The sequence below is a fragment of the Tepidiphilus sp. J10 genome, assembly GCF_006980785.1.
In the GTDB taxonomy this organism is placed as follows: Bacteria; Pseudomonadota; Gammaproteobacteria; order Burkholderiales; family Rhodocyclaceae; genus Tepidiphilus; species Tepidiphilus olei.
Window position 1 is genome coordinate 186,858 of record NZ_SBHP01000002.1, and the last position, 57,252, is coordinate 244,109.

At 64.4% G+C, this 57,252-nt stretch carries 45 protein-coding genes, 1 tRNA gene and 2 pseudogenes (1 of these 48 cut by a window edge); 25 read left to right on the forward strand and 23 right to left on the reverse strand.

The window, feature by feature from the left end:
- Positions 1–25 precede the first annotated feature (25 nt).
- Positions 26–2,716, reverse strand: coding sequence for a pyruvate dehydrogenase (acetyl-transferring), homodimeric type (aceE, locus tag EPD81_RS05550; RefSeq protein ID WP_142804450.1), 2,691 nt, complete (start codon positions 2,714–2,716; stop codon positions 26–28).
- A 186-nt stretch (positions 2,717–2,902) separates the two neighbouring features.
- On the opposite strand from aceE, the gene EPD81_RS05555 reads away from it, so the two are divergent.
- Both EPD81_RS05555 and EPD81_RS05560 read left to right on the forward strand, forming a co-directional pair.
- Entirely contained in the window at positions 2,903–4,969 is a 2,067-nt protein-coding gene (locus EPD81_RS05555) for a PAS domain S-box protein (protein ID WP_142804451.1), read from the forward strand.
- 2 nt (positions 4,970–4,971) lie between these two features.
- Positions 4,972–5,619, forward strand: coding sequence for a response regulator transcription factor (locus EPD81_RS05560; protein WP_142804452.1), 648 nt, complete (start codon positions 4,972–4,974; stop codon positions 5,617–5,619).
- On the opposite strand, the gene EPD81_RS05565 is transcribed toward EPD81_RS05560, so the two are convergent.
- Positions 5,620–7,140, reverse strand: a complete 1,521-nt coding sequence (locus EPD81_RS05565; RefSeq protein ID WP_142804453.1) for an NAD(P)H-hydrate dehydratase — start codon at positions 7,138–7,140, stop codon at positions 5,620–5,622.
- A gap of 77 nt (positions 7,141–7,217) precedes the next feature.
- Between EPD81_RS05565 and tig the strand changes: the two genes are divergently transcribed.
- The 8 genes from tig (at position 7,218) to EPD81_RS05605 (ending at position 16,598) form a co-directional block, all read left to right on the forward strand.
- Positions 7,218–8,537, forward strand: coding sequence for a trigger factor (gene tig / locus EPD81_RS05570; RefSeq protein WP_142804454.1), 1,320 nt, complete (start codon positions 7,218–7,220; stop codon positions 8,535–8,537).
- Positions 8,538–8,637: 100 nt separating this feature from the next.
- On the forward strand, positions 8,638–9,264 hold the full coding sequence (clpP, locus tag EPD81_RS05575) for an ATP-dependent Clp endopeptidase proteolytic subunit ClpP (RefSeq protein ID WP_142804455.1): 627 nt from the start codon (positions 8,638–8,640) through the stop codon (positions 9,262–9,264).
- Between the two features lie 6 nt (positions 9,265–9,270).
- Entirely contained in the window at positions 9,271–10,545 is a 1,275-nt protein-coding gene (clpX, locus tag EPD81_RS05580) for an ATP-dependent Clp protease ATP-binding subunit ClpX (RefSeq protein WP_142804456.1), read from the forward strand.
- A 358-nt stretch (positions 10,546–10,903) separates the two neighbouring features.
- Positions 10,904–13,342 carry an endopeptidase La gene (lon, locus tag EPD81_RS05585; protein ID WP_142804457.1) on the forward strand — a complete coding sequence of 813 codons (2,439 nt, stop codon included), beginning with the start codon at positions 10,904–10,906 and terminating at the stop codon, positions 13,340–13,342.
- Positions 13,343–13,399: 57 nt separating this feature from the next.
- Positions 13,400–13,475 (forward strand) — tRNA-Val (locus EPD81_RS05590).
- A gap of 59 nt (positions 13,476–13,534) precedes the next feature.
- Complete coding sequence (locus EPD81_RS05595) at positions 13,535–13,885, forward strand: hypothetical protein (protein WP_142804458.1); 351 nt, start codon at positions 13,535–13,537, stop codon at positions 13,883–13,885.
- The gene (locus EPD81_RS05600; RefSeq protein ID WP_142804459.1) at positions 13,886–15,193 is read left to right on the forward strand and encodes a sensor domain-containing diguanylate cyclase; all 1,308 of its coding nucleotides are present in this window, start codon (positions 13,886–13,888) and stop codon (positions 15,191–15,193) included.
- A gap of 31 nt (positions 15,194–15,224) precedes the next feature.
- Positions 15,225–16,598 (forward strand): UDP-glucose/GDP-mannose dehydrogenase family protein, encoded by a 1,374-nt coding sequence (locus tag EPD81_RS05605; protein WP_142804460.1) that lies wholly within the window; start codon positions 15,225–15,227, stop codon positions 16,596–16,598.
- A 48-nt stretch (positions 16,599–16,646) separates the two neighbouring features.
- Here the strand turns inward: EPD81_RS05605 and EPD81_RS05610 are convergent, their stop codons facing one another.
- Entirely contained in the window at positions 16,647–17,918 is a 1,272-nt protein-coding gene (locus EPD81_RS05610; protein ID WP_142804461.1) for a bifunctional O-acetylhomoserine aminocarboxypropyltransferase/cysteine synthase, read from the reverse strand.
- Positions 17,919–18,179: 261 nt separating this feature from the next.
- On the opposite strand from EPD81_RS05610, the gene EPD81_RS05615 reads away from it, so the two are divergent.
- Positions 18,180–18,791: a LysE family translocator gene (locus EPD81_RS05615; RefSeq protein WP_142804462.1), complete on the forward strand. Its 612-nt coding sequence runs from the start codon at positions 18,180–18,182 to the stop codon at positions 18,789–18,791.
- Here the strand turns inward: EPD81_RS05615 and EPD81_RS05620 are convergent.
- A complete protein-coding gene (locus EPD81_RS05620; RefSeq protein WP_142804463.1) occupies positions 18,775–19,530 on the reverse strand; it encodes an S-methyl-5'-thioinosine phosphorylase in 756 nt (251 codons plus the stop codon). The genes EPD81_RS05615 and EPD81_RS05620 overlap by 17 nt on opposite strands.
- A gap of 93 nt (positions 19,531–19,623) precedes the next feature.
- On the opposite strand from EPD81_RS05620, the gene typA reads away from it, so the two are divergent.
- Positions 19,624–21,444, forward strand: coding sequence for a translational GTPase TypA (gene typA / locus EPD81_RS05625; RefSeq protein WP_142804464.1), 1,821 nt, complete (start codon positions 19,624–19,626; stop codon positions 21,442–21,444).
- A 37-nt stretch (positions 21,445–21,481) separates the two neighbouring features.
- On the opposite strand, the gene galU is transcribed toward typA, so the two are convergent.
- Genes galU through smc form a run of 4 tightly spaced genes read right to left on the reverse strand, consistent with a single transcriptional unit; the run spans position 21,482 to position 29,088 of the window.
- Complete coding sequence (gene galU / locus EPD81_RS05630) at positions 21,482–22,396, reverse strand: UTP--glucose-1-phosphate uridylyltransferase GalU (protein WP_255446485.1); 915 nt, start codon at positions 22,394–22,396, stop codon at positions 21,482–21,484.
- 4 nt (positions 22,397–22,400) lie between these two features.
- Positions 22,401–24,446, reverse strand: a complete 2,046-nt coding sequence (gene ligA / locus EPD81_RS05635) for an NAD-dependent DNA ligase LigA (RefSeq protein WP_142804465.1) — start codon at positions 24,444–24,446, stop codon at positions 22,401–22,403.
- Positions 24,447–24,456: 10 nt separating this feature from the next.
- Complete coding sequence (locus EPD81_RS05640; protein WP_142804466.1) at positions 24,457–25,563, reverse strand: cell division protein ZipA C-terminal FtsZ-binding domain-containing protein; 1,107 nt, start codon at positions 25,561–25,563, stop codon at positions 24,457–24,459.
- Between the two features lie 33 nt (positions 25,564–25,596).
- Complete coding sequence (smc, locus tag EPD81_RS05645; protein ID WP_185955369.1) at positions 25,597–29,088, reverse strand: chromosome segregation protein SMC; 3,492 nt, start codon at positions 29,086–29,088, stop codon at positions 25,597–25,599.
- 93 nt (positions 29,089–29,181) lie between these two features.
- On the opposite strand from smc, the gene dapD reads away from it, so the two are divergent.
- The 4 genes from dapD to prmB are packed head-to-tail and all read left to right on the forward strand — an operon-like array spanning position 29,182 to position 33,270.
- Positions 29,182–30,012: a 2,3,4,5-tetrahydropyridine-2,6-dicarboxylate N-succinyltransferase gene (gene dapD / locus EPD81_RS05650; RefSeq protein WP_142804468.1), complete on the forward strand. Its 831-nt coding sequence runs from the start codon at positions 29,182–29,184 to the stop codon at positions 30,010–30,012.
- Positions 30,013–30,025: 13 nt separating this feature from the next.
- Positions 30,026–31,201, forward strand: a complete 1,176-nt coding sequence (locus EPD81_RS05655; protein ID WP_142804469.1) for a PilT/PilU family type 4a pilus ATPase — start codon at positions 30,026–30,028, stop codon at positions 31,199–31,201.
- Positions 31,202–31,205: 4 nt separating this feature from the next.
- The gene (gene dapE, locus EPD81_RS05660) at positions 31,206–32,357 is read left to right on the forward strand and encodes a succinyl-diaminopimelate desuccinylase (protein ID WP_142804470.1); all 1,152 of its coding nucleotides are present in this window, start codon (positions 31,206–31,208) and stop codon (positions 32,355–32,357) included.
- Positions 32,344–33,270: a 50S ribosomal protein L3 N(5)-glutamine methyltransferase gene (gene prmB / locus EPD81_RS05665; protein ID WP_142804471.1), complete on the forward strand. Its 927-nt coding sequence runs from the start codon at positions 32,344–32,346 to the stop codon at positions 33,268–33,270. The genes dapE and prmB overlap by 14 nt, the downstream gene beginning before the upstream one ends.
- Positions 33,271–33,322: 52 nt before the next feature.
- On the opposite strand, the gene EPD81_RS05670 is transcribed toward prmB, so the two are convergent.
- From EPD81_RS05670 to EPD81_RS05705, 8 genes and pseudogenes are all read right to left on the reverse strand, one after another.
- Positions 33,323–33,646: an iron-sulfur cluster assembly accessory protein gene (locus EPD81_RS05670; protein WP_142804472.1), complete on the reverse strand. Its 324-nt coding sequence runs from the start codon at positions 33,644–33,646 to the stop codon at positions 33,323–33,325.
- Between the two features lie 68 nt (positions 33,647–33,714).
- Positions 33,715–34,857, reverse strand: a pseudogene (locus EPD81_RS05675) (IscS subfamily cysteine desulfurase); the annotation flags it as partial.
- Positions 34,858–34,869: 12 nt separating this feature from the next.
- Positions 34,870–36,033: a cysteine desulfurase family protein gene (locus EPD81_RS05680; RefSeq protein ID WP_142804474.1), complete on the reverse strand. Its 1,164-nt coding sequence runs from the start codon at positions 36,031–36,033 to the stop codon at positions 34,870–34,872.
- Positions 36,034–36,037: 4 nt separating this feature from the next.
- The gene (locus EPD81_RS05685) at positions 36,038–36,520 is read right to left on the reverse strand and encodes an Rrf2 family transcriptional regulator (protein ID WP_142804475.1); all 483 of its coding nucleotides are present in this window, start codon (positions 36,518–36,520) and stop codon (positions 36,038–36,040) included.
- Positions 36,521–36,622: 102 nt separating this feature from the next.
- The gene (cysE, locus tag EPD81_RS05690; RefSeq protein ID WP_142804476.1) at positions 36,623–37,399 is read right to left on the reverse strand and encodes a serine O-acetyltransferase; all 777 of its coding nucleotides are present in this window, start codon (positions 37,397–37,399) and stop codon (positions 36,623–36,625) included.
- A 42-nt stretch (positions 37,400–37,441) separates the two neighbouring features.
- The gene (locus EPD81_RS05695; RefSeq protein WP_142804477.1) at positions 37,442–38,203 is read right to left on the reverse strand and encodes an RNA methyltransferase; all 762 of its coding nucleotides are present in this window, start codon (positions 38,201–38,203) and stop codon (positions 37,442–37,444) included.
- A gap of 13 nt (positions 38,204–38,216) precedes the next feature.
- Positions 38,217–38,495, reverse strand: coding sequence for a type II toxin-antitoxin system RelE/ParE family toxin (locus tag EPD81_RS05700; protein ID WP_142804478.1), 279 nt, complete (start codon positions 38,493–38,495; stop codon positions 38,217–38,219).
- Positions 38,492–38,767 (reverse strand): CopG family ribbon-helix-helix protein, encoded by a 276-nt coding sequence (locus tag EPD81_RS05705; RefSeq protein ID WP_028874176.1) that lies wholly within the window; start codon positions 38,765–38,767, stop codon positions 38,492–38,494. The genes EPD81_RS05700 and EPD81_RS05705 overlap by 4 nt, the downstream gene beginning before the upstream one ends.
- A gap of 91 nt (positions 38,768–38,858) precedes the next feature.
- Between EPD81_RS05705 and EPD81_RS10955 the strand changes: the two are divergent.
- The 6 genes and pseudogenes from EPD81_RS10955 to EPD81_RS05735 form a co-directional block, all read left to right on the forward strand.
- Positions 38,859–38,933 (forward strand): annotated as a pseudogene (locus tag EPD81_RS10955) (organic hydroperoxide resistance protein); the annotation flags it as partial.
- Positions 38,934–39,037: 104 nt separating this feature from the next.
- Entirely contained in the window at positions 39,038–39,841 is an 804-nt protein-coding gene (locus EPD81_RS05715) for an inositol monophosphatase family protein (RefSeq protein WP_142804479.1), read from the forward strand.
- 16 nt (positions 39,842–39,857) lie between these two features.
- Positions 39,858–42,497, forward strand: a complete 2,640-nt coding sequence (gene mutS, locus EPD81_RS05720) for a DNA mismatch repair protein MutS (protein WP_221929232.1) — start codon at positions 39,858–39,860, stop codon at positions 42,495–42,497.
- 253 nt (positions 42,498–42,750) lie between these two features.
- Positions 42,751–43,287, forward strand: coding sequence for an ATP-dependent zinc protease (locus EPD81_RS05725; protein WP_142804480.1), 537 nt, complete (start codon positions 42,751–42,753; stop codon positions 43,285–43,287).
- Between the two features lie 5 nt (positions 43,288–43,292).
- Entirely contained in the window at positions 43,293–44,822 is a 1,530-nt protein-coding gene (locus EPD81_RS05730; protein ID WP_142804481.1) for an inactive transglutaminase family protein, read from the forward strand.
- A 3-nt stretch (positions 44,823–44,825) separates the two neighbouring features.
- Positions 44,826–45,809: an alpha-L-glutamate ligase-like protein gene (locus EPD81_RS05735; RefSeq protein WP_142804482.1), complete on the forward strand. Its 984-nt coding sequence runs from the start codon at positions 44,826–44,828 to the stop codon at positions 45,807–45,809.
- Here the strand turns inward: EPD81_RS05735 and dnaQ are convergent.
- From dnaQ to EPD81_RS05750, 3 genes are read right to left on the reverse strand one after another with little or no spacing between them, the layout of a single operon-like run.
- On the reverse strand, positions 45,793–46,509 hold the full coding sequence (gene dnaQ / locus EPD81_RS05740) for a DNA polymerase III subunit epsilon (protein ID WP_142804484.1): 717 nt from the start codon (positions 46,507–46,509) through the stop codon (positions 45,793–45,795). The genes EPD81_RS05735 and dnaQ overlap by 17 nt on opposite strands.
- Positions 46,510–46,512: 3 nt before the next feature.
- Complete coding sequence (rnhA, locus tag EPD81_RS05745) at positions 46,513–46,977, reverse strand: ribonuclease HI (protein WP_142804485.1); 465 nt, start codon at positions 46,975–46,977, stop codon at positions 46,513–46,515.
- Positions 46,974–47,699 carry a class I SAM-dependent methyltransferase gene (locus EPD81_RS05750; RefSeq protein ID WP_206673205.1) on the reverse strand — a complete coding sequence of 242 codons (726 nt, stop codon included), beginning with the start codon at positions 47,697–47,699 and terminating at the stop codon, positions 46,974–46,976. The genes rnhA and EPD81_RS05750 overlap by 4 nt, the downstream gene beginning before the upstream one ends.
- On the opposite strand from EPD81_RS05750, the gene gloB reads away from it, so the two are divergent.
- A complete protein-coding gene (gene gloB, locus EPD81_RS05755) occupies positions 47,698–48,474 on the forward strand; it encodes a hydroxyacylglutathione hydrolase (RefSeq protein ID WP_142804486.1) in 777 nt (258 codons plus the stop codon). The genes EPD81_RS05750 and gloB overlap by 2 nt on opposite strands.
- Positions 48,475–48,490: 16 nt before the next feature.
- On the opposite strand, the gene EPD81_RS05760 is transcribed toward gloB, so the two are convergent.
- Complete coding sequence (locus tag EPD81_RS05760; protein WP_142804487.1) at positions 48,491–49,540, reverse strand: diguanylate cyclase domain-containing protein; 1,050 nt, start codon at positions 49,538–49,540, stop codon at positions 48,491–48,493.
- Positions 49,503–49,982 (reverse strand): peptidylprolyl isomerase, encoded by a 480-nt coding sequence (locus tag EPD81_RS05765; RefSeq protein WP_142804488.1) that lies wholly within the window; start codon positions 49,980–49,982, stop codon positions 49,503–49,505. The genes EPD81_RS05760 and EPD81_RS05765 overlap by 38 nt, the downstream gene beginning before the upstream one ends.
- A 163-nt stretch (positions 49,983–50,145) precedes the next feature.
- Here EPD81_RS05765 and EPD81_RS05770 point away from each other — a divergent pair, with 163 nt between their 5' ends.
- Entirely contained in the window at positions 50,146–52,245 is a 2,100-nt protein-coding gene (locus tag EPD81_RS05770; RefSeq protein ID WP_142804489.1) for a PAS domain-containing methyl-accepting chemotaxis protein, read from the forward strand.
- A 16-nt stretch (positions 52,246–52,261) separates the two neighbouring features.
- On the opposite strand, the gene EPD81_RS05775 is transcribed toward EPD81_RS05770, so the two are convergent.
- Positions 52,262–54,040, reverse strand: a complete 1,779-nt coding sequence (locus EPD81_RS05775) for a M61 family metallopeptidase (protein WP_142804490.1) — start codon at positions 54,038–54,040, stop codon at positions 52,262–52,264.
- A 72-nt stretch (positions 54,041–54,112) separates the two neighbouring features.
- Between EPD81_RS05775 and EPD81_RS05780 the strand changes: the two genes are divergently transcribed.
- On the forward strand, positions 54,113–56,152 hold the full coding sequence (locus EPD81_RS05780; protein WP_142804491.1) for a bifunctional diguanylate cyclase/phosphodiesterase: 2,040 nt from the start codon (positions 54,113–54,115) through the stop codon (positions 56,150–56,152).
- On the opposite strand, the gene radA is transcribed toward EPD81_RS05780, so the two are convergent.
- Positions 56,146–57,252, reverse strand: partial view of a DNA repair protein RadA gene (radA, locus tag EPD81_RS05785; protein ID WP_142804492.1) — the 3' portion only. It continues 282 nt past the right edge of the window; 1,107 of the gene's 1,389 nt are visible here — the last part of the coding sequence; its start codon lies beyond the right edge, outside the window; it ends in the stop codon at positions 56,146–56,148. The two genes, EPD81_RS05780 and radA, sit on opposite strands and share 7 nt — an antisense overlap.

The following is a 57,252-nucleotide window of genomic DNA, read 5'->3' on the forward strand; positions in this document are numbered from 1 at the left end:
TGCCATCGGGAGTCTCCTTTAGGCTTTAGGCCGTGCGCGGGTTGGGTTTGGCGGGATCGATGCCGTATTTGGCGATGGCCTCGGCCACCTTGCTTCGCGGCAATTCACCGTCTTCGGCGAGCGCCATGAGGGCGGCGAGCGTCACCCAGTGCCGATCGACCTCGAAATGGAAGCGCAACTTCTCGCGCGTGTCGGAGCGCCCGAATCCATCGGTACCCAGCGTGTAATAGGTGCGTTTGACGAAAGGACGAATCTGCTCGGCGAAGAGTTTGACGTAGTCGGTCGCGGCGACCGCCGGGCCGCGATGACCGGAGAGTTTGCGCTCGACGTGGCTCTTGCGCGGTGCTTCCAGGGGGTGCAGCAGGTTCCAGCGTACCGTGTCCTGGCCGTCGCGGGCGAGCTCATTGAAGCTCGTGCAGCTCCAGACGTCGGCGGCCACGCCCCAGTCCTCACGCAGGATGTCGGCCGCGGCCATCACTTCACGCAGGATGGAACCGCTGCCCATGAGCTGCACGCGGGGCGCCGCGCCTGCCGGCGCGGCCTGGAGCAGATACATGCCCTTGAGGATATCCTCCCGGACACTTTCCCCTTCGGGCATGGGGGGATGCTCGTAGTTCTCATTGAGCACGGTGATGTAATAGAAGACGTCTTCCTGCTCCGCCATCATGCGCCGCAAGCCTTCATGGACGATCACGGCGAGTTCGTACTGGAAAGTAGGGTCGTAACTGATGCAGTTGGGCACGACGTGGGCGAGCACATGGCTGTGACCGTCCTGATGCTGCAGCCCCTCGCCGTTCAAAGTCGTTCGCCCGGAGGTGCCGCCAATGAGAAACCCTCTCGAACGTTGATCCCCCGCCGCCCAGATGAGATCCATCGTGCGCTGGAAGCCGAACATCGAGTAGAAGATGTAGAAGGGGATCATGATCACGTCGTGCACGCTGTAGCTCGTGGCTGCCGCGATCCAACTGCAGGTCGCGCCCGCCTCGTTGATCCCTTCTTCGAGGATCTGACCGTCGCGCGATTCCTTGTAGAACATCAGCTGGTCGTGATCCTCGGGAACGTATTTCTGCCCTTCCTGGTTCCAGATGCCGAACTGGCGGAACATTCCCTCCATGCCGAAAGTGCGCGACTCGTCCGGCACGATGGGCACGACGCGTTTGCCGATCTTCTTGTCGCGCATGAGCTGGATCATCATGCGCACCAGCGCCATGGTCGTGGAGATCTCGCGACCTTCGCCGCTGCCGGCGAAGAATGAGGCAAACGATTCGAGCGGAGGAATCTCCAGCGATTCGCTCGCCTTCTGCCGCCGCTGCGGCAGATAGCCGCCCAGCGCCTGGCGCCGTTCATGCATGTAGCGCGCCTCGCGCGAGTCGGGGGCAAAGGTGAGGAAAGGCAGCGCATCGATCTGGTCGTCGGGAACGGGCAGTTGAAAGCGGTCGCGGAAACTGCGGATCGCGTCGTGATCCATCTTCTTCGCCTGGTGGGCGATGTTCATCGCCTCGCCCGCCTGTCCCATGCCGTAGCCCTTGATGGTCTTGGCGAGGATCACCGTCGGCTGACCCTCGTGCTCGACGGCGGCCTTGTACGCGGCGTACACCTTGAAGATGTCGTGGCCGCCGCGGTTGAGCTGCCAGATCTCCTCGTCGGTCCAGTCGGCCACCAGCGCCTTGAGTTCCGGCGTGTTGAAGAAATGCTCGCGGATGTAGGCTCCGTCCTTGGCGCGGAACGTCTGATAGTCCCCGTCGCACAGCTCCATCATGCGTTTTTTCAGGATGCCTTTCTTGTCGCGGGCAAAGAGCGCGTCCCAGCGCGACCCCCAGATCACCTTGATGACGTTCCAGCCGGCGCCACGGAATTCGGCTTCCAGCTCCTGGATGATCTTGCCGTTGCCGCGCACGGGGCCGTCGAGCCGCTGCAGGTTGCAATTGATGACGAAGATGAGATTGTCGAGCTTCTCGCGCGCCGCCAGGCCGATCGCCCCCAGCGTCTCGACCTCGTCGACCTCACCATCGCCGATGAAGCACCATACTTTGCGTTTGGCGGCTCGTTCCGCGTCGAGCAGCCCCCGACAAGCGAGATACTTGATGAAACGCGCCTGATAGATCGCCTGGATGGGACCCAATCCCATGGAAACGGTAGGGAATTGCCAGAAAGCCGGCATCAACCAAGGGTGGGGATAGGAGGAAAGCCCCTTGCCGTCGATCTCACGGCGGTAGTTGATGAGCTGCTCTTCCGTGAGCCGGCCGAGCATGAAGGCGCGGGCATAGATCCCGGGCGCGGAGTGCCCCTGGAAGAAAACGAGGTCCCCTGGATGCTTTTCGTTCGGCGCATGGAAAAAGTGGTTGAACCCCACGTCGTAGAGCACGGCGGCCGAGGCGAAGGAAGCGATATGCCCGCCCACGTTGGAATCGCGGTTGGCACGCACCACCATGGCCATCGCGTTCCAGCGGATGTAGGAGTGGATCTTGATCTCGAGGTCGGGGTTGCCGGGATACGGTGGCTGCAACTCGACGGGAATGGTGTTGATGTAGGCCGTGTTGGCCGAGTAGGGGATGTCGACTCCATGTTCTCGCGCTTCTTCGATCAAGGTCTCCACGAGCGCATGCGCCCTTTGTGGGCCCTCATGCTCGATGACGGCGTCGAGCGCTTCCAGCCATTCCTGTGTCTCTGAAGGATCCGGATCGGGGTGCACATGATGCTGGGACTGGACGGACATGAGCGGCTCCTTTTGCGGTCGACGTCCCGCAATATAAAATTTAATTTCACGAAGCGCAATCGTGCGGTGCACCATCGCGGCGCCAGCCATGCTTACGGGTTTTCCCTAGTGGCCAGAAATCACTGAATGCGCCACAGTTCGGACTGGTGAAGCGAATTTTTTCCTCGTCGTGCGATCGCAGGTTTCATGAACGGTGACCATTCCCCCTGGCTGCGCTCCGAGCGCCCGCTTCGCATCGGCGCCGCGACGGCTTTCGTCCTGCTCTTCATGGTAGGCGCTCTCGCCATGCTTTTCCAGTGGGGAAGCGGATGGCGCAATGGCTCGGCCGACGCAGAGATGCTGACCATGCTGCTGGTGATCGTAGCGCTCGGGGCCTGGGTGATCGTACTCCTCATTCGCGCACGGCAGCAGGAACTGGCCCTGCTCCGGGTCGAGCGCGAACGTGACCGCTTGTTCCACTTCTCGCTCGATCTGCTGGCGGTGATGGAGCCGGATGGCAAGATCCTGCGCTGTAATGCTGCTTTCCCCCGCGTGCTCGGTTATACCGAGCGGATGTTGCGGCGAAAATCCCTCATCGATCTCGTGCACCCCGACGATTTGGGCGAGACGATGACGGCGCTGAGACAGCTCTCGAGCGGAGAGGCGGTAGAGTTCGTCGTGCGCGTGCGCAGCATCACCGGAGAGTATCGCTGGCTGTCGTGGCGTATCAACCCCGTCAATGACGAAGATGCCTGCTATGCCATCGCCCACGACATCACGCGGGCAAAGCAGACCGAAGAGGCCTTACAGGCCGAGATGGCGTTTCGGCGCGCGATGGAGGAGTCTCTCGTCACGGGGTTGCGGGCGATCGACCTGCAGGGTCGTATCATCTATGTCAATTCGGCCTTCTGTCGACTGGTGGGTTTTAGCGAAGCGGAATTGCTCGGGTGCAGTCCACCTTTTCCCTATTGGCCGGAAGAGTCGATCGAGTCTTGCTGGGAGAGCCTGCGCATGACGCTCTCGGGCCGTTTCCCCACCGAAGGTTTCGACATGCGCATAAGTCGTAAGGACGGCGAGCGGATCGATGCGCGTTTCTACCTTTCCGCGCTCATCGACGGCGAGGGGCGGCACACCGGTTGGATGGCGGCAGTGACCGACGTGACCGAGGCCCGGCGGGCACGTGCGGCTCTGGAAGCCGCGCAAGATCGTTTCGCCGCGGTGCTAGAAGGGCTCGATGCCGCGGTCTTCGTCGCTGATTGGGCGAGCGACGAAATCCTCTTCGCCAACCGGGCATTCAAGCGCATCTATGGCTTCGACGCGGTGGGACAAAGGGCGGCGGCCTTGGGGGTGCCTCGGCCGATCTCTCCCGAGCCGGAGGGGGCTCATCCCGACGCAGAAAAGCTGCCCCGGGAACTCTTCGATGGCGAGGTGCAACATCCGGAATCCGGGCGCTGGTACCACGTCCATGAACAGCTCACGCGCTGGGTCGACGGGCGTATCGTGCGCATGGCGATCGCCACCGACATTACGGTGCTCCAGCATCTACGTGCGCTGGAGTTGCAGCGTCAGGCCCAATTACAGCAAACGGCACGGCTCATCACCATGGGTGAGATGGCCTCCACGCTCGCCCACGAGCTCAACCAGCCGCTGGCGGCGATCGCCAATTATTGCCGCGGAGGAATGAGCCGCTTGGCGCAGGGTCGGCTCGACGAGGCTGCCACGCGGGCCGTACTGGATAAGGCAGCGACGCAGGCCGAGCGTGCCGGTTCCATTCTGAATCGCATCCGCGACTTCGTGCGCAAGTCCGAGCCCAGGCGCGACGTGGTGCCGCTCGCCGACATCGTGGCGGGCGCCGTCGAGATCATGACGCCCGAAGCCAAGCGCAACAACGTGCGTCTTCTGGTAGAACTCCCCGCGGGTTTGCCGGAAGTGCGAGCCGACCCGATCCTGATCGAACAGGTGCTGGTGAATCTGATTCGCAACGGAATCGAAGCGATGTCCCGGACGAAGCCCGCGGCACGCCAGATCCGACTGCAGGCGAGCCGGCAGGACGAGCGCTACGTGGCCGTGTCCGTGATCGATCGCGGCCGGGGTCTGTCGCCCGAGGAGCGTGAGCAGATCTTCACCTCGTTTTTCACCACCAAGCCCGACGGCCTGGGAATGGGTCTGAAGATCTGCCGCTCCATCGTCGAATTCCACGAAGGGCGGCTCACGGTCGACGACAATCCCCTGGGCGGAACGGAGTTCCGCTTTACCTTGCCCGTGGAGGCGTAAGAATGAACGGGATGGAGGAGGAGCCCCTCGTACATGTCGTCGATGATGACGAAGCGATGCGGGATTCCTTGCTATGGCTGCTCGAAGGCAGTGGGCATCGTGTGCGCACTTACGCTGATGCGGCATCCTTCCTTGCCACCATCGGACCGTCGGGTAGCGGCTGTGTGTTGCTCGACGTGCGCATGCCGGGCATGAGTGGTTTGGAGCTCTTCGAGGAGCTGCGCCGACGCGAGCTGCCGCTGCCGGTGATCTTCATCACTGGACACGGCGATATTCCCATGGCGGTGCGGATGTTGCGCAAGGGGGCGGTCGATTTCCTCGAGAAACCGTTTTCCGATGCTCAGCTCCTCCAATGCATCGAGGAGGCGCTGGCGCGCTCGCGTATTTTGCGAGAACGGCGAGGACGGCGCTCAGAGATCGAGCGCCGGTTCGAGACCCTGTCGCAGCGGGAGCGCGAAGTGCTCATGCTCATCGTCGCCGGTCGCCTCAACAAGCAGGTCGCCGACGACCTGGGGATCTCGATCAAGACGGTGGAAGTCTATCGCTCTCGTGTGATGGAGAAGATGGGCTGTGATTCGCTCGCCGAGCTGGTGCAGACGATGACGTGGTGGGAGGAGGAGCGGGCCCGCCCCTGGGGGCAGATCGAGTAATCAAAGCGCTTTTCGATTCCGCTCGGACCATTCATTCACCAGCTGCCGCGCCGCCGCCACCGTCTCGCTGGCGGTAAGCCCGATCGGACCAATGCCTTCCGCGGCGAGCCGGTCGGCTGCGGCGCCATGCAGGAAGGGGCCGAAGCGTGCCGCCAGCGCTACCGGCCAGCCCTGGGCGAGCAAGGACCCGAGCAAGCCGCTGAGCACGTCCCCCATACCGGCGCTCGCCATGCCCGGATTCCCCGTGGGGTTGATCGCCCAAGCGCCGTCGGGGTCGGCCACGACCGAGCCGCAGCCCTTGAGCACGACGTGTGCCCGATGCCGCCGGGCGAGCTCCAGCGCCGCGGCGACGCGATCCCTCTGCACCGTCGCCACGTCGGTGCCGAGCAGCCGCGCGGCCTCCATCGGGTGGGGCGTGAGGATCGCCGGGATCGAACGCCCGCGCAGGCACTCCTGCAATTCGGCATCGACGGCCAAACGATTGAGTCCGTCGGCATCGAGCACGAGCGGCAGGGGGGAAGGGAGAAGACGCGCGAGCAGGGCCCGGGCCTCGTCTGAAGTGCCCAAGCCGGGGCCGACGACGAGGACGTCGACGCCGCGCTCCGGAATCGCATTTCCCACCATCAGCTCCGGATGCACCGGACTGAAAGAGAGGATGTTCGGATCGAGCGCGCACAGCGTCACCTTGCCGGCGCCGATGGCGAGCGCCGCGTGCCCCGCGAGAAAGGCCGCGCCGCTCATGCGTGGTGCTCCGCCCACCACGAGCACGTGACCAAAGCTGCCTTTGTGGGTGTTTTTGCGCCGTGGCTGCAGATGGTCGGCGAAGGCATCCAGCCCAAGCAAACGTCCGAGCCCCAGATCGTGGCGCCGCGGATCGATGCCCAGCGAGTCGACGACCACCTTGCCGGCCCGATCCGGGCCGTCGAGCGTGTGCAGGCCGGGCTTGTCGGCAAGGAAAGTCGAGGTGAGGTCCGCCGTGAAACAGGGTCCCGTGCAGCGCCCCGTGTCGGCATCGAGCCCGCTAGGCACATCCACCGCCAGTTTGAACGCCGTCTGCGCCAGGCTCCATTCGATCCAGGAAGCATAGGGTTCGCCGATGGGACGCGCAAGACCGATACCGAAGAGGGCATCCACGATCGCCGCCGGAGGGGCTTCGAGCGCTTCCGGTCCGGGCAAGACGACCCCACCGGATGCCATGAACGCTTCGCGCGCCGCCGCGGCTTCCCCTCCCGATCGCCCCCCGTCGAAGCGACCGATCACCACGGCGCGCCGTCCGAGGGCAAGCAGACGACGCGCCGCGACGAACCCGTCCCCCCCATTGTTACCCGGTCCGCACAGGACGCACACCAAACCGCCAGGCGGCACGTGCGCGATCACCGCGCGGGCGATCGCCGCCCCGGCACGTTCCATCAGCGGTGGGTCGGCCAGGGGGACTTCCACCGCCTCGATCGCCCTGATTTCCTGCAGACGGAGCAAAGGGCGCGAAGAAAGGGGCACAGTGAACGAGGAAACGAAAGGCATGACGCGGCTCCCGACTGGAGATCGAATCATGTTAGAATGAAAAACCGTTTTTACCCACCCAATTGCAAGGAACTCGGATGGAAGTCGCCGAACAGACGCCCGCGCAGCAGCCCGTCAATCCGCTCGAGCGTTCGCTCACGCTCGAGATCCCTGTCTCTGAGGTCGAGAAAGAGGCCGAGAAACGGCTCAAGCGTATCGCGCCCACCGTGAAGATGCCCGGTTTTCGTCCGGGCAAGGTGCCCATGCGCCTCGTCAAACAAATGTATGGGAACGAGACTTGGGCCGAAGCGGTGAGTGAGGCGATCGAACGCAGCTTCAACGAATCGGTCGCGCGCGAGGGTTTGCGCGTGGCGGGAAATTTTCGCATCGAACCTGCCGAATCGGCCGATTCGGCCATGCTCGCATTCACCGCCAAGTTCGAAATCTACCCCGAGATCGAACTGGCCGATCTCTCCGAACACACCGTGGAGCGGGTGAACCTCGAAGTCACCGACGCCGAGGTCGACAAGACCCTCGAGCGCCTGCGCAAGCAGCGCGCCACTTGGCGTGAAGTCGAGCGCCCGGCGCAGGAAGGTGATCGCGTCACCGTCTCCTACGTAGCCCGCAAAGACGGCGAAGAAGTCGAAAATGGGCGCATCGAGAATTATGCTTTCGAAATTGGCGCAGGGACCTTGCTCGAGCCCATCGAAAAAGCGCCGATCGGGATGCGCGCGGGCGAGACCAAGACCTTCGAAGTCACCTTCCCCGAAGGTGAAGAGAGCAAGTTCGCCGGCCAAACACTCCAGTTCGAGCTCACGGTGCATAAAGTCGAAGAGCCCGAGCTTCCTGGGGTCGACGCCGACTTCGCCCGTGCGCTCGGCATCGAAGATGGCGACGTGCAGAAACTGCGCGACGAAATCCGCGCTTCGCTCGAGCGCGAGCTCAAGCAGCGACTCGACGCCGATCTGAAAAAACAAGTGTTCGACCTCTTGCTCGCCGCCCACGAGTTTGCCGTCCCAAGTGCGCTCGTCGAACTCGAGGCCGAACAGCTCCTGGAGCGGGCCAAGCGCGATCTGCAGATGCGCGGATTCGATGCCAACCAGCTCAAACTCTCGCCCACGTTCTTCGAAGAAGAAGCCCGGCGACGGGTTCGTCTTGGGCTGCTCATCGGCGAAATCGTCAAGCGCCATGAGCTCAATGCCTCGCCGGAGCAGGTGAGGGCGTTCATCGAGGAAATGGCATCCGAATACGAACGGCCACAGGAAGTCGTCGATTGGTATCATGCCGACCGACAGCGACTGGCCACCATCGAAGCGGTCGTCATCGAAGACAACGTGGTGCAATGGGTTCTGGAGCGAGTTCGGGTTACCGAAAAAACCGTCGACTTCGACGAATTCATGGCGCAGAAACCCGTCTGAGCCGAGCGGCGCGGCTGCGGTGCATTTTTGCCTCGGCCGCGAACTTACCGTCTTTTTTTGCGTCGATTGCTGGCAAGTCGATACGCTGTGTGAGGAATTCATGAAAGAATCGTTTGAGGCGAATACCCCGCTCGGCCTCGGTCTGGTGCCCATGGTGGTCGAGCAAAGCGGCCGAGGCGAGCGAGCCTACGACATCTACTCGCGCCTGCTCAAGGAGCGGGTGGTCTTTCTCGTCGGTCCCGTCGACGATGCGGTCGCAAGCCTGGTCGTCGCGCAGCTCCTCTTCCTCGAGTCCGAAAACCCCGACAAAGACATCCACTTCTACATCAACTCGCCGGGCGGATCGGTCACGGCGGGCATGGCCATCTACGACACGATGCAGTTCATCAAACCCGACGTGAGCACCCTGTGCATCGGCCAGGCTGCGAGCATGGGCGCCTTTCTGCTCGCGGCCGGTGCCAAAGGCAAACGCTATTGCCTGCCCAACTCCCGGGTGATGATTCACCAACCTCTGGGCGGCTTTCAGGGGCAGGCTTCCGACATCGAGATCCATGCCCGAGAGATCCTGAAGATCAAGGCAAAGTTGAATGAATTGCTCGCCTTTCACACCGGCAACGATATCGAGCGCATCGAACGCGATACCGAGCGGGACAACTTCATGAATGCCGAAGAGGCCGTCAAATACGGCCTCGTCGACAAAGTGCTCATTCGTCGCGAGGATATCTGAGTCAATATGGCAAAAAGCAAACGCGGCAACAGCGGCGAATTCTTCTGTTCCTTCTGCGGCAAGAGCCAGCATGAGGTCAAAAAACTCATCGCCGGCCCATCGGTGTACATCTGCAATGAGTGCATCGAGCTGTGCAACGACATCGTTCGCCAAGACCTCGAAGAAGTGCGCGGCGAGGCCGTAGATGCAGCACGGCGTCTGCCCACCCCCAAGGAACTCGTCGACTACCTAGACCAGTACGTCATCGGCCAAGACTACGCCAAGCGCGTGCTCTCGGTCGCGGTCTATAACCACTATAAACGCCTGGCACTTGCTGCTCGCGACGACGAGGTGGAAGTCGCCAAGAGCAACATCCTGCTCATCGGGCCTACGGGTTCGGGCAAGACGCTGCTCGCACAGACGCTCGCGCGCAAGCTCGACGTGCCGTTCGCCATCGCCGACGCCACTACGCTCACCGAGGCGGGCTACGTGGGCGAGGACGTGGAGAACATTCTCGCCCGCTTGCTGCAGACGTGCGACTTCGACGTCGAGCGAGCCCAACGGGGTATCGTCTTCATCGACGAAGTCGACAAGATCACGCGCAAATCCGAGAACCCCTCGATCACGCGCGACGTCTCCGGCGAAGGCGTGCAGCAAGCGCTCCTCAAACTCATCGAGGGAACGGTCGCCTCCGTGCCGCCCCAGGGCGGACGCAAGCATCCGAATCAGGATTTCATCCAGCTCGACACCACCAACATCCTCTTCATCTGCGGCGGTGCCTTCGACGGGCTGGAGAAGATCGTCGAGCGTCGTACCGAAGCCGCCGGCATCGGGTTCGGGGCAGCGGTGGCGAGCAAGAAAGAGCGCAAGAAATCCGAGTTGCTGCGTCAGGTCGAACCCGACGATCTCGTGCGCTTCGGGCTGATTCCCGAGTTCGTCGGACGCTTGCCAGTGATCGTTCCGCTCGAAGAGCTCGACGAAGAGGCGCTCATGCGCATCGCCACCGAGCCGAAGAATGCCCTCGTCAAGCAATACCGCAAGTTGTTCGAGATGGAGGGCGTGGAGCTCGAATTCACCCCGGGAGCAATCCGGGCGATCGCCCGTAAAGCCATCGAGCGGCGTACCGGTGCCCGAGGCTTGCGCTCCATCATGGAAGACATCCTGCTCGACCTGATGTTCGAACTCCCCAACCTCAGTAGCCAAGGGGTGCACAAGATCCTCATCGAAGAATCCACCGTGACTCAAGGAACCGAGCCGCTCAAGATCGGCAACGAAGAAGCCCACGTCAGCGGTGAAAACTGAGCGCTCATGCAGTGATTGCCGCAAACGGCCCGCCCGCGAGGCGCCAAGGGCTCCAGCGAAACCGTTCGAGCAGCTCGAACGGTTTCGCTGTACTGCGACATGGCGGTGTTTTTCTGGTGCTGGGCTGCAGGCTTTGCCCTGATAGAGCGTTGCCGTACTCCGGTTGGCTTGCCCCGTAACCGCTCACGACGATTCATCGAGGCATTTCTTGGTGTATCGGATGAGCAAGGCGCGATGCCCCGAGTAGCGATGCGCCGGCAGGTCGCTGGCAGCACGTCCCACGAGCCCCCTTGATTTTTGCCCGCCAAGCGACCATATTGCGAAGTAGCGATCTCTCGCCTCATCAGGATTTCCACACATGACCGAACTCATCGAAGCCCAGGGTAAAACCCTCGAACACCTGCCGCTGTTGCCCTTGCGCGACGTGGTCGTGTTCCCTCACATGGTCATCCCGCTCTTCGTCGGGCGACCCAAGTCCATCAAAGCGCTCGAGCGTGCCATGGAAAATGGCGGGCGGCTCGCGCTCGCAACGCAGAAAGACGCCGCCAAGGACGATCCCGGAGCGGACGACATCTTCACGCTCGGGTGCATCGCCCACGTATTGCAGATGCTCAAACTCCCCGATGGGACGGTCAAGGTGCTGATCGAAGGGCGGCAGCGGGCGCGTTTCGATCGCATCCTCGAAGAGGGTGACACCTTCGTCGCTCTGGCTAAGCCGCTGGAAACACAGCCGGGCGACCCGCGTGAGACCGAGGCGCTACGCCGCTCGTTGCTGTCGGCTTTCGAGGAGTACGTCAAGCTCAACCAGAAACTGCCGCAAGAGCTCGTCGCCTCGCTCGCGGCGCTCGAAGATCCCGAGCATCTCACCGACATCATCGCTGCGCATCTGCCGCTGAAGATCGACAAGAAGCAGGAACTGCTCGAAATTCTCGCACTCGTGCCGCGCATGGAGCGCCTGTTGGCGCTGCTCGAAGCCGAGATCGACATTCTCGAAGTCGAGAAGCGCATTCGCAGCCGCGTCAAGCGCCAGATGGAGAAGTCTCAGCGCGAGTTCTACCTCAATGAGCAAGTCAAGGCGATCCAGAAGGAACTCGGCGAAGGTGACGAACAGGCAGAGCTCGACGAGCTCGAGAAGAAGATCAAGGCCGCCGGCATGCCCAAGGAGGTGCAGGAGAAGGCCGAGGCCGAGCTCAAGAAGCTGCGCATGATGTCGCCCATGTCGGCCGAAGCCACCGTGGTGCGCAACTATCTCGACGTGCTCGTGAGCCTGCCGTGGAACAAGAAAACCAGGGTCACGCTGGATCTGACCAAGGCGCAGAAGATCCTCGATGCCGACCACTATGGTCTGGAGAAAGTCAAGGAGCGCATCGTCGAATACCTGGCGGTGCAAAAGCGCGTCGATGTCGTCAAGGCGCCCATCCTGTGTCTGGTCGGTCCTCCCGGAGTGGGCAAGACCTCGCTCGGGCAGTCGATGGCGCGTGCCACGGGGCGTAAGTTCGTGCGCATGGCGCTGGGCGGCGTGCGCGACGAAGCCGAGATCCGCGGCCATCGGCGCACCTACATCGGTGCCATGCCGGGTCGTATCATCCAGAGTCTCATCAAGGTCGGCGTCAAGAATCCGCTCTTCCTGCTCGACGAGGTCGACAAGATCGGCATGGATTTCCGTGGCGATCCGAGCTCGGCGCTGCTCGAGGTGCTCGACCCCGAGCAGAATCACGCCTTCCAGGATCACTACGTCGAGGTCGATTTCGACCTCTCGGAAGTGATGTTCGTGGCCACGGCCAATACGCTCAACATCCCGGCGCCGCTGCTCGATCGCATGGAGGTGATTCGGCTCTCGGGGTACACCGAAGATGAAAAGATCGCCATCGCCGAGCGCTATCTTTTGCCCAAGCAGATGAAAAACAACGGGGTGAAGAAGAACGAGCTCACCGTGACCACCGAGGCGATCCGTGACATCGTCCGCTATTACACGCGGGAAGCCGGTGTGCGCAGCCTCGAGCGTGAGATCTCGAAAATCTGCCGTAAGGTGGTCAAGGGAGTCCTGCTCAAGGCACTCAAAGCGCCGGTCACCGTGGACTCGGGCGATCTCGAAACCTATCTGGGTGTGCGCAAGTATTCTTTCGGCGTGGCCGAAAAGGAGAACCAGGTGGGACAAGTCACGGGCCTCGCGTGGACCGAAGTCGGCGGCGAGCTCCTTACCGTGGAGGCGGCGGTGATGCCGGGCAAAGGCAAGGTCATCACCACCGGCAAGCTCGGCGAGGTCATGCAGGAATCCATCCAGGCAGCCATCACCGTGGTGCGCAAGCGCGCGCGCAAGCTTGGCATCCCGGAAGATTTTTACGAGAAGAACGACGTGCACGTGCACCTGCCCGAAGGCGCCATCCCCAAAGATGGCCCCTCGGCAGGGATCGCCATCACCACGGCGCTCGTGTCGGCGCTCACCGAAATTCCGGTGCGCTGCGACGTGGCCATGACGGGCGAGATCACCCTGCGCGGCGAGGTACTGGAGATCGGCGGGCTCAAGGAGAAACTGCTCGCCGCGGTGCGCGGTGGCATCCGCAAGGTGCTCATCCCCGAGGAGAACGTCAAGGATTTGGCCGAGATTCCCGAGAACGTCAAAGGTGTGCTCGAGATCATTCCCGTGCGCTGGATCGAGCAGGTGCTCGAGCTCGCCCTCGAGCGCAAGCCCGAGCCTTTGGTCCCAGCCAGCGAGCCTCCCGTCGCGACGCCAGTCGTTGCCGCGAGTACCACGAGCACGGGCGTGAGCCCAGCGGCAAGCGAATTGCCGCATTGAGCTTCGCCGCGTTTGCCAAGCAAGGTCGGTGATGGTACCATTGCCGGCTCTTGCAGCGGGTGCTTAGCTCAGTTGGTAGAGCGTCGCCCTTACAAGGCGAATGTCGGCGGTTCGAGTCCGTCAGCACCCACCATCCGCCCCTTTTCGCTATGCTATCATTGTGCATTCGGTGCATGGGCGAAGGGGCTGGCGATGGTGCAACCAACGTTTCTGGCGCGCGACGTGGGAATGCTGGAGCACGCCATTGCCGCCAAGCTCGCCGTTCTGGGGCTCGATCCCGCCAATGCCAAGCAAATGCGCGATCTCGCCCGCGAGGCCTTCGATACCGACGCGGAGCACCTCACGCAACATTTCTATTCGTCGGTCCTCGAGACGCGCGTGCGCGCCGAGCTCCTGGGGCTCATCGCCCTCATGTTTCAAACCATGGCTTCGGCAGCGAGCATGGGAGAGGAGCTCCACGGCGGCCCCGTGTGGAAGGCCGTTGCGCGGGCGATCTACGAAGAAGCCGAGGCCCGCGGGCTCATTCCGACGAAAGGGGCGTGAATGCGGAAGGATCCCATCTCGTCATCTCCTCAGCTCGAAACGCGCCTACGGCTAGCACTAGAAGCGGCTGAGCTGGCAACGTGGGATCTGGATTTCGGGAATGAAACTGCCTGGCTCGATGCCCAGTGGAGCCGTTGGATGGGTTTGGGCAACGAGCCCGTCCGCTTGAGTTTTGCCCAATGGCGTTCCTTCGTCCATCCCGACGATTGGCCCAAGGTTCGCTCGGCCCTCGTCGATCTGCTCAAAGGAAAAACTGCAACTTATCAGCAGCGTTACCGTATTCGGACACCGGATGGCCGCATCCTGTGGCTCGAAGATCGAGGCCAGGTATGCGACCGCGATCCTACGACGGGACGCGCGTTGCGTGCCATCGGTGTGTCGCGTGACGTGACCCAGGAAGAAGAAAAAATCCAGCGAGATCGCCTCTTGACCGCGGCGCTCCGTCACGCACCGGTAGGCATCATGATCGCGGCAGCCGATGGCACGATCGAATGGGTCAACCCTGCGCTCGAGCAAATCACCGGTTATCATGCCGACCAGCTGATCGGTACGCGTGCTGGACACTTGTTACACAGCGGCTTACAACCGGAATCGTTTTATCGGGAATTATGGGAGACGATTTCCCAAGGAGCGGTTTGGCAGGGACGGATGGTGAACAAGACGGCGACGGGGGAGTTGCGTTACCACGACGTGACGATCGCACCCGTCACCGACAGAGAAGGGCGGCCTGTACATTACATCGCCACCTATCGCGACGTCACCGAACAGGTAGTGCTCGAGGAGCAGCTCGAGCGCATGGCCATGACCGATCCGCTCACCGAATTGCCCAACCGGCGAGCCTTTCTCGAGGTGATGCAAAAAGAGTTTCAGCGCGTCGTTCGTTCCGGATTCACGATCGATTCCTCCTTTTGCCTCATCGATCTCGATCACTTCAAACGCATCAACGACACGCTGGGGCATGCCGCGGGCGACGCCGTGCTGCGTCATTTCGCCCAGACGATTCGACAATCCCTGCGTCAGATGGACGTCTGTGGCCGCCTGGGGGGAGAGGAGTTCGGTATCCTGTTGCCGCAAACCGACGATCGCGCGGCCACGGCGGCAATCGAACGGCTGCTGCGGACCATTCGCCAAAGCGTCGTCGTCTTCAATGGCCATGCGATCCGCTATACGGTGAGCGCCGGCGGCACGTCGTTCTCGATCAGCGATCGCACGATCGACGACGTGTTCGCACGTGCCGACCGGGCGCTCTATCAGGCCAAAGAGAACGGGCGAGACCACTTGGTTTGGATCGCTCCGGAAGATCAGTAACTTGTCGTTGTCACGAATCGAGGGGAGTTCAATGGATTTGTGCGTGATCGGGACCGGCTACGTCGGTCTCGTGACGGGGGCGTGTTTCGCCGAAATGGGCAACGAGGTGTGGTGCGTCGATGTCGATGCAGCCAAGATCGAGGGGCTGAAAGCGGGGAAGCTGCCCATCTATGAGCCGGGGCTCGAGGAGATCGTCGAGCGCAACCATCAGGAAGGGCGGCTGCGTTTCACCACCGATCTGGGCGAGGCGATGGCCGAGTGCGACGTGCTCTTCATCGCCGTGGGCACCCCTCCGCTCGAAGACGGCTCGGCCGACCTGCAGCACGTGCTCACGGTGGCGCGCGACATCGGCCGGCGGCTTTCGCGCTACAGCGTGATCGTCGACAAATCCACGGTGCCGGTAGGAACCGCCGAGCGGGTGCGCCGTGCGATCCAGGAAGAGCTCGATGCGCGTGGCGTGTCGATTTCCTTCGATGTCGTCTCCAATCCTGAATTTCTCAAGGAAGGCGCTGCGGTCGAGGATTTCATGCGCCCGGACCGCATCATCGTCGGCACCGATTCGGAGGCGGCGCGCGAGCGCATGGCCGAGCTCTACGCGCCCTTCAACCGCAGCCACCAGCGCGTCATCTACATGGGCGTGCGCGATGCCGAGATGACGAAGTACGCCGCCAACGCCATGCTCGCCACCAAGATCTCTTTCATGAACGAGATCGCGGCCCTGTGCGAGCGCTACGGCGTCGATGTCGAAAACGTCCGCCTGGGCATCGGATCGGATCACCGCATCGGCTACCACTTCATCTATCCGGGCTGCGGCTACGGCGGCTCGTGTTTTCCCAAGGACGTCAAGGCGCTCATCGCCATGGCCCAGGCGGCCGGGGTCGAGCCGGAAGTGCTCACGGCGGTGGAAGATCGCAACGCGAAGCAGAAGCGGGTGCTGGAAGAAAAGATTGTCGCCCGTTTCGGCGAAGACCTCGGCGGACGGACTTTCGGCGTATGGGGGCTTGCGTTCAAGCCCGGAACCGACGACATGCGCGAAGCCCCGTCGATTCCGCTCGTCGAGGGCCTGATCGGGCGCGGTGCCAAGGTGTGCGCCTACGATCCAGTCGCCATGGACAACGCACGACGAGTATTCCCGGCGCAATGGTTCGACGAGGGCCGCCTCGTCTTCGCCCGTCATCAGTACGACGCGCTCGAAGGAGCCGACGCCATGGTGCTGGTGACCGAATGGAAACCCTTCCGCCATCCCGATTTCGCGGCGATCAAGCGGCTCCTGAAAACGCCCGTGATTTTCGACGGGCGCAACCAGTACGACCCGCAACAGCTCCAACGGCTGGGAATCGCCTACGTCGGCATCGGGCGGGCGAATGCGCTTGCCGGGGAAGAGGGCAGGGCGGTTGCGCTTTGATCCGCCGAGAGGGTTGCCTCACCCCCGCCTAGGCGGGGGAGGGCAGACTCAGGCAGCGGCGAGCGCCTGGTCGAGGTCGGCGATCAGGTCGTCGACGTGCTCGATGCCTACCGACAGCCGGATCATGTCTTCGCTCACGCCGGCCTTTTTCAGCTCTTCGGCCGAGAGCTGGCGGTGCGTGGTGGACGCCGGATGGCAGGCGAGCGTCTTGGCATCGCCGATGTTCACGAGCCGCGTCACCAGCTTGAGCGCATCCTGGAATCGGGCACCGGCTTCCCGGCCACCCTTGACGCCGAAGGTGAGGATGCCGGAGGCGCGGCCGCCGAGGTACTTCTGCACCAGCGCATGATCGGGATGATCTGGCAGTCCGGCGTAATTGACCCAACCCACTTTCGGGTGAGTGCGCAGGAAGTTGGCGATGCGCACGGCGTTGTCGCAGATGCGATCCATGCGCAGCGGCAAGGTCTCGATGCCCTGCAGGATGAGGAAGGCGTTGAAGGGGCTGAGCGCCGCGCCCATGTTGCGCAAGGGCACCACGCGCGCCCGGGCGATGTAGGCGGCTGTGCCGAAGGTTTCCGTGTAGCTCACGCCGTGATACGACGGATCGGGCTCGACCAGCATGCGGAAACGCGCTTTGTGCTCGGCCCAAGGGAACTTGCCGCTGTCGACGATCACCCCGCCGATGGAATTCCCATGCCCGCCGAGGTACTTGGTGAGCGAGTGCACCACGATGTCGGCGCCGTGCTCGAAGGGACGGCAAAGGTAAGGGGAGGGGACGGTGTTGTCGACGATGAGGGGAAGGCCGTGCTCATGGGCGATCGCCGCGAGCCGCTCGAAGTCGGTGATGTTGCCGAGGGGGTTGCCGATCGATTCGCAGAAGATCGCCTTGGTCTTGCCATCGATGAGGCGGGCGAATGAAGCCGGATCGCGGTGGTCGGCGAAGCGCACCTCGATGCCGTACTTGGGCAGCGTATGGGCGAAGAGATTGTAGGTGCCGCCATAGAGCGTGGCCGAACTGACCACGTTGTCGCCTGCTTCGGCGATCGTCTGGATGGCGTAGGTGATGGCCGCCATGCCCGAGGCGAGCGCGAGGCCCGCGATGCCGCCTTCCATGGCCGCGACGCGTTTTTCCAGCACGTCGCAGGTGGGGTTCATCATGCGGGTATAGATGTTGCCCGGCACCTTGAGATCGAACAGATCCGCGCCGTGCTGCGTGTCGTCGAAGGCGTAGGACGTGGTTTGGTAGATCGGCACCGCCACGGCTTTGGTGGTCGGATCGGGCGTATAGCCGCCATGGACGGCGAGCGTCTCGATGCGCATGGAACGGTCTCCTATCGGATGGTGCGCGGAAATATAGCACGATGGCCAGAAGAGGACAGTGGGGAGTGAGAATGTCTTTATTCATGCAGATCTGGATCCTCCGCCGCGTGGCCATCTGACCGTGCGCCGCTTCGCATGCTCGTCCCGCCGGGCTAGAGTATATTTTACATAATACAAATTATCACGAAAAACATGGGGTGATCCGATCGGCCACTCGAGGGATAATGTGCGGATGGGCCGAAATGTCATTCCTGCGGAAACATGACTGCGGGCGCTTTTTTCCTTCTATTTCTCGTTCACGCACTGGCGCTGATTTCACCGGGTCCTGACTTCGCGGTGATCAGCCGGCTGTCGGTCGTTTCCGGTCGCGGGGCTGGTGTAGCCGCTGCCGGCGGCGTGGCCTGCGCGATTGGCCTGTATGTGCTGTTCTGCCTGTTCGGCTTGTCCCTACTTCTGGACGCTCTGCCCATGCTGTCCCGCCTGCTTTCCATTGCGGGATCCCTTTATCTCGGCTACCTTGGAATCCGCTGCCTTATCTCAAATGGCACGCTGCCGGAAGAGAACACGCGCCCCCCTCGCGGTAAGGCATTCATCGCCGGGTTCATGACCAACCTACTCAATCCCAAGGCCATGGCCTATTTTGGCTCGATCCTGTCGCAGGTACTGACACCGGAGGCAAGCCCGGCAGATGCACTTCTCGTCTTCATGCTACTGGTTACGGAATCGTTTCTGTGGTTCGCCTTGGTTGCGTGGTTGTTTTCATCGACCGGCATTCATGGCTGGTTGGCGCAGCGAATGAGATGGCTCGACCGCCTCGTCGGAACCGCGCTGCTCGGCGTGGCCCTTGGAATGATTTTCATGGCGACGAGATGAGTGGGAGTACTGCAAACGCTTCCAGTACGTGCCGCACCCGCGCCATGGTCTCGGAAAGCGTCGCTTCGATTTCCGTGAATGAGATCTCGTTCGCGTCGGCGCCACGGCCGGCGGCGTAGTTTGCCACCACGTTGATCGCGGCGTAGGCAAGCCCCAGCTCGCGGGCGAGCGCTGCTTCGGGCATGGCGGTCATACCGACGACGTTGGCGCCGTCGCGCTCCAGGCGGTCGATCTCGGCGGCAGTCTCCAGGCGTGGCCCCTGCGTACAAGCATAGACGGCGCCGTCGATCACCGGCTCCCCTGCTCTGTCCGCGGCGCGGATCAGCCGCTCGCGCAATGAAGCGGTAAATGGCAGGGTGAAATCGATGTGCGTGACCGGGGCCTCTTCGTCCTCGAAAAAGGTCGACACGCGCCCCCAGGTGTAGTCGATGATTTGGTGCGGAATCACCAGGGTGCCAGGAGCATAGCGCTCCTGGATGCCGCCCACCGAGGCGACCGAGATCACTTCGCTTACCCCCACGTGTTTCAGCGCCCAAACGTTGGCCCGGTAGTTGATGCGGTGCGGTGCGTAGGTGTGGCCATAGCCGTGGCGGGCAAGGAAGACGACGTCCTGCCCGGCGATGCGGCCGATCGTGAGCGGCCCGGAAGGATCGCCGTAGGGAGTGCGGACGACTTGACGATGAACGATTTCGAGGTTGTTGAGCGAAGTGAGGCCGGTGCCGCCGATGATCGCGAACATGGGTTTTCCGGGTCGAACCGATGGATGCGCAATTGTACACGACGCCGCCCTGCCCCTTTGTTATAATTGGCGTTTTCGTACGTCTGGAAGTCCATGTCCTCCGCCATTCGCAACATCGCCATCATCGCGCACGTCGATCATGGTAAGACCACCCTCGTCGACCAGCTCCTGAAACAATCCGGCACGTTTGCCCAGCATCAGACCGTCTCGGAACGGGTGATGGACAGCAACGATCTCGAGCGCGAGCGCGGCATCACCATCCTGGCCAAGAACTGCGCCATCCGCTATGGCGACACCCACATCAACATCGTCGACACCCCGGGTCACGCCGATTTCGGCGGTGAAGTGGAGCGGGTGCTCTCGATGGTCGACGGCGTGCTGCTGCTGGTCGACGCCGTCGAAGGCCCCATGCCGCAGACGCGCTTCGTCACCAAGAAAGCGCTCGCGCAGGGGCTCAAGCCCATCGTGGTCATCAACAAGATCGACCGCCCCGGCGCGCGGCCCGACTGGGTGATCAACGCCACGTTCGACCTCTTCGCGGAGCTGGATGCGAGCGAGGAGCAGCTCGACTTCCCCATCGTCTATGCTTCGGGCCTGCAGGGCTATGCCACGCTGGATCTGAACGAACCGGGCAAGGACATGCGGCCGCTCTTCGAGACCATCATCGCGCACGTTCCGCCGCCGCCGGTGTCGATCGACGCCCCCTTGCAGCTGCAGATCTGCTCGCTCGACTATTCGAGCTATGTCGGGCAGCTGGGTATCGGCCGCATCCGCCAAGGGCGTTTGCGTCCCAATCAGGAAGTGGGCGTGTGGCTGGGCGAGCAGAACCTGGGTCGGGCGAAGATCGGTCAGGTGCTGAAATTCGTCGGCCTGGAGCGCGAGGCCGTGCCCGAGGCGGTGGCAGGCGACATCGTGATGATCTCCGGCGTGGAACGGGTCGGCATCGGCGTGACGGTGTGCGACCCCGAGGCGGCGCAGCCCTTGCCGCCGATCGAGGTCGACGAGCCCACGCTCACCATGACCTTCATGGTCAATACATCGCCGCTCGCCGGGCGCGAAGGGAAATTCGTCACCAGCCGCCAGATCCGCGAGCGTCTGGAGAAGGAGTTGCTCAAGAACGTGGCGCTGCGCGTGCGCTTTGGCGAGGACGGCGACAGCTTCGAGGTCTCCGGCCGGGGCGAACTGCACCTCACCATCCTCCTCGAGACCATGCGCCGCGAGGGTTATGAACTGGCGGTGGGTCGGCCGAGAGTGGTATTGAAGGAAGTCGACGGCGAGATGCACGAGCCCTACGAGCGGCTCACCGTCGACATCGAGGAAGGCCACCAGGGCGCGGTGATGGAGGAACTCGGGCGGCGCCGGGCGGAGCTCCTCGACATGGCGCCCGACGGCAAGGGACGCGTGCGGTTGGAGTACCGCGTGCCGGCGCGCGGCCTCATCGGCTTCCAGGGCGAATTCCTCACGCTCACGCGCGGCACGGGGCTCATGAGCCACATCTTCGACGGCTACGGACCGCTCGCTGGCACCGTGGGCGGGCGGCGCAATGGCGTGCTCGTGTCGCAGGACGACGGCCAGGCCGTGGCCTACGCGCTGTGGAAGCTGCAGGATCGCGGGCGAATGTTCGTCAATCCGGGCGATGCGGTCTATGAGGGGATGATCATCGGCATCCACACGCGGGAAAACGACCTCGTGGTGAACCCGATCCGCACCAAGCAGCTCACCAACATCCGCGCTTCCGGCTCGGACGAGGCGATCCGGCTCGTACCGCCGATCGAACTCACGCTGGAAGCGGCGGTGGAGTTCATCGAGGACGACGAGCTGGTGGAGATCACACCGAAGTCGATCCGCCTGCGCAAGCGCCACCTGCAGGAGCACGATCGCCGCCGCGCGGCGAAGCAGACGGCGCTCGCCTGAGCGTCTCCCTAGAAAAAGCCCCTTCGGGGCTTTTTTGTTACAGTCCCACCGAGCGGGCGCGCAGGAAGTCGCGGAACTCGTTGGCCACTTCGGGGTGGCGCAGGGCGAATTCGACCGTGGCCTTGAGGTAGCCCAACTTGGAGCCGCAGTCGTAGCGCACGCCGTCGAATTCGTAAGCGAGCACTGCTTCTTCCTGCAGCAGTGAGCTGATGGCATCGGTGAGTTGCAGTTCGCCGCCGGCGCCGGGCTGGATGCGGTGCAGGTGTTCGAAGATGTTGCCCGAGAGGATGTAGCGCCCGACCACGGCCTGGGTGCTGGGGGCTTCTTCGGGCTTGGGTTTCTCGACGATGCCGGTGATGCGCTGGATCTTGCCGCGGGCTTCGGGCTCGGTGCTGACGATGCCGTATTGGCGCGTTTCTTCGCGCGCGACGTTGATGGTACCGAGCACCGAGCAGCGGTGGTAGTTGTAGACGTCGATCATCTGGGCGAGCACGGGCTTGCCTTCGGGGTGGTCACAGAGGTCGTCGGCGAGCAGCACGGCGAAGGGTTCGTCGCCGACCACGGATTCGGCACACATCACCGCGTGTCCCAAACCCAGCGCTTCGGACTGGCGGATGTAGATGCAGTTGACACCCTTGGGAACGGTCTTGCGCACGACTTCGAGGAGTTCCTTCTTGCCGCGGGCTTCGAGCTCGGATTCGAGCTCATAGGCTTTGTCGAAGTGGTCTTCGATCGAGCGCTTGGTGCGGCCGGTGATGAAGATGAGCTCGGTGATGCCGGCGGCCACCGCTTCTTCCACGGCGTACTGGATGAGAGGCTTGTCGACGATGGGTAGCATTTCCTTGGGGCTCGCCTTGGTGGCGGGGAGGAACCGGGTGCCCATCCCAGCCACGGGGAACACGGCCTTGCGCACGGCTTTCTTCATCTCGTTCGACTCCTGCGGTTGATCCATGGGTTCATCCTTGGGTTGTGCTGCGCTCGGCGAGCAGGCGCGCGAGCGTGTCTTCGTCGATGACGGGAACACCCAGCTCGAGCGCCCGCTGCAATTTGCTGCCGGCTTCGCTGCCGGCCACGACGTAGTCGGTCTTCTTCGACACGGAGGAGCTCACCTTGCCGCCGTGCGCTTCGATGAGGGCCTTGGCTTCTTCGCGGCTCATTCGCGGCAGGGTGCCGGTGAGCACGAAGGTGAGGCCGGCGAGCGCCCTGCTCTTCTTCGCGGGCGTGCTTTCCTCCCAATGCACGCCGAGACGGCGCAGGCGCTCGATCACTTGGCGGTTGTGCGGCTCGTCGAAGAAGTCGCGGATGCTCTGTGCCACCACCGGGCCGATGCCCTCGATGGCGGTGAGCTCCTCGAGGCCGGCCTGCATGAGGGGTTCGAGCGCGCCGAAGTGCTCGGCCAGAAGCTTGGCGGTGGCCTCGCCCACGTGCCGGATGCCGAGCGCGTAGATGAAGCGCGCGAGCGTGGTTTTCTTGCTGCGTTCGATGGCGGCCATCAGCTTGGCGGCGGATTTTTCCCCCATGCGGGGCAGGCTCGCGAGCCGCTCGGCGTTGATTTTTTCCGGATCGTAGAGGTCGGCCGGGGTTTCAACCCAGCCGAGATCGACGAGCTGCTCGATAAGCTTCTCACCCAACCCCTCGATGTTCATCGCCAGGCGCGAGGCGAAGTGCTCGATGGCGCGTTTGCGCTGAGCGGGGCAGTACATGCCGCCGGTGCAATAGGCCGCGGCCTCGTCGGGGTCGCGGGCCACCGCCGAACCGCACACGGGGCAATGCGTGGGCATGACGAAGGGGCGTTCGCTGCCATCGCGCCGCTCGGCAAGTACCTTGACGATCTCGGGGATGACTTCGCCCGCACGGCGCACGACGACCCAGTCGCCGATGCGGATGTCTTTGTCCCGGATGTAGTCCTCATTGTGCAGGGTGGCATTGGTGACGGTGACGCCCCCTACGAAGACGGGTTCGAGCCGGGCGACGGGGGTGAGCGCGCCGGTGCGTCCGACCTGCACTTCGATGCCGATGAGGCGGGTGATCTCTTCCTGCGGCGGAAACTTGTGGGCGATGGCCCAGCGCGGCGCCCGGGCGATGGTGCCCAGGCGCTGCTGCTCGGCCAGATCATCGACTTTATAGACGACACCGTCGATGTCGAAAGGAAGGCGGTCGCGCTCGACTTCCATGCGTCGGTAGTAGGCGAGCAGGCCGGCGATGCCGTCGGCGAGCGCGCGCGCATCCGACACGGGGAAACCCCAGCGTTGCAGCAGCGCGAGCGCCTGGCTGTGCGTTTCCGGCCAAGGGTGCCCTTCGAGGCGCACGAGCTGGTAGGCGTAGAAACGCAGCGGCCGTTTGGCGGTCACGGCGGGATCGAGCTGGCGCAGGCTGCCGGCGGCGGCGTTTCTCGGGTTGACGAAGGTTTTTTCGCCGGCCCGCAGCTGCGCTTCGTTGAGGCGTTTGAAGTCCTCGCGGGTCATGAGGACTTCGCCGCGCACTTCCAGCAACGTCGGCGGGGAATCGAGCCGCAGGCGCAAGGGAATGGAACGAAGGGTGCGCAGGTTGGCGGTGACGTCTTCGCCGGTGAAACCGTCACCCCGGGTGGCGCCGAGGGTGAAGAGGCCGTCGCGGTAAATGAGGGAGACGGCGAGCCCGTCGAATTTCGGTTCGCAGGCATAGCGGATGCGCTCGACGCCGAGCAGCTCGCGGCAACGCCGGTCGAAGGCATACACTTCTTCGTCGGTATAGGCGTTGGTGAGCGAGAGCATCGGCACTTCGTGCCGGACTTCGGCAAATTGGGGCGCCGGTTTGCCACCCACGCGCTGGGTGGGGGAATCGGGGGTGACGAGCTCGGGGTAGCGGGTTTCGAGCTCGACGAGTTCGCGGAAAAGCCGATCGTATTCGGCATCCGGCACGAGCGGCTCGGCGAGCACGTAGTAGGCGTAATCGAGCCGAGCAATCTCCTCGCGCAGCCAGCGGGCGCGCTCGACCGCCTCCGGCGGGGCATGGGAGGTCATGACGATCCTTTCATCCGGCAAAGACGCGACGGGCGATGGAGCTGCCGGGTGGGATTTCTTGCGCTTTCATGCGCTGGTGGATCTGGGCGATGCGCTCGCGGATCAGCCGACCGGCCTCGGGCGTAATGGGGTTGCCGGCATCGTCGACCAGCTGCCCGTCGAGCGTGGAGGCAAGCTTCTCGGCAAACGTGAACATGCGGTCGAACACCACCGGCGAGGGGATCTTGGTGACTTCGAGAAAGAGGGTGACCCCGTTTGCCTGATGCAATTTGATGTCGGGTTGGCGGAAGGGGCGCCCGTCGAGATCGGCGAGCGCGTACAAGGGAACACCATGATCGTCGAGCAGGCGATAGAGACCGTCTTCACCGAGCGTGAGACCGGCCGCTTCGGCGGCGGCCCGGATCTTGGTACCCGGGATCGGGGCATTGCGCGGCACGACGTTGACCGCGATTTGTACGTCGACCTCGGCGCAGAAGCGATCGAGCGCGGCGGCACGCTCGAGCACGGTGACGCGCGATTCGATGGCCCCGGGCACGGCGCCGAGCTGGTCGGCCACACGCTCGACGCCGCCGGTGAAACGCAGATAGTCTTTCTCGCCGATGGCGCCGCTGCGATCGGCGAGCTGCAGCGAGGCGAGCGCGAGGTGATACTGACCCTCGGTTTTGGCGGTGAGCGGCTGCCAGTCGTTGCTTGCATCGTCGAAAACGTACCAGCCGACCGGACGCGGCGAATCACGAAATTCGCGCAGAACGACTTCTCTGAGCGCCGCGGCATCCATGCCGCCGAGCGATTCGAGGCGCACCATGAGATCCACGCCTTCCTTGAGACCGTCGGGATGATGGTGTGGAGCGCGGGATACGGACGGCGCGGCGGCGTATTCTCGCCGGGCCGGAGCGTGCCGAACCGGGTCGAGTACGAGGTCTCCTTCCCCGCCCTCTCCAGACGTCTCCGGGGTCTCGTCATGCCTGGTGTCGAGCAGGGGGTCGTGCGACGGCGTGTGCAGGGTGCGCTCGAGGGTGCGTCGGCTGCGGGTCTCCTGCCACTTGCTGTAGCCGAAGAATCCAGCAGTGACGATGACGAGCACGCCTCCCAGTGCGACGAGTAGATCGGTATCCATGCGTATTCCTTTGCGTCGGCGCGCGGGCTGGCCTCAGGGCGTTTCGGCGAGCCGAAGCGCTTCGTCGATATCGACGGCGACGATGCGCGAGACGCCCTGCTCCTGCATCGTGACGCCGATGAGCTGCTCGGCCGCCGCCATCGTGATTTTATTATGACTGATGAAGAGAAGTTGCGTCGTGCCGGACATCTCCCGCAACAATCGGGCGTAACGTTCGGTATTGGCATCGTCGAGCGGCGCGTCGACCTCGTCGAGGATGCAGAAAGGCGCCGGGTTGAGGGCGAAGAAGGAGAAGACGAGCGCGATGGCGGTGAGCGCCTTTTCCCCGCCGGAAAGAAGGTGGATGCTCGCATTCTTCTTGCCTGGCGGTTGGGCGACGATCTGCACGCCGGCATCCAAAATCTCTTCGCCGGTGAGCACGAGCTTCGCCTGCCCGCCGCCGAAGAGCCGGGGAAAGAGCCGGCCGAAATGGGCATCGACGGCATCGAACGTGGCGGCGAGCGCCTGGCGCGTCTCGCGGTCGATGCGCCGGATCGCTTCTTCCAGCGTGCCGATGGCGGTGGTGAGATCGTTGAGCTGGGTTTCCAGTGCCGTCTTGCGCTCTTCCACCTGACGCAGGGCTTCGAGCGCGGCAAGGTTGACTTCGCCCAGCGCGGCGAGCTCGCGTCCGAGGCGCTCGATCTCCCGGGCGAGCTTGGCGGCGTCGAGATGGTCGAGCTGGGGTTCGAGCGCGGCCAGATCGGCGCCCAATTCGGCGAGCCGCTCTTCGGCGTGGGTGAGCGCCGCGACCGCTTCCTGCCGCCGTAACCTCGCCTGCTCGAGTTCGTCGCGCAGGGGTTGCAGGGCGAATTCCTGCTGCTGGCGGGTTTCTTCGAGCGCACGGAGCTGCTGGTGGTGCTCGTCCACCCGCAGGCGGGCTTGGGCAAGTGCATTGGCAGCGTGTTCGCGCGCTTCGCGTACGAGGGATTCTTCTTCGAGTGGCGCGGCGGCGAGCCGTTCGCGTTCGGCCTCGTGCTCGGCGCGCTCGCGCTCGAGCCGCTCGAGGCTTTCGGCGGCGATCCGGGCGCGGCGCTCGCTCTCCTCGCGCTTGAGGGTACATTCGCGGCAGGAGAACTCGGCCTCCTGCAGCTCGCGGGCGAGCGCCTGACGCTGCGTGCGGGCCTCTTCGAGGCGTTCATGCTGACGGCGGAGATCGGCCTGACGCTCGAGGCAGGAGGTTTCGAGCGCGGCCTCGCGCTCGAGCAGCTCGGCGATGCGCTCCTGCAGCGTGGCGAGCTCGGCGCGCTCGCGCTCGGCCTGATGAGAGAGGGCGGCACGCTCTTCGTCGATGGCCTGCCGTCGACGACGGGCGTGCTCAAAGACCGTCTCGAGTCGGGCAAGCTCGAGCGCATGGTCGCGTTGCAGCTTTTCGGCTAGCTGCAGCTCGCGGCGCAGCGCCTCGTGTGCCTCCTTTGTTTCGTCACAGGCAGCGGCACGGCGGGAACGTTCCTCCGCGGCGGATTCCCGCTGCCGCTCGAGCTCGGCACATTCGGCGTCCAGCACACCGAGCTCGCGGGCGCGCTCGAGGACCCCGGCGAGCATCCGCTCGTCGGCGCCGAGGCTACGCGCTCCATGGGGATCGGCAATCCAGCCTCGCCGGTCGACCAGGCGCAACCCGCGTTCGCGGGCCCAGGCGAGGTTCGTTTTGTCGATCGTCTCGACGAAGACGGTATGGGCCAGGAGACGCTGGAGGGCTCCGGCGAGCGTTGGGTCGCTCGTGGAGACCGCCGCCGCGGCGCGCACTGCCCCCTGGGGCACTGGCCCGAAGCCTTCCGGCTCGTCCGCCAGGGGAAGATCCTGCCACAGGCAGGCTTCCCCTGAACGCGGCGCGTGTTCGAGCTGCCTCGCGGCCTCGGGTAGCGGCACGAGGCGCGCGCCGAGCCAGGGGCCGAGCACCGTTTCGGCTGCCGCTTCCCAGCCGGCGGCGACTTCCAGCCTGGGCCAGAGGGCCGCGTATTCCTGCCCTGCAGCCCCGGCGCAGCGCGCCTGGGTTTCGGCGAGCGCCCGACGGCGCGCTTCGAGCCGACCGAGTTCGGCATCGAGCCGACGGAATTCGTCGCGGACGGCGTCGAGGCGTACCTGCGCCTCCTGCGCCTTGGCTTGGGCGGCGGCCAGTGCCTCACGCTGCTCCTCCACCCGCCCGGCGAGCGTGTCTTGCCGGGCGCGCTCGCGTTCAAGCGCCTCCTCGTCGCCGCCCTCGAGCGACGAGGATTCCTGCGCCAGACGCTCGAGCCGGGTCTCGTTCGCCTGCAGCGAGCGCTCGAGCGCGGCAATGCGGGCGCGTTCGACGGCGATCTGCCGCTGGGCATCGTTCCGCTCGCGCTCGGCGATCGCCGCGCCGTGGCGGGTATCTTCCAGGGCACGCCCGAGTGCCTCCAGGACCTCGTCGAACGAATCCACCCGCTCCTGCAGCGTCTCGCGGCGCCCCTGGGCGAGTTCGGCGAGCTCGTCCCAGCGCGCCAGGTCGAGGCGGGCCTGTTCGCCCTCTTCCTGCCAGCGTTGCGATTCCTCGGCAATGCGCTCTAACCGCTCGGCAAGGGCGGCGAGCGTCTCCTCGCGGTGGCGACGGGCCTCGATCACCCGCTCGAGCCGGGCGCTCGCCTCGAAATAAACCTGCTGGGCGGATTCGAGCGCCGCGGCGGCCGCCTGCGCCTGGGCACGGGCCGATTCCAGGGCAGCCTCGAGCGCGCTTCGTTCCTGCCGCTGCCGTTCGAGCTCGGCTTCGAGCGCGGCGATGCGCTCCTCGCCGGCGGCAAGGGCCATGGCCGCCTCGCGCCGTCGCAGCGCCCAGGATTGCTGACGTGCGAGGCGCAAGCGCTTTTCCAGCTCACGATAACGCCGGGCACGTTCGGCCTGGGTGGCGAGCGTCTCGGCCTGGGCCGCGAGTTCGGCGTGCAGGTCGGCCAGCCGCTCGAGATGGGCGCGCGCATCCCGCAGCCGAGCTTCCGTCTCCTTGCGTCGCTCGTGGTAGCGGGTCACGCCGGCCGCCTCTTCGAGGAAACGGCGCAGCTCTTCCGGCTTCGCCTCGACGATGCGCGAGATCATGCCCTGTTCGATGATGGCGTAAGCGCGCGGCCCCAGTCCCGTGCCGAGAAAGAGGTCGACCACGTCCCGGCGCCGTACGCGCTGTCCGTTGAGGAAATAGGAGGATTCGCCGCCGCGCACGACGACGCGTTTGACCGAAATCTCGGCAAACCGCCCCCAGGGGCCCGGCACGCTGCCGTCGGCATTATCGAAGACGAGCTCGACGCTGGCGCGCGCCAAGGGTTTGCGCGTGTCCGAGCCGTTGAAGATCACGTCCGACATCTGCTCGCCGCGCAGGGCGGAGGCGCGCATTTCACCGAGCACCCAGCGCACGGCGTCGATCACGTTCGATTTGCCGCAGCCATTGGGGCCGACGATGCCGACCAATGCCCCGGGGAGCACGAGGGTGGTTGGCTCGACGAAGGTCTTGAAACCGGCCAGTTTGATCTTGATGAGTCGCACGGCGTATGAGGGAAGACCAATGAAGGCTTCGAGCCGCGCATGATACCATTTCGCGTTTCGTGAAACTGAAAATCGATCCACGGAGGACACCCCATGACCGACTGGCAAGGCGTCGCATCGCTGATCGACGCGGCATTCGAAGAGCGCACTCGCTTCTCCCCCGGCAACGCGCCCAAAGATCTCGTCGACGCGGTGGAGGCGGTGATCGACGGGCTCGACCGGGGCGCGATCCGTGTGGCCGAGAAGCGCGACGGCGATTGGCACGTCAATCAGTGGATCAAGAAAGCGGTGTTGCTCTCTTTCCGTCTGCGCGACAATCGCCTCATGGAAGGCGGCGAGACGCGCTACTTCGACAAGGTCGAGCCGAAATTCGCCCGCTACGACGAAGCGGCGTTTCGCGCGGGCGGCTTTCGCGTGGTGCCCCCGGCGGCGGCGCGGCGCGGCTGCTACATCGCCAAGAACGTGGTGCTCATGCCTTCCTACGTGAACATCGGCGCCTACGTCGATGAAGGCACGATGGTCGATACCTGGGCCACGGTGGGCTCCTGCGCCCAGATCGGCAAGAACGTGCATCTTTCCGGCGGCGTGGGTATCGGCGGCGTGCTGGAGCCGGTGCAGGCGGGGCCGGTCATCATCGAGGACAACGTCTTCGTCGGCGCGCGCTCCGAGATCGTCGAAGGCGTGATCGTCGAAGAGAATGCCGTGATCTCCATGGGCGTCTATCTGGGAATGAGCACGAAGATCTACGATCGCGAAAGCGGTGAGATCCTCTACGGGCGTGTGCCCTCCGGCGCCGTGGTCGTGCCCGGCAGCCTCCCCTCCGCCGATGGCAAGTACAGCTTGTACTGCGCGGTGATCGTCAAGCGCGTGGATGCCCAGACACGCGCGAAGACCGCGATCAACGAACTGCTGCGCGGCGCCTGAGGAGTCGATCATCATGCCGATCGTCACACCAGTGCTGGAAAAACTCTTTCGCGCGATGCACGATCGCAGCGCCTCCGACATCTTCATCACGGCGGGCGCGCCGATCCACATCAAGATCAACGGCATCGTGGCACCGATCAACCAGCAGGTGATGAAGCCTGATCAAGTGCGACGGATACTGGAAGACGCCATCGCCAACGAGACCTTGTGGCAGCGCTACGTCGAGCGTAAAGAGCTCAATTTCTCCCTGGGCTTGTCCGAGGTCGGTAACTTCCGCATCAACGCCTTTTGGCAGCGCAACAGCCCGGCGGCGGTGATCCGCTACGTGAGCCGCGACATTCCTTCGTTCGAAACCCTTGGCTTGCCGCCCGTGCTGGGTGAAATGGCCCTCGGCAAGCGAGGGCTCATTCTGGTGGTGGGCCCCACGGGGTCGGGCAAATCGACCACGCTCGCCGCGATGATCGATCATCGCAACGCGAACCTGCCGGGCCACATCCTCACGGTGGAAGACCCCATCGAATATCTCTTCCGCCACAAGAAATCCCTGGTCAACCAACGCGACGTGGGCATCGACACCCTTTCCTGGGGTGAGGCGCTCAAAAGCGCCATGCGCCAGGCACCGGACTGCATCCTCATCGGCGAGATCCGCGACCTCGAGACCATGCAGGCGGCCATCGCTTATGCGCTCACCGGGCACCTGGTGCTGGCTTCGCTGCATGCCAACAACACCTATCACGCGCTCAACCGCATCGTGAATTTCTACCCGCTCGAGAGCCGAGGCTTGCTCTTCTCAGACCTGAGCGTGGCCCTGCGAGGGATCATCGCCCAACGCCTGGTACGGCACGTCCAAGGGCAACGCATTCCTGCAGTGGAGATTCTCGTCAATTCGCGGCTGATCGCCGAGATGATCGAGAAAGGCAATCTCTCCATGATCAAGGACGCGATGGAGCGCTCCCTCTCGCCGGGCGTGCAGACCTTCGACCAGGATCTTGTGCGGCTCTACCGCAATAGCGCCATCACCCTGGAAGAGGCGATCGCCCAGGCTGATTCGCCCACCAACCTGCAGTGGGAACTGCAAAACGCAGGGGTGCAGACCACGATCCAAGACGGCGGCATTCCCACCTCCGACGTCGACCTGCCTTCGCAGATGACCGAGATCGATTTTCCCTCTTTGGCCGACATGAAGTGACGACATGAACGTGCTCGAACTCGCCCAGGCGCTCATCCGGCTCCCTTCCGTCACGCCCGAGGAGGGCGGGTGCCTCGCGCTCATCGGCGAGCGGCTCGCCCGTCTCGGTTTCACGCTGGAGCGCCTCGACGCCGGGGGAGTGGCCAACCTCTGGGCGCGGCGCGGGGAAGAGGGGCCGCTCTTTGTCTTTGCCGGGCACGTCGACGTCGTGCCGCCCGGCCCCGAGGATCGCTGGCGTTTTCCCCCCTTCTCCGCCACGGTGGCCGAGGGCAGGCTCTACGGGCGCGGCGCCGCCGACATGAAGAGCTCGCTCGCGGCCATGGTGTGGGCGGTGGAAGCCTTCCTTGCCGAGCGCCCCTCGCATGGGGGCTCCATCGGCTTTCTCCTCACTTCCGATGAGGAAGGACCGGCGGTGCACGGCACACGCCACGTGGTCGAGGTTCTGCGCTCGCGCGGCCTGCGCTTCGACTACGCCCTGGTGGGCGAGCCCACCTGCGAGCGCGTGCTCGGAGACACGATCAAGAACGGCCGGCGCGGTTCGCTCACCGGCCGGCTCACGGTGCATGGCAAGCAGGGTCACGTCGCCTATCCCCATCTGGTCGATAACCCGGTGCATCGCCTGGCGCCGGCGCTCGCCGAACTCGTGGCCACCGAATGGGATCGGGGCAACGAACATTTTCCGCCCACGTCGCTGCAGGTGACCGACCTGCACGCCGGGGTGGGTGCGACGAACGTGGTGCCCGGCGAATGCCGCATGACTTTCAATTTCCGCTTTTCCTCCGAGCAGACGCCGGAGGGCCTGCAGGAGTGGGTGGAGGCGATTTTGCACCGCCACGGCGTGCCCTTCTCCCTTTCCTGGGAGCTGGGCGGGCGCCCCTTCCTCACGCCCCGGGGCGAACTCGTCGCGGCGCTATCGGACGGCGTCGAAGCCGCCTGCGGGATTGCGCCGCGGCTCTCCACCAGCGGCGGCACCTCCGACGGACGCTTCATCGCCGCCATCTGTCCGCAGGTGGTGGAATTCGGACCGGTCAATGCCACCATCCACCAGATCGACGAATGCGTGGCGCTCGAAGAACTGGAGCCACTCGCCGCCGTCTATCGCGGCGTCCTGGAACGCTTGCTGCCCCCTGCCGGAGAAGCCCATGCACGAAGCTGAAGACGATCCGATGTTCGAAGCCCACGAGCACGACGAGACCGAGGCGCTCATCACGGTGCGCGACTGGGTACGCTACGCCGTCACCCGGCTCGAGAGCGAAGAGGCGTTCTACGGCCACGGTTGCGAGGACGTGCTCGATGAGGCGGTGTGGCTGGTGAGCGGCGCCTTGAAGCTGCCGCGCGAGCGCTTCGAGTGGTTTCTGGACGCAAGCCTCACCGAGTCCGAGCGCCAACGCCTGGCCGAGCTGGTGGAGCGCCGCGCCGTCGACAAGGTGCCGACGGCTTACCTCCTCAACGAAGCCTGGCTGGGGCCGTTTCGCTTCTACGTGGATGAGCGGGTGATCGTGCCGCGCTCCTTCCTCGCCGAGCTGCTCGAGGAGCGCTTCTTGCCTTGGATCGAGCAGCCGGAAAGAATACAGCGGGTGCTCGATCTGTGCACCGGCTCGGGGTGTCTCGCGATCGTGGCCGCCTACGCCTTTCCTCAGGCGGAGATCGTGGCGGCCGACTTCTCGGACGAGGCGCTGGAAGTCGCGCGCATCAACGTCGAAGCCTACGGCCTGCAGGATCGCGTGCGGCTGCTGCACTCGGACGTATTCTCGGGGCTTGCCGGTGAGTCATTCGATCTGATCGTGAGCAACCCGCCCTACGTCACGGCCCAGGCCATGGCCGAACTGCCGCCCGAGTACCGCCACGAGCCGGCGCTCGCGCTCGCCGCGGGGGAAGACGGGCTCGACGTGGTGCGGCGCATCCTCGCCGAAGCGAAGCGCCACCTCACGCCTCAGGGCTGGCTCGCCGTGGAAGTCGGGCACAACCGGGCGCTCGTCGAAGCGGCCTTCCCCGAGCTCCCCTTCACCTGGCTCGCCACGGAGACGGCGGAGGACAAGGTGTTTCTCCTGCCCGCCTCCGCGCTATGAGCGCCGGGGAAGAAATCGTCGCGAGCGGTTCGAGTGATGCCCTGGCGCTCTCTCAGACGGCGAAGCTCTCGCCACACCCGCAGGTGGCCTTCACGTTGGGGTTGTCGAACTTGAAGGATTCGTTCAAGCCTTCGCGGCGGTAGTCGATCACCGTGCCCTCGAGCATCGGCAGATCGTCTTGCGCCACCAGCACTTTCACGCCATGGCTCTCGAATACCAGATCCTGCGGTCCCGCCGTGTCGGCCACGTCGAGCTTGTAGGCAAAGCCCGTACAGCCCGAAGGCGTCACGCCCAGCTTCAACCCCAAGCCATGGCCGCGTTTTTCCAGGATCCGCCGCACTTGGGCAGCGGCGCGTTCCGTCAGGGTGATCGCCATGATACGCTCCATTTCTCGAAATGAATGAATAGACCCTTCCCTGCCCCGCAGGGTTTCCCTCAGCGCCCCCGCAGGGCGAGGATGCGCTCGCGCAGCAGGCGGATCGCCGTGTCGATCTCCTCGGCGGTGGTGAACCGCCCCAGGGTGAGACGCAAGGCGCTGCGGGCGAGCTCCGGCGTTCGTCCGAGGGCGCGCAGCACGTAGGAGGGTTCGAGGCTCGCCGAAGTGCAGGCCGAGCCGGCCGACACGGCCAGTTCCTCGCCCAACGACAGGAGCAGGGCATCGCCCTCGATGCCTTCGACCGAAACGTTGAGATTGTGCGGCACGCGTCGCTCGAGGTCGCCATTGACGTGGATACCCGGAAGCTCCAGCAACGCGGCGAGCAGGCGGTCGCGCAGCGCCCGGATGCGCGGCACTTCCTCGGCCATTTCTTCCCGCGCGAGGCGATAGGCTTCACCCATGCCGACGATCTGGTGCGTGGGCAGCGTCCCCGAGCGAAAACCACGCTCGTGCCCTCCGCCGTGCATCTGCGCCTCCAGCCGCACCCGCGGGCGACGGCGCACGTAGAGTGCGCCGATCCCTTTGGGGCCGTACGTCTTGTGGGCAGAGAAGGACATGAGCGAGACGTCGAGTTTTTGCAGGTCGATCGCCACTTTGCCGGTGGCCTGCGCCGCATCGACGTGAAAGAGGATGCCGCGCTCGCGGCACAGCGCCCCGATCTCCTCGATCGGCTGAATGACGCCGATCTCGCTGTTGACGAGCGCCACCGACACGAGCAGGGTGTCCGGGCGCAGGGCGCGTTCGAGTTCGTCCAGATCGACCAGACCGTCGTCGCGCACCGGCAGATAGGTGGCGGTGAAACTGCGCGATTCCAGCGCCTTGACGCTGTCGAGCACCGCCTTGTGTTCGGTCTGCAGGGTGACGAGATGCCGACCCCGGTCGCGGTAGAACTCCGCCACGCCCTTGATGGCGAGGTTGTCGGCCTCGGTCGCGCCCGAAGTCCACACGAGTTCGCGCGGCTCGCAGCCGACGAGCTCGGCCACACGGCTGCGCGCCTCTTCCACGGCTTTTTCCGCCTCCCAGCCGTAGGCGTGGGTGCGGCTTGCCGGGTTGCCGAAACGTTCGGTGAGCCAGGGAATCATGGCATCGCGCACGCGCGGATCCACCGGCGTGGTGGCGGCATAGTCGAGGTAGATCGGTCGTCGCTGCATGAAGGATTCCTTTCAATCGGCACACAGGGCCGCGAGGCGCCGCAGCTGGCCCGCGGCTTGCGCGAGCGCGGCGAGAAACCCGTCGATGTCGGCTTGGGTCGTGCTGCGTCCGGTACTCACGCGTACGGCCCCGCGCGCGAGCGCCTCGGGCACGCCCATGGCGAGCAGGCTGCGCGGCGCGCCGGGCTGGGCGCTGGAGCAGGCCGAGCCGGTGCCCACCGCGAAACCGGCGCGATCGAGCACACCGGCGAGCGCCGCCCCTTCCAAGCCGGGCAGGGCAAAAAACGTCGTATTGGGTAGCCGCGCCGCGCCGGCGCCGAAGATCACCGCCCCCTGCGCTGGGAGCCCCGCCTCCAGCCGCTGCTGCAAGGCGTGCAGGCGGGCGTGCAAGGATTCCCTGGCTTCGAGCGCTTCGACGAGCGCCGCGGCCATGGCCATCGCGCCCGGCACGTTCTCGGTGCCCGAGCGCCGCCCTGCCTCCTGCCCGCCGCCGGTGAGCAACGGCGCCAATGCCACTTCACGCGCGAGCACGAGGGCACCGATCCCCGTCGGCGCGCCGAACTTGTGCCCCGACAGCGTGAGCGCATGCACGCCTAGGGCGCGCCGCGACAACGGCATTTTCCCGGCCGCCTGCACCGCGTCGCAATGCACCAGGGCGCCGGCCTCGCGTGCCGCTCGGGCGAGGCTCGCCACGTCCTGGATCACGCCCGTCTCGTTGTGCGCCAGCATCACCGAAACGAGCGCCGGGCGCTCGCGCAGGATGCGCTCGAAGGCGAGCGGGTCGACCCGGCCCGCGGCATCCACAGGGATCTCGACGAAGCGCCAACCGTGCGCAGCGAGGCTTCTTGCCGTTTCGTAGACGCTGGAGTGCTCGACGGCACTCACGGCGATGATGCCAGGCTCCATGAGCGCCGCCGCACCGCGCAGGAAGAGCGCGTTGGCCTCGGTGCCGCCGCTCGTGAAGACGATCTCCTCGGGCGCTGTCTCGAGACAGTCGGCCAGGGTACGCCGCGCCTCTTCGAGCAGGGTACGGGCGCGTCGCCCCGCGGAATGCAGACTGGAGGGGTTGCCGAGCAACTCTCCGTCCAGACAGGACTGCAACACGGCGCGCGCCGACGCCGCGAGCGGCGCGGTGGCATTCCAATCGAGATAGACGCCACCCGGGGCGAGGGTCATCGCCTCAGCAAGCCTCGCAGGCGGCGAGCTCACCCGTCTCATTGGCCTTCTTCTTTTTCGGCCGGCGACGGGAAACGACGCGCTTGATCTCGCCGCGCACCACGGCGCCCAAGGTGACGGAGTCGAGATACTCCATCATGCGCACGTTGAGGTTGCTCCAGAGATGGTGCGTGGAGCAGATGTGGTCGTTCTGACAATTTTCCTTGCCGCCGCACTGCGTGGTATCGAGCGGCTCGTCCACCGCCTCGACGATCTCGGCGATGGTGATTTCGTCCATCGGCCGCCCGAGGCGGTAGCCGCCGCCGGGCCCGCGCACGCTCGACACGAGGCCCTCGCGCCGCAGGCGGCTGAAGAGTTGTTCGAGATAGGACAAAGAAATACCCTGGCGCTCGGCGATGGTCGCCAGCGCCACCGGCCCCTTGTCCTGGTGCTTGGCCAGGTCCACCATCGCGGTGACCGCGAATCGCCCCTTCGTCGTCAGTCGCATCGTCCATTCTCCCGCCGGATCCTCGCCAGCGTGTCGCAAGCAAAATAACTTACCCGACTGAAAAAGTCAACTATTCGGGCGATGCGTTCTGCCTATTTCTGCCTATTCCACCCAACGTGAAACGCGCTGCGGGTCGAACCCCTGATCCTCGCCGGGCAGATCGGGCAAAGCGATGCCGGCCGCTTCCAGCCGGCGCACGAGTTCGGCGAAGCGTCGGTCGGATTCCACCGCGTGATCGAGCAGCGCGTGCAGCGCCTTGGCGAGCGGATCGTCGAGATCCTTGGTGAGGCCATAAGCGGTGAACCCGATCTCCTCGGCCTTGCGTCGACGCGCTTCGTCGCGCGATTCCTCCTGTTCCGGCTCGAGGATACGCGCGAGCGTTCCGACCGCGGTCGCACCGGGCGGAACCGGCTTGACGACGACCGCGTTCGAGCCGATCTTGGCCCCTGCTCCGACGGTAAACCCTCCCAGCACCTTGGCCCCGGCACCGACCACCACGCCAGATTCCAGCGTGGGGTGGCGCTTCACGCCACGATAGAGCGAGGTGCCGCCCAGCGTCACGCCCTGGTAGATGGTGCAGTCGTCGCCCACCTCCGCCGTCTCGCCGATCACCACTCCCATGCCGTGATCGATGAACACGCGCCGGCCGATCGTCGCGCCGGGGTGAATCTCGATGCCGGTGAGCCAGCGCGCGAGATGGCTGAGAAAACGCGCGAGCCAATACCAGCGCCGCGTCCACAAGAAATGCGCCAGCCGGTGCAGCCAGAGGGCGTGCAGACCGGGGTAGCAGGTGAGCACTTCCCAGCGCGAGCGTGCCGCCGGGTCGCGTTGCAGGATGCTGTCGATGTCTTCACGCAGGCGTTCCAGCCAAGAGGGCATGGAGAAGTTCCTTTCTCGGATCGGGCGGGAAAGCAAAGCATTTTACGGGATTTTGCGCACCACCGCCTTGAGCATGCCGCGCAGGATGTCGAGTTCGGCCCGCTCGAGCCGAGCGCGCGCGAGCAGCCGCCGCAGCCGCGCCTCCAGTCGTTTCGGCGTGGCCGGATCGTAGAAATCGAGCCGCTCGAGCACGGTGAGCCACTGCGCGAGCAGTCCCTCGACCGCCTCGTGCGAAGCGGGCACGAAATCGGGCGCGTCCGCGATGGCGCTCGCCTGCGGCGCAAAGGCTTCGCAGGTGCGGGCGAGTACGTAACCGACCACCTGCACCGCCGCCGCCAGATTGAGCGAAGAATACTCGGGATTGGCCGGAATCGTTGCCGGGAAAGTGCATTGCCACACTTCCTCGTTCGTCAGACCGTTCGTCTCGTTGCCGAAGACGAGCGCAGCCTGAGCATCAGGTACGGCCTGGAGCACCTCGAGCACTTCGCCGGCGCTCTCTTCGGGGGTACGAAAAGGCTGAACATACGTGCGCGAGCGTGTGGTGAAAGCCACGCTCACGGCCGTCCCGGCAAGCGCCTCGGCGAGGGTATCCACCACCACGGCGCGCTCGAGCACGTCGACCGCGCCGGAGGCCCGGGCCGTGGCCTCCGCATCGGGAAAACGCCGCGGCGCCACCAACACGAGCCGGGACAAACCCATCGTCTTCATCGCCCGCGCCGCCGCTCCGATATTGCCCGGATGCGAAGGACGGCACAGCACGACGCGCACACGGGCAAGCGATCGCGCGCCTTCATGGTCTACCATAGGTGACAACAATTCAGCGTTGCTCCCGTGTATGCCATATGCGCAAAATGAAGATATCCGCGTCACGGAGCTCGTATCGCATCTCGTAATCGCTTATGAGCAACCGACGAACCTCGCGTGGCGCGAACTGAAAAAGCTGCTCCCCGATCCGGGGATTCGTCACCAAGACGCTCGGCGCCGAAATCAGGGTTTTCATCACCCTATTGGCCGCCTGCTCATTCTTCGGGGCAAGAAAAGTGTAGAGACGCTCCAAGTCGGACAAGGCCTTGCCCGTCCAGCGTATTTCCCTCATCGCGGCTCGGGCATCGGCAAGGGTTGATCGGTACCGATTCGTTCGACCCATTCCTGAACGACCCGATGCTCCACCACGTACCCCGCATCGACGTCTTCGAGTGCCTCCCTCGTGAGACGATCCTTTTCTTCCTCTTGGGCGATCCAGGCCGCAAGTGCCTGTTTCAAGATCCAGCCCCGCGACCGCTCCATGCGCCGGGCGAGATCATCGACTTTCTCGGCCAAAGGGACAGGCACGTGGACTGTCAGAACTCGAGTCTCGGTTTTCGACATCTGTAGTCTCTTCATGCTCTGAATCAATGTGATTCATTCTAAATCGCCGTTGAGAAAAACTCAACGCACGGCAGAAGAACCGATGCTTGCCGCACATCACGTCTGCCCCTACTCCAACGCCGTGCGCGGCAACATCGACGTGACCTTGTCGGTGCGGGGGGTCTGAAACGTACGACCGGGGCCGGTTATCTGTCCGCCGGCCTCGCCGCCCTTTACGGTAAAATCTTGAGTTCGCCCGCGGAAGGCGTTTCACTACCGAGGATTTTGCCGATGATCGTCCACCCCACCCTCAACATCGCCATCAAGGCCGCCCGGCGTGCCGCCGCCATCATAAACCGCGCGGCCCTGCAGCTCGAGCGCCTCACCATCGAAGCCAAGGCGTTCAACGACTTCGTCACCGAGGTCGATCGCGCGGCCGAAGAGGCGATCATCGAGACGATCCGCGAAGTGTATCCGGAACATGCCATCCTTGCCGAGGAATCGGGCGCATTGGCCGGGGAAGGGTTCGAGTGGATCATCGACCCGCTCGACGGCACGACGAACTTCATCCACGGCGTACCGCAATACGCCATCTCCATCGCCGTGCGCAAGGACGGGATATTGGAACATGCGGTGGTCTTCGACCCGGTGCGCAACGAGCTCTTTGCCGCCTCGCGCGGCAGTGGGGCGTATCTCAACGAACGGCGCATTCGCGTGAGCCGCACGGTGAAGCTGCACCAGGCGCTCATCGGCACGGGGTTTCCTTTCCGCGAGTTCCGTCACATCGACACCTACCTGGCGATCTTCCGCGATCTGGCGCAAAAGACCGCCGGAATTCGCCGTCCCGGCGCAGCGGCGCTCGATCTGGCCTACGTGGCCGCCGGCCGATTCGACGGTTTCTGGGAATTCGGTCTCCAGCCTTGGGACATGGCCGCGGGGGCGCTGTTGATCCTCGAGGCGGGCGGCCTGGTGAGCGATCTCTCCGGTGAAGGCGGCTTTCTCGAGAGCGGCAACGTCGTGGCCGGTACCCCCAAGGTTTTCGTGCCGCTGCTCGGCGTGGTGCGTGAGCACCTCACGCCCGAGCTTTCACGCTGATCGAACGTTTTTGCCCATGCCCGTGTCGCACACCCCCTCCGTCGCCGATCTCTCCGCCCATACCCCCATGATGCAGCAATATCTGCGCCTCAAGGCGCAGCATCCGGGGTGCCTGCTGCTCTTTCGCATGGGGGATTTCTACGAGCTCTTCTACGAGGACGCCGAGAAGGCCGCGCGGTTGCTCGATCTCACGCTCACTACCCGCGGCCAGTCGGCTGGAGCCCCCATTCCCATGGCCGGCATCCCGTTCCATGCATTGGAGACGTACTTGGGGCGGCTGATACGCGCTGGCCTGGCGGTGGCCATCGCCGAGCAGCAGGGCGAGCCGGGCGCGCAAAAGGGGCCGATGGAGCGGGTGGTGACCCGCATCGTCACGCCGGGCACGCTCGTCGATGCAGCGCTGTTGGACGAGCGCAGCGATGCGCCGCTTGCCGCACTGTTTACCCGCAAAGGGAAAATGGGCGTGGCGACCCTGACGTTGGCGAGCGGCGACTTTCGCCTGCTGGTGTGCGACGCCGCCGAGCTGGAAGCGCAATTCGAGCGCCTGCGCCCGGCCGAGGTACTCGTGCCCGAGGATCTGCCTTTGCCCGCGGTGTTGGAGACGGAGCGCACACCCTTGCGCCGCCTGCCCGGCTGGCAGTTCGATGCGACGATCGCTCGGCGCCTGCTCACGGCTCATTTCGGCGTGCAGGATCTGGCCGCCTTCGGCGTGGAAGCGATGCACGAGCCGGCGCTCGCCGCGGCTGCGGCGCTTTTCGAGTACGTGCGCCAGACGCAGAAGAGCGAGCTCGCCCATGTGCGCGCCCTGCGCCTCGAGCGCGACGACGACTATCTCTGGCTCGACGCCGCCACGCGGCGCAACCTCGAACTCACCGAGACGCTGCGAGGCGAATCCTCCCCTACCCTCTTCTCCACGCTCGATTTCACCCGCACGGCGATGGGTGCGCGTTGGTTGAAGCAGGCCCTGCACCATCCGCGGCGCAGTGCTGCTGCCGCGCGCGAACGCCAGGCGGTGATCGGCAGGCTGCTGGCGCAACCGCGCACCTTGGATGCGCTCCTCGAGCGGCTCGACGGCTTGGGCGACCTGGAGCGGATCGCGGCGCGCATTGCGTTGGGCACGGTGCGCCCCCGTGAGCTGGCGGCGCTGCGCGCCTCGCTGCGCCGTCTGCCCGAGCTGAGGGCGTTGCTCGAATCACACCGCGAGGTGCCGCGCCTTGCCGCGCTGACCGACGCCATGGCGGTGCCCCCCGAGGCGCTCTCGCTCCTCGAGCGCACGCTCGCCGACGATCCTCCGGCGCTGGTGCGCGACGGCGGCGTGATCGCCCCGGGGTTCGATGCCGAACTCGACGAATTGCGCGCCTTGCACAACGACTGCGGCGCCTTCCTGCTCGAACTGGAAGCGCGCGAGCGCGAGCGCACGGGCATCGCGACGCTCAAGGTCGAATACAACAAGGTGCACGGTTTCTACATCGAGGTGAGCAAGACGCAAGCCGACAAGGTGCCAGCCGACTACCGTCGGCGCCAGACGATGAAAAATGCCGAGCGTTTCATCACCCCCGAGCTCAAGGCCTTCGAGGATCGGGCGCTGTCGTCGGCCGAACGGGCGCTCGCGCGGGAGCGTTTTCTCTATGAAGAGTTGGTACGTCGGCTGCTTGCCTGGGTGGCGGCGCTCCAGGAGGCCGGGCGCGCTGCCGCCGAGCTCGACGGGCTCGCTTCGCTCGCGCAAGCCGCCGAACGTTACGGCTACGTCGCACCGGAATTTACCGACACGCCGGGGCTCGCGATCGACGGTGGGCGACATCCCGTGGTCGAGCGTCAGGTGGAAACCTTCGTGGCCAACGACGTGCGGCTCGACGGCGCGGCGCGGCGGCTGCTGGTGATCACCGGCCCCAACATGGGCGGCAAATCCACCTTCATGCGCCAGACGGCGCTGATCGCCCTTCTCGCCTACGTGGGCGCCTGGGTGCCGGCACGGCGCGCCGTCATCGGGCCGCTCGATGCGATCTACACCCGCATCGGGGCGAGCGACGATCTCGCCTCGGGCCGCTCCACCTTCATGGTGGAGATGACGGAGGCGGCCTATATCCTGCACCACGCGAGCGAGCGTAGCCTCGTACTGATGGACGAAATCGGCCGGGGTACCTCGACCTTCGACGGCATGGCGCTCGCCTGGGCGATCGCGCGCCACTTGCACGGCAAGAACCGCGCCCTCACCCTCTTTTCGACGCACTATTTCGAGCTCACGCGCCTGGCCGAAGAGCTGGAAGCCTGCGCCAACGTGCATGTGGAAGCGGTGGAGCACGAGGGACGGGTGGTCTTCCTCCACTCGGTGCGCGAAGGGCCGGCGAGCCGCAGCTACGGCATCCACGTGGCCGCGCTCGCGGGCATGCCGCGCGCCGTGCTCACCCAGGCCCGCCGCGAACTGGCGCGCCTGGAAGCCCGCGCCCTGGAGGAGAGCCGCCAGCCCCAGCTCTTCGCCTGTGAACCCACGGACGACGACTTGCCGCCCGAACCCGAGCGCGTGGAAGTGCTTCCTGCCTGGCTAGAGCCGCTCGCCGACGTCGATCCGCGCGCGCTCACCCTGGGAGAGGCGATCGCGTGGTTCGAGCGCCTGCGCGCCGTACTGCGGGCAGCCGAGGGAGAATCTCGACCCTAGCGGGATGAGCACCTTCGGGTGTCTCGAATAACCCATCATCATACATGGATTCCGCTGCGACCGGATTGCAGGCGTCTTTCCTTGGCGTTTTTCGTAGCCTTCCGAGGTGGCACGGACGGCGTAACTGTATCGAATCGTGTTGAACCGGGAATCAAGAAATCAGAATGCTACAATGAAAGCCGGCATCACGATGCTCACCAGACTTCGTCATTTTAGTCGATTTTCATCTTTCTCTTCCTTGGAGGTCGGGTCCATGAGGTTCCAAGCCCATCTCATGTCGCTGTGTCTGCTGATCCTGCCGCTCGTCGGCGTGGCTGCTGAAAAAACGATCTATGGCCTGCATGAATATGTCGGCATCCCTGATTTCGACTTGGAAGTCAAGGCCAAACTAGACACCGGCGCCGTGACCGCGTCGCTCAGCGCACGCGACATTACCCGTTTCGAGCGCAAGGGGGAACCTTGGGTGCGGTTCTATCTGGCCATAGATGGTGCACACGCACATCCCATCGAACGACCGATCAAGCGTATCAGTAGGATCAAACGCCGTGCCGACGATTTCGACCCGAAAAAAGAAAAGCCCTATACCGAAAGGCCCGTCATCGAGCTCGACTTGTGTATCGGTGAGACGAAACGCACCATCGAAGTCAACCTCACCGACCGTACTTCGTTCGAATACCCGCTTTTGATCGGTTCCGATGCCCTCGTCAGTTTTGGCGCCGTGGTTGACCCAAGCCGATCTTTTACCGCCGGCAAACCCGGTTGTCTCAAAAAATCCAAAACTGATAAGTAATCAACATGCGCGCACTGAGTCTGCATTTGAAGATCCTGATCTCTCTGCTCGTTGTATTGGGAGTTTCGGTTACTGCCTATCAAATCTTCGTTCTCGGCATTCCAATTACCGAAGACGTAATCGACGACCTCTGGAATATCGAAGCCAAGATCGAATTCCAAGCCAATCCAGGCGTGCCCGTGAAACTGCAGATGTATGTGCCGCCATTGGATCAGGATTTCGTCAGCCTCAACGAGAGTTTCATCTCCAACAACTACGGCGTCAGCGTGAACCAGGTCAATGGAAACCGCCGTGTAACCTGGTCAGCGCGCCGCGCCAACGGCAAACAGACGCTCTATTATCGCTTGGTGGTGACCAAGCGCTACAGCGCAGAGCAAAGCAAACCCACAGGGCCTGTTTTCCGTGACCCAATCCCGATCGAAGGCCCGGAGAAGATCGCCGCCGAAGCCTTGCTTTCATCCATTCGTCAGCACTCCGCCGACATCGAAACCTTCATCAGCGAAGCGATCAAGCGGGTCAACAATCACAACGACGACAATGTCAAAATTCTTCTGGGCGGCGATACCTCGATCCAGAACAAGGCTCGCGTCATCGAGCTGATCCTCTCCATGGCGCACGTGCCGATGGAACGCGTACACACCATCCGATTGAACGCCGATCAACCTCAGACGCCGGAACTTTGGCTGCGCAGTTTCAATGGTAATAGGTGGCTGTTCTTCAATCCACAAACCGGTGCACAGGGTTTGCCCAACGACCGTCTGATCTGGTGGACCGGTGACGAGCCACTGATCAACCTGGAAGGTGGTCGTAACCCGAAGGTGACATTCACGTTGAGCAGCAGCGAGTTGAACGCGATCCGCCTAGCCAAAATGATCGACGAGAACACCGAGGCCAACATCCTGAAGTATTCCCCTCTCTATGACCTGCCGCTGCAAACCCAGCAGCTTTACCAGATCATCCTCATGATCCCCGTTGGCGTGCTGGTTATTCTGATACTTCGTAATCTTATTGGCATAGATACGCTCGGTACATTCACGCCGGTGCTGATCGCTTTGGCATTCCGTGAAACCCAGATCGGTTACGGTATCATCCTATTCACCCTGATCACCGCGCTTGGCCTGGCGCTGCGCTCATACCTGGAACACCTCAAGTTGCAAATGTTGCCCCGCTTGTCAGTGGTACTGACCTTCGTCGTGGCATTGATCGCAACGATCAGTTTGTTCAGTCACAAACTCGGCCTGGAACGTGGATTATCGGTTTCGCTGTTTCCCATGGTGATCTTGACCATGACCATCGAACGCCTATCCATCACCTGGGAAGAACGTGGCGGCGGTCACGCTTTCAAGGTGGGGATCGGAACGCTAATCGCAGCGAGCTTGGCGTATTTACTGATGAATATCCGGGAATTGGCTTACTTCATCTTCACCTTCCCGTCCGTACTACTGCTCATAGTAGCTTTCATGCTGGCGATGGGACGCTATCGCGGGTATCGCCTGACCGAATTGTTCCGATTCAAAGCCCTGGCAAAGGACTGAGTCATGTTCGGTCTGATCGAGACGTGGAGGGCCCTGGAAGCCAAAGGGGTCATGGGCATCAACCGGCGTAACGCCGATTACGTGCTCATGTACAACGAACGCAGTCTGTATCCGCTCGTCGATGACAAGATCCTTACCAAGCAGCGCGCCATCGAGGCAGGCATTCTCGTACCGGAGATGTACGGAGTCATCGAGACCGAGAAGGACATCGAAAAACTACAGGACATCGTCAAGGATCACCAAGATTTCGTCATCAAGCCGGCTCAGGGCGCTGGCGGCGATGGGATTCTGGTGATCGCCGGGCGATTCGAAGGTCACTACAAGACGGTATCCGGCAAAATTTTGACCCACGAAGAGATCGAGCATCACATATCCAATATCCTGACCGGCCTCTACTCGCTCGGCGGCCATCGCGACCGTGCCTTGATCGAGTATCGCGTCAAGCCCGATCCGATTTTCAAGAGTATCAGCTATGAAGGCGTGCCGGACATCCGTATCATCGTACTGATGGGCTATCCTCTCATGGCCATGCTGCGTCTGCCTACCCGCCAGTCGGGCGGTAAGGCCAACCTGCATCAGGGTGCCATCGGCGTTGGCGTCGATCTTGCTACCGGCATTACCTTGGGCGGCACTTGGCACAACAAAAAGATCACGAAGCACCCTGATACCAACAACGCGGTAAACGGCATTCGGCTGCCCAGTTGGAGCGGGTTCATGCGGCTCGCCGCCGACGCTTACCATCTATGCAATCTGGGCTACATAGGGGTCGATATGGTGCTAGACCAAAACAAAGGTCCGCTGATCCTCGAACTGAACGCGCGCCCGGGGCTGAATATCCAGATCGCCAACAACTGTGGCTTGCTCCCCCGTGCCCGCGCCGTGGAACGCCACTTGGAAACGCTCAGAGAGAAAGGTATTCAGGAAACCGTCGAGGAACGGGTAAGGTTTTCTCAGGAACACTTCGGCCATGTCACGTCGCACGACTGACCGCAAGCGTGCGCCACAGCGTCTTGCCACCGCTCGCCTTGTCGATCTCTGCGAGCACCGCTTCATGGGCGATGAGCTCTTCCTCGCTCGGTCGCAGCACCCGCAGGGCCGGCCGTGGGGTGCCATCGCGCAGAGCGCCGCGCTGGGCCCTTGCCGCGGGCGTTGCATCCAGCATCAGGGTTTCCTGCCCGCGGGTCATCGCCAGATAGACTTCGGCGAGCAATTCGGCGTCGAGTAGCGCGCCGTGCAGGGTGCGGTGGCGGTGGTCGATGCCGTAGCGCTCGCACAGGGCATCGAGCGAGGCTTTCTTGCCGGGAGCGATCGTCTTGGCGAGCTTGAGCGTGTCGATCACGCCGCTGACCACCGTCTCGATCGGATCCCGTCCCAGGCGAGAGAGTTCGGCGTTGAGGAATCCCAGGTCGAACGCCGCATTGTGGATGATGAGCTCGGCGCCGCGCACGTAGTCGAGGAATTCGTCGACGATGTCGGCGAAACGCGGCTTGTCGGCGAGCATCTCGTCGGTGATGCCGTGCACCTCCACCGCTCCGGCGTCGATCGGGCGCTCGGGGTTGAGGTAGCGGTGGAAGCGATTGTCGGTAAGGCGCCGTGCCAGCAGCTCGACGCAGCCGATCTCAATGATGCGATCGCCGTTCTTCCAATCGAGCCCCGTAGTCTCGGTGTCGAGCACGATCTGATGCATGGTTCATTTCTCCTGCAGGGCGCCGCGGCGCACTTCGTCGATGCCGCGGCGGGCGAGCTCGTCGGCCCGTTCGTTGCCTTCGTCCCCGGCATGCCCGCGGACCCAGTGCCATTCGATGGGAAAACGCGAAGCGAGCGCGTCCAGCTCCTGCCAGAGGTCCTGGTTGGCCACGGGCTTGCCGGCGGCGGTACGCCAGCCGCGGCGTTTCCACTGCGGCAGCCACTCGGTGATGCCTTTTTGCACGTACTGGCTGTCGGTGTAGAGCGCCACCGGAACGGCTCGACGCAACGCCCGCAGTGCCTCGATCACCGCGCGCAGCTCCATGCGGTTGTTGGTGGTGGCGGGTTCGCCCCCCCATAGCTCCTTGCAGTGGCCGTTCCAGCGCAGCACCGCGCCCCAGCCGCCGGGGCCGGGATTGCCGGAACAGGCCCCGTCGGTATGAATCTCCACTTTTTTCTCTGCGCTCACGATCTTCGTTCCAGTCGCGCACGCTCGGCGATGGCCGCGAGCCGCTCGGCACGCTGTTTCTTGCGTTTCTGCCAATCCGGCTGGATGATCCGCATACCGGGCACGCGCTTGACTGCGTCGAGCACGTAGACGCCGCCCAGGAGCGGCCACCAGCGGTCTCCCGCCGCCTCGAAAGCGCGTCGCGCACGAGATGGCGCCCCGTTGCCGGGCGGGGCATAGAGGCCGAAACGCCCTCCGCGAGGCTCGAAACCGAGCACGAGCAGACGGTCCTTGAGACGCGGCACGGTCATGCTGCCCGGCAAGTGCGGCCAGCGCTCGCGGCGCAGGAGCAGCCGCCAAGGATACCAAGGGTTGAACCCAAAGAACAGCGCATGACCTTCCGGCACCAACACGCGCTCGATTTCGCGCAGCAGCGCATGGGGATCGGCGCTGCGATCGAGCGCGAACGGAACCACGACCAGATCGAGGGCGTTCGCTTCGAACGGCAGTTCGTCCCAGGCGGCGCGCACTTCCCCTCCTTCGGGGTCGCAGCGCCAGCGCCAGGGAATGCGGCAGGAAGCGAGCAGATCGCGCTGTGGCAGGCCGAGCTGGATGGCGTAGAATCCAAAGACGTCGGCGACGAAGCGATCGACGACCTCCTCACACCAAGCCCAAACCCGTTCCCCACCCGGCGATTCCAACCAGGCGGAAAAAGCCGGTTCTTGCATTTCAGGAGAAGCCATGACCCAAACGTTCCTCGAACCCATCGCCGCTTTGAGCGACAATTACATTTGGCTGGTGCACGACGGCCGGCACGCCGTGGTAGTCGACCCGAGCGAGGCCGACCCCGTGCGCGCGGCACTCGCCGCCCGAAGGCTCGCCTTGGCGGCCATCCTCGTGACGCACCATCACTTCGACCACGTAGGAGGCGTGCCGGCGTTGCATGCCGAGTACGACGTTCCGGTGTTCGGACCGGCGGCCGAAGACATCGGCTGCCTCACGCAGCGGTTGCGCGAAGGCGATACGGTGTCGATTCCTCAACTGGACCTCACGCTCGAGGTGTGGGAAATTCCCGGTCATACCCGCGGGCACCTCGCCTATGTGGGCGCGGACTTCGTCTTTTGCGGCGACACCCTCTTTTCCGCCGGCTGCGGCCGCCTCTTCGAGGGAACCCCGGCGCAGATGTACACCTCGCTGCAGCGGCTCGCCGCGCTGCCCGAGTCGACCCGCGTATGCTGCGCCCATGAATATACACTGGCCAACCTGCGTTTCGCCGCGGCGGTCGAGCCGGAGAATGCCGAACGAGCCGAATATCAGCGTCGTTGCGAGCAAAAACGGGCGGCCGGCGAGCCGACGCTGCCGAGCACGATCGGCCTCGAGCGCGCGATCAACCCTTTCCTCAGGGTACATTTGCCGAGCGTAGCCACGGCGCTCGCGCGGCATTACGGGCATTGCCCCGACGATCCGGTCGAGCGCTTTCGTCTGCTGCGCCAATGGAAGGACGGCTTTCGCGGCTGATGCACGTAGGCGCGGCTCAACGAGACGCAGGCAAAGAGGACGCCATGACATCCGCATCGAAAATGACAACTCGGTTCCTGCCTTCTTTTTTCGCCCGATAGAGGGCGGCATCGGCAAAGTCGATGAGGCGGCTCGCCGGCATGGCCGGCAAGGCGGCCGGATGCGCCACGGCCCCGCCCACGGAGATCGTCACGTGTTCCGCCATACCCTGGGCCGGGTGGGAAATGCGCAATTTATCCACGTTCTCACGGATGCGCTCGGCGATGTGGCGCGTACCGGCCAGGTCGGTGTTGGGCAACACCACGGCGAATTCTTCGCCGCCGTAGCGCGCGGCCATGTCTCCCGGACGCTGCAAAGACCCGGCGATGGTGGCGGCGACGATCTTCAGCGTATCATCGCCTGCCAGATGCCCTAAGCTGTCGTTGAACGCCTTGAAGTGATCGACGTCGATCATCAAAAGAGCGAGCGGGCGCTCCTCGCGGCGGCAGCGGGCCCACTCGCGCGCGAGCTTGTCGTCGAAACCGCGCCGGTTGGCGATGCCGGTGAGACCGTCGAGATTGGTGAGGCGGCGAAGTTTCTGGTTGGCCTCGTCAAGCCGCCGGGTGAGCAGAAGGAGGTTCTGCTGGGCGTGCGCCAGGCGCAGCATGGCGCGCAGCTTGGCCGCCAGCACCACGAAGGAGACCGGCTTGGTGAGATAGTCGTCGCCGCCGGCCTCGATTCCCGCCTCGATTGCCCCCTCATCGCTGCGGGCAGTGAGAAAGATGATGGGCGTCCATTCTCCCGCGCGCTCGGACTGGCGGATGCGCCGGGCCACCTCGATGCCGTCGATGCCAGGCAGAATCACGTCGAGCAGCACGACGTCCGGGTTGTGGTAAAAGAAGCTCTCCAGCCCTTTCTCGCCGCTGTCGGCCAGCAAAGGGATGCAACCCATTTTTTCGAGATGGCGTGCGAGCACCGCGGCGCTGGTGAGCGTATCCTCGATCACCAGCACCTTGCGCTCGCTGCCGGGGAGCTTGCCGGTGGACGCCTCAGTGGGCGTGCCCGCCGGCTCCGTGAGGGTGTCCATGGGCGATCTCTTCGGGCGTAGCGGGACGCACGTCGGCGACTTCGAGGTCGAATACCAGCGCCATGCCCGCGAGAGGGTGGTTGCCGTCGACCACCACCTTGCCTTCGGCGATGTCGGTGATGCGATAGAGGATGTCGTCCTCGCCGTCCTCACCCACGCGCTCGAACGCCATGCCGACCTCGATGTTCTCGGGAAAGAGGCTGATGTCCTCGACGAAGACGAGCTCTTCGTCGTACTCGCCGAACGCCTCTTCGGGCTGCAGCTTGAGGCGCAGGGTATCGCCCACTTGCTTGCCCTGCAGCGTTTCCTCGATCTTGGGGAAAATGCCGTCGTAGCCGCCGTGCAGATAGACCAGGGGCTCCTTGCCGTCGTCGATCAACTCGCCGTCGCTGTCGCGCACCGTGTAGCGCAGCGTGACCACCGTGTTTTTTGCCACTTCCATGGAACGAACTCCGTACAATCAAAGTAAGATGACATCGCCCGAGGATACCCCCGTCCGATGCCAAGCCATTGTAGCAGCATGATCGCTGGCGCGGCAGGAGGTTCCTAAAGTTTTTATTGCGCCTGCCGTAATTACAAAAATCCACCAACCCGAGAGTCCGACCATGCGGATCAACGAACCCGTGACGCAACAGGAATACCCCGTGCGCGACGACGTGGTGATCGTCTCGCACACCAACAAGAAAGGCGTCATCAAATATGTGAATGACGACTTTTGCGAATACGCCGGGATGACGCGTGAGGAGCTCATCGGCCAGCCGCACAACGTCATCCGCCATCCCGACATGCCGCCCGAGGTGTTCCGCGACCTGTGGGAAACCATCCAGAGCGGTCATCCCTGGCAAGGGGTCGTCAAGAACCGGCGCAAGAACGGCGATCACTACTGGGTCAAGGCCACGGTGGCCCCGCTGCCCGACGGCTCCGGCTACATGAGCATTCGGCTCAAAGCCGCACCGGAGGAAATCGCCGCCGCCCAGGCACTCTATGCCCGTATGCGCTCCGACCCCTCGCTGCGGCTCGAGCGCGGCAAACCGCGTCCCTCGGCGCCGGTGCGCTTCCTGCGCCGCATCACCCTCAAAGCCCGCTTCTGGACCACGGTGGCTGTGGCGATGCTGCTCTTCGTCGGCATGGGCTTTACCGCGGTGCAGACGCTGCAAAGCGAGATCGACATAATGAGCTCGATCTACCGCGATCGCGTGCTCCCGCTTACCGATCTCTCCACGGTGAAGCACCTCATCGAACGCAAGGGCGCGATGCTCTACCGGGCCTTCGGCGAGGCGGCCACGCTCTACGGCACTGGCGAGTATTACCGCGAAGAATGGCAGGAAATGGATCGCGCCGCCGCCGAGATCGACCGACGCATCGCTTCCTACCTGGAGAGCAGCGTCGACACGCAGGAGCGTGCCTTGTTCGAGCAGTTTCAGTTCGCCCGCAAGGCGTATCACGAGCTTTTGATGACGGCGCGAAGGGCTCTGGAGCAGGCGCCGGATCGCGAAACGGCCCTGGCGATCGCCGGAGGTTTCTTGACCGCGATGGAAGAGCGGGGCAAGCTCGTCCATAAGAGCCTGGACGAACTCATCGTGTTCCAGCGGACCGAGACCGATCGCGGATTGCAAAAAGCCGTCGGCGAAGCCAAGGCTACCGAATACGCTTTGCTCGGCTTGGGCGTGCTCGGTTTCGTCCTGCTCGCCATCTTGGCCGCCTGGGCCGGACGGCGCATCGAACGCGGTATGGAAAACATGCTCGGCATGGCCCGCTCGATCGCCGCGCTCGACCTGCGCACCGACGTCGATGACCTGCAACGCGACGAGATCGGCGATCTGCTCGATGCGCTCAAGATCATGCGGGCGCGTTTCTACGAGGTGGTGATCACCTTGAGCCAGGTCGGGCACAAGCTCGAGGAAGCGGTGCAGGACGAGACCCGGCGCGCGCTGCAGACGTCGGATGCCGCCTCGCAGCAGGCCGAAGCGGCGCAGCGCATGGCGAGCAGCATCGAGGAGCTCTCCACGAGCATGGACGAGGTGGCGGCCAACGCCGAACGCTCGGCCCAACAAGTGGCCGAGGGGGTCGCCCGCAATCGCGCGGCTGCCGCCCGGGTGCGAGCGAGCGCCGAGAAGACCGAACGGCTCGCCGACGAACTGGGCACCATCGCGAACGAGGTGCAATCGCTCACCGAAGCCATGAATTCGGTGCGCTCGGTGGTCGAGGTCATCCGCGAGATTGCCGAGCAGACGAATCTGCTCGCCCTGAATGCCGCGATCGAGGCGGCACGCGCCGGCGAACAGGGCCGCGGCTTCGCGGTGGTGGCCGACGAAGTGCGCAAGCTCGCCGAACGCACGGCCAAGTCCACCGTCGAGATCGGCGAGATGATCGGCCAGGTGGAAGAAAAAGTGGGAACGACGGTGGCCCACATGGCCGAAGGTCAGCGTACCGTGGGCGAGACCGTGGAATCGGCTCGCGAAGCCGCGCAGGAAATCGCCCTCGTCGAACAAAACATGGACCAGATCGGGGCGCAGGCGCTGGCGATTCGCGACAGCGTCCAGGAGCAGGCCGCCGTGACGCGGCATGAAGCCGAGGAAGTGAGCCACATCGCCGAAATGGCGGAAGCCCTCGCGCGTCTGGCGCAGCAGGGACGGGAGCTCGCGCGCGACCTCGATACCATGACGCAGGCCATGGCGCAGATGCTACGTCAGTTCCGCACCTGAGGTCGGTGCGAACGATTTACTGCTGCGCGGCGGGATGCAGCCAGGAATGCAGGCGCTCCCGCTGTTGCGCCGTGGCACGCGGCATGCGGCGCAACTCCACTCGCTCGAGCGCCGGCGGCGCGAGTTCCAGGCTCGTCTGAAAAAGCCGTCCTTCGCGAAAGGCGTGCACGGCGATTCGTGCCCCCGCGCCGCGGCGGCGCAGCACGCTCTCCCACTGCGCGGAACTCGCCTTGAAGCCATCGACCGCGATGAGCTCGTCGCGCGGCGCGATGCCGGCGCACTCGGCGGCTCCGCGCCGGCGCACCGTCGCCACGCGCATCGAGTCGCGCTCGAAGCGCAGCCCCGCGTCAGGCAAAGCAGCCCTCACCTCCCGCCATTGCACGCCGAAACGGCGCAGCAACGCCGCCAAGGGCGGATCCTCCGTGCCCTGGACCATCTTCTCCAACCAGCGCGCGAGCCGCGCCCCGGCCATCTCGCGGAGCACGGCAAAGGGCGTATTTTCTTCCAGCCCCTTGCCGCTGCGACCATGGCGTTCCCACAAGAGGCGCAACAGCGCATCGAGCGACGCTCCGCGTTCGCGCAGCTGCAGGTCGAGCGCCAAGGCCAGCAACGCCCCTTTGGCATAGTAGCTCACGTTGGTGTTGGCGCTGTTCTCGTTCGGACGATAGAACTTGATCCAGGCATCGAACGAGGCGTCCGCCAGGCTCTGCCGCAGACGCCCCGGGGTGGTCAGCACCTGCGTGGCCGTTTTCGCCACGAGCGCGAGGTAACGGTCCGCGTCGATCACCCCGGCGCGCACGAGCAGCAGATCGTCGTAGTACGACGTCCAGCCCTCGAAGAGCCACAGCAGGCGCGTGTAGTTTTCGCCGAAGAGATCGTAGGGGGTAAAGGCGGCGGGTTTGAGGCGCTTCACCACCCAGGCATGGAAATATTCGTGGCTGAAGAGCCCCAGCAAGCGAACGTACTCGTCCGACGGCGCCCCCATCCCCGGCCAGGGCAGGTCGCGACGCGCCGCCAGGAGCGCCGAACTCTCGCCGTGCTCCAGACCCCCATAGCCCTCGTCGGTGAGCGTCAGAAGGAAGAGATAGCGGCGAAAAGGGATGTCGCCGAACAGTGCCTGGGTGGTGCTACAGATCGCCGTCAGGTCGGCGGCAAGGCGTTGCCGGTCGACGGGCTCGATCTGCCCGGTGAACGCCAACGTGTGCGGCACGCCCCCGGCGGTGAATTCGACGAACTCGAGCGGCCCCATCGCCACCGGCGCGTCGATGAGGTTATCATAATCGGGCGCACGATAGTCCCCGAAGCTCCACGGGGCCGTCCCTTCGACGCGCTCGAGGGCCGTGGCCACGCGCCAGCCGGCACAACGGGAATCGGAGGGAGGAACGAGCCGAATCCGATGTTCCTCGCGGCTTCGACCTTCGACACGCAAAAAGAGACTCGTGCCATTGAAAAACCCCCGGTTCGTGTCGAGCCAGGCTTCGCGCACCGAGGCGTCGAACGCCCACACGCGGTAGCGGCAGCGCACCGCGCGAGCACCGCGTGGCGGCAGCAGACGCCAGGAACACTTGTCGATTTTGGTGACGGCAAGCGGCCGTCTCGTCCCATCGCTCAATACCGCTTCGGCGGTCAACTCGAGCACGTGGCGGGCGAACTCGCGGATCAGATAAGAACCGGGGATCCATACCGGCAGGCGCAGCAGGAGCGATTCCTCACCGGCAAGCGGAACATCCATGTCGACCCGAAATTCATGGGCGGCGGGATCGTCGCAGTAAACCGTATATTCTATAGTCATCATCGTTCTCCTCGCCCTAACAGCGAATCCACGGCAAGGGTCCTATAATGCCTCAAAATCTCCCGTGCGCCCTCCATGACCGAATCCCTCGCCCTCGTCCTGTGCCCCTCGCCGTCCGAACGAAACACGCTCCTCGCCGTGCTCGAATCCCTGGGCTACGAAACTCTGGTAGCGGAAACACCCGAAGGAGCCATCGCGCACTTCGAACGGCGCCATCCCGACCTCGTGGTGCTCGAAGGCGGCGAAGGACTTCCCGTGCTTTTGCGGGAGCTGCGCCGCCGGCGCCGACACGAGATCGAATTCTTCGTGCTGGCGCCTACGGAAGAAGGCGCCATCCGCGCACTGGAATCCGGGGCGAGCGAGGTTGCACTTGCGCCCCTGCATCCGGTCTTGCTGCGCCATCGCCTCCAGCGCCTGCATGCCGAACGCCTGCTGCAGCGCAATTTCCACAGTCTTCAGCAACTATGTACCACGGCCTCTCGCATCGCCGGCATCCTCGGCTGGGGTTGGCGGCCCGACGAGGACCGATTCCATTGGCCCGACGAAGCCCATCAGTGGTGGCGCGGCGAGCCACCGCCCAACCGTGCGGCATTGCTTGCCCGGGTCCACGACGAAGACCGCTTACGCGTGGAAACGACGCTCGAGCACCTGTGCCTCCTCGGCCGGCAGGCAGAGGTGGAATTTCGCCTCGAGGAAGAACCGCCCCGCTTCGTGCGGCTGGTTGCCGAACCCTGTGAAGAAGAGGCTTCCCTCATCCTCGGCGTGCTGGTCGACGTCACTCTCGCACGTCGTTTCGAAGCCACGCTCGAGCGTCTGACGCACTACGACGAGCTCACCGGCATTCCCAACCGGGCGCATTTCCTGCGCGCGGCGCGGGACATGATCCGTCAGGCCACCCCTGAAAGGCCTCAGCTTCTCCTGTGCCTCGACGTCGCTGGGCTCGCGAACATCAACGATGCCTTCGGTGACCGGGCAGGAGACGAACTCCTACGCACTCTGGCGCAGCGTCTCGCCCAATGGGCAGCACGTCATGGCGGGGTGGCGAGCCGTTTCGGCAGCGACGAATTCGTCGCCCTCGTGAGCCTCGGTTCGGAGAGCCGTGAAGCAGAGCCGATCGAAGAGCTGCTTGCCACCTTGCACAATCCGGTCGGCGTACTCACGACAGGCGGGGAACGACAGGAGCTCCATCCCCGTGTCACCCTGGGAGGCGCCTGGATTCCGGCTGCCGGCACCGACGTCGAAGCCCTGCTGCGGCTCGCCCGTCACCAGCAACGCCAAGCCAAGGAGCGCGGACGGCGTTACTTCCTCACGAGCGACGCGGAATCCGGCGAAACCCCGCTCCTGCAGCTCGAATCCGATCTGCACCAGGCGATCGCACGCCAGGAATTCTTCGTCCTCTATCAGCCGCAGCGTGCACTGGAAACGCAGCGACTCGTCGGAGCGGAAGCCCTGCTGCGTTGGCGCCATCCGGAGCGCGGCGTACTGCCGCCGATCCAGTTCATTCCCCTGCTCGAGGAGACGGGGCTCATCGTCGAAGCCGGGCGTTGGGTGATCGACACCGTCTGCGCCCAACTCGCTGCCTGGAGCGACGCCGGTCTGCCGTTGCGGGTGGCGATCAACCTCTCGCCGCGCCAGATTCTGGACGACGGGCTGGTCGATCACATCGCCGACTGCCTGCAGCGCCACCGCCTGCTCCCGCAGCGGCTCGAATTCGAGATCACCGAAACGCTGGCCATCCGCGACCCCGAACGCGCCCGCGCCATGATCGCCGCCATCCGCTCGCTGGGCTGCCCCGTAGCCCTCGACGACTTCGGCGTAGGCTACGCCTCGCTCGAATACATGCTGCAGTTTCCCTTCGACGCGATCAAACTCGACATGTCCTTCGTCCATCGCCTGGTGGAGACCCCGGTCGATCGCGCCATCGTGCGCGGCGTCGTCACCATGGCCGACGCTTTGGACAAGCGCGTGATCGCCGAAGGCGTGGAGACGGCCCGCCAGGCCGATTACCTGCACGCGCTCGGAGTAGACGAAATCCAGGGCTGGCACGTGGGCAAACCCATGCCACCCGCCGATCTGATCGGGGAACTACGCAAAGAGCGGCAGCGCACTCAATGACGCAGCTGCGCAAGCGCTGCCTCGATGCGATCGACCCCAATCACCTCCAGCCCCGGGATGGGCTGCTTGGGGACGTTGGCGCGCGGCACGATCGCCTGGGTAAAGCCGAGCTTCGCGGCCTCGCGCAAGCGCTCCTGCCCGCGCGGCGCCGGCCGGATTTCGCCAGCGAGCCCCACTTCGCCGAAAACCGCCAGACGCAGCGGCAGGGCCCGGTTCCTGAGCGAGGAGACGATGGCGAGCGCCATCGCCAAGTCGGAAGCCGGTTCGGTGATGCGCACTCCGCCCACGGCATTGACGAACACGTCCTGGTCGAAACACGACACGCCGGCATGGCGGTGCAGCACGGCGAGCAGCATCGCCAGACGGTTGGGCTCCAGCCCCACCGTCAGGCGCCGCGGCGTGGGGCTCGCCGAACCGTCGACGAGTGCTTGAATCTCCACGAGCAGCGGTCTCGTACCTTCGAGCGTGACGAGGATGGCGCTGCCGGGCACGTCCGCCCGGTGTTCCGAGAGAAAGATCGCCGAGGGATTGCTCACCGCCTTGAGCCCCCGGTCGGTCATGGCGAACACACCCAGTTCGTTCGCTGCGCCGAAGCGGTTCTTCACCGCGCGCACCAGGCGAAAGCTCGAATGCGCGTCCCCTTCGAAATAAAGCACGGTGTCGACGATGTGCTCGAGCACGCGCGGCCCAGCCAGGCTCCCTTCCTTGGTGACGTGCCCCACGAGCAGCACCGCCGTGCCGCTTCCCTTGGCGTGGCGAGTGAGCTGTGCGGCGCACTCGCGCACCTGCGCCACCGACCCGGGCGCGGAGGTGAGCGCTTCGGTGTACATCGTCTGGATGGAGTCGATCACCATCACGCGCGGCGCGAGCACCTGCGCCGCGGCGAGCACCCGTTCGAGCTGGATCTCGGGCAGCAGCGGCAGCGGCAAGCCCGCCAGCCCCAGGCGCTCGGCCCGCAACGCCACCTGCTCGGCCGATTCTTCTCCCGTGACATAGAGCACGGGGCCGGCGCCAGCAGCTTCCAGACGGGCGAGCGCCTGCAGCAGCAAGGTGGACTTGCCGATACCGGGGTCGCCGCCCAGCAGGACCACCGCCCCGGG

Excerpts from the sequence above, each read along its gene's own strand:
- EPD81_RS05560 (WP_142804452.1), top strand. The coding sequence starts at position 4,972 with ATGAACGGGATGGAGGAGGAGCCCCTCGTACATGTCGTCGATGATGAC.
- EPD81_RS05750 (WP_206673205.1), bottom strand. The coding sequence starts at position 47,699 with ATGGCTTCTCCTGAAATGCAAGAACCGGCTTTTTCCGCCTGGTTGGAA.
- dapD (WP_142804468.1), top strand. The coding sequence starts at position 29,182 with ATGACCGACTGGCAAGGCGTCGCATCGCTGATCGACGCGGCATTCGAA.
- ligA (WP_142804465.1), bottom strand. The coding sequence starts at position 24,446 with ATGACCTCCCATGCCCCGCCGGAGGCGGTCGAGCGCGCCCGCTGGCTG.
- clpX (WP_142804456.1), top strand. The coding sequence starts at position 9,271 with ATGGCAAAAAGCAAACGCGGCAACAGCGGCGAATTCTTCTGTTCCTTC.
- typA (WP_142804464.1), top strand. The coding sequence starts at position 19,624 with ATGTCCTCCGCCATTCGCAACATCGCCATCATCGCGCACGTCGATCAT.
- aceE (WP_142804450.1), bottom strand. The coding sequence starts at position 2,716 with ATGTCCGTCCAGTCCCAGCATCATGTGCACCCCGATCCGGATCCTTCA.
- clpP (WP_142804455.1), top strand. The coding sequence starts at position 8,638 with ATGAAAGAATCGTTTGAGGCGAATACCCCGCTCGGCCTCGGTCTGGTG.
- EPD81_RS05640 (WP_142804466.1), bottom strand. The coding sequence starts at position 25,563 with ATGGATACCGATCTACTCGTCGCACTGGGAGGCGTGCTCGTCATCGTC.
- dnaQ (WP_142804484.1), bottom strand. The coding sequence starts at position 46,509 with ATGCATCAGATCGTGCTCGACACCGAGACTACGGGGCTCGATTGGAAG.
- EPD81_RS05670 (WP_142804472.1), bottom strand. The coding sequence starts at position 33,646 with ATGGCGATCACCCTGACGGAACGCGCCGCTGCCCAAGTGCGGCGGATC.
- EPD81_RS05700 (WP_142804478.1), bottom strand. The coding sequence starts at position 38,495 with ATGAGGGAAATACGCTGGACGGGCAAGGCCTTGTCCGACTTGGAGCGT.
- EPD81_RS05565 (WP_142804453.1), bottom strand. The coding sequence starts at position 7,140 with ATGCCTTTCGTTTCCTCGTTCACTGTGCCCCTTTCTTCGCGCCCTTTG.
- EPD81_RS05605 (WP_142804460.1), top strand. The coding sequence starts at position 15,225 with ATGGATTTGTGCGTGATCGGGACCGGCTACGTCGGTCTCGTGACGGGG.
- EPD81_RS05775 (WP_142804490.1), bottom strand. The coding sequence starts at position 54,040 with ATGATGACTATAGAATATACGGTTTACTGCGACGATCCCGCCGCCCAT.
- EPD81_RS05735 (WP_142804482.1), top strand. The coding sequence starts at position 44,826 with ATGTTCGGTCTGATCGAGACGTGGAGGGCCCTGGAAGCCAAAGGGGTC.
- EPD81_RS05695 (WP_142804477.1), bottom strand. The coding sequence starts at position 38,203 with ATGGTAGACCATGAAGGCGCGCGATCGCTTGCCCGTGTGCGCGTCGTG.
- EPD81_RS05730 (WP_142804481.1), top strand. The coding sequence starts at position 43,293 with ATGCGCGCACTGAGTCTGCATTTGAAGATCCTGATCTCTCTGCTCGTT.
- cysE (WP_142804476.1), bottom strand. The coding sequence starts at position 37,399 with ATGCCCTCTTGGCTGGAACGCCTGCGTGAAGACATCGACAGCATCCTG.
- EPD81_RS05595 (WP_142804458.1), top strand. The coding sequence starts at position 13,535 with ATGGTGCAACCAACGTTTCTGGCGCGCGACGTGGGAATGCTGGAGCAC.
- tig (WP_142804454.1), top strand. The coding sequence starts at position 7,218 with ATGGAAGTCGCCGAACAGACGCCCGCGCAGCAGCCCGTCAATCCGCTC.
- EPD81_RS05555 (WP_142804451.1), top strand. The coding sequence starts at position 2,903 with ATGAACGGTGACCATTCCCCCTGGCTGCGCTCCGAGCGCCCGCTTCGC.
- EPD81_RS05715 (WP_142804479.1), top strand. The coding sequence starts at position 39,038 with ATGATCGTCCACCCCACCCTCAACATCGCCATCAAGGCCGCCCGGCGT.
- EPD81_RS05685 (WP_142804475.1), bottom strand. The coding sequence starts at position 36,520 with ATGCGACTGACGACGAAGGGGCGATTCGCGGTCACCGCGATGGTGGAC.
- EPD81_RS05600 (WP_142804459.1), top strand. The coding sequence starts at position 13,886 with ATGCGGAAGGATCCCATCTCGTCATCTCCTCAGCTCGAAACGCGCCTA.
- dapE (WP_142804470.1), top strand. The coding sequence starts at position 31,206 with ATGAACGTGCTCGAACTCGCCCAGGCGCTCATCCGGCTCCCTTCCGTC.
- EPD81_RS05760 (WP_142804487.1), bottom strand. The coding sequence starts at position 49,540 with ATGGACACCCTCACGGAGCCGGCGGGCACGCCCACTGAGGCGTCCACC.
- mutS (WP_221929232.1), top strand. The coding sequence starts at position 39,858 with ATGCCCGTGTCGCACACCCCCTCCGTCGCCGATCTCTCCGCCCATACC.
- EPD81_RS05615 (WP_142804462.1), top strand. The coding sequence starts at position 18,180 with ATGACTGCGGGCGCTTTTTTCCTTCTATTTCTCGTTCACGCACTGGCG.
- EPD81_RS05610 (WP_142804461.1), bottom strand. The coding sequence starts at position 17,918 with ATGCGCATCGAGACGCTCGCCGTCCATGGCGGCTATACGCCCGATCCG.
- EPD81_RS05705 (WP_028874176.1), bottom strand. The coding sequence starts at position 38,767 with ATGTCGAAAACCGAGACTCGAGTTCTGACAGTCCACGTGCCTGTCCCT.
- EPD81_RS05725 (WP_142804480.1), top strand. The coding sequence starts at position 42,751 with ATGAGGTTCCAAGCCCATCTCATGTCGCTGTGTCTGCTGATCCTGCCG.
- EPD81_RS05655 (WP_142804469.1), top strand. The coding sequence starts at position 30,026 with ATGCCGATCGTCACACCAGTGCTGGAAAAACTCTTTCGCGCGATGCAC.
- lon (WP_142804457.1), top strand. The coding sequence starts at position 10,904 with ATGACCGAACTCATCGAAGCCCAGGGTAAAACCCTCGAACACCTGCCG.
- EPD81_RS05765 (WP_142804488.1), bottom strand. The coding sequence starts at position 49,982 with ATGGAAGTGGCAAAAAACACGGTGGTCACGCTGCGCTACACGGTGCGC.
- EPD81_RS05770 (WP_142804489.1), top strand. The coding sequence starts at position 50,146 with ATGCGGATCAACGAACCCGTGACGCAACAGGAATACCCCGTGCGCGAC.
- EPD81_RS05620 (WP_142804463.1), bottom strand. The coding sequence starts at position 19,530 with ATGTTCGCGATCATCGGCGGCACCGGCCTCACTTCGCTCAACAACCTC.
- EPD81_RS05780 (WP_142804491.1), top strand. The coding sequence starts at position 54,113 with ATGACCGAATCCCTCGCCCTCGTCCTGTGCCCCTCGCCGTCCGAACGA.
- gloB (WP_142804486.1), top strand. The coding sequence starts at position 47,698 with ATGACCCAAACGTTCCTCGAACCCATCGCCGCTTTGAGCGACAATTAC.
- EPD81_RS05680 (WP_142804474.1), bottom strand. The coding sequence starts at position 36,033 with ATGACCCTCGCCCCGGGTGGCGTCTATCTCGATTGGAATGCCACCGCG.
- prmB (WP_142804471.1), top strand. The coding sequence starts at position 32,344 with ATGCACGAAGCTGAAGACGATCCGATGTTCGAAGCCCACGAGCACGAC.
- galU (WP_255446485.1), bottom strand. The coding sequence starts at position 22,396 with ATGGATCAACCGCAGGAGTCGAACGAGATGAAGAAAGCCGTGCGCAAG.